Origin of the sequence: Escherichia sp. MOD1-EC4550 (assembly GCF_963876935.1) — a bacterium.
Lineage (GTDB): Bacteria > Pseudomonadota > Gammaproteobacteria > Enterobacterales > Enterobacteriaceae > Escherichia > Escherichia coli_F.
Window position 1 is genome coordinate 1 of the sequence record NZ_CAWNSE010000019.1, and the last position, 56659, is coordinate 56659.

The 56659-nt window shown below is 50.4% G+C and carries 61 protein-coding genes, 1 tRNA gene and 8 pseudogenes; 13 read left to right on the forward strand and 57 right to left on the reverse strand.

Annotation, left to right across the window (positions count from 1 at the left end; translation table 11 throughout):
• Both AACU19_RS15265 and AACU19_RS15270 read left to right on the forward strand, forming a co-directional pair.
• A partial coding sequence (locus AACU19_RS15265) for an autotransporter outer membrane beta-barrel domain-containing protein (RefSeq protein WP_105279141.1) occupies positions 1 to 2228 on the forward strand: 2228 nt, incomplete at its 5' end.
• Between the two features lie 298 nt (positions 2229 to 2526).
• Positions 2527 to 2805 (forward strand): hypothetical protein, encoded by a 279-nt coding sequence (locus tag AACU19_RS15270; protein ID WP_042054335.1) that lies wholly within the window; start codon positions 2527 to 2529, stop codon positions 2803 to 2805.
• 174 nt (positions 2806 to 2979) lie between these two features.
• Here the strand turns inward: AACU19_RS15270 and AACU19_RS15275 are convergent.
• The 3 genes and pseudogenes from AACU19_RS15275 to AACU19_RS15285 form a co-directional block, all read right to left on the reverse strand.
• A pseudogene (locus AACU19_RS15275) lies at positions 2980 to 3256 on the reverse strand (transposase); the annotation flags it as partial.
• 407 nt (positions 3257 to 3663) lie between these two features.
• On the reverse strand, positions 3664 to 4500 hold the full coding sequence (locus AACU19_RS15280) for a helix-turn-helix domain-containing protein (RefSeq protein WP_000149836.1): 837 nt from the start codon (positions 4498 to 4500) through the stop codon (positions 3664 to 3666).
• Positions 4501 to 4814: 314 nt separating this feature from the next.
• Positions 4815 to 5846 (reverse strand): annotated as a pseudogene (locus AACU19_RS15285) (IS3 family transposase).
• A 400-nt stretch (positions 5847 to 6246) separates the two neighbouring features.
• On the opposite strand from AACU19_RS15285, the pseudogene AACU19_RS15290 reads away from it, so the two are divergent.
• The 4 genes and pseudogenes from AACU19_RS15290 to AACU19_RS15305 all read left to right on the forward strand — a co-directional run.
• A pseudogene (locus AACU19_RS15290) lies at positions 6247 to 7261 on the forward strand (integrase core domain-containing protein).
• A gap of 326 nt (positions 7262 to 7587) precedes the next feature.
• Positions 7588 to 7660 (forward strand) — tRNA-OTHER (locus tag AACU19_RS15295).
• Positions 7661 to 8061: 401 nt separating this feature from the next.
• On the forward strand, positions 8062 to 9009 hold the full coding sequence (locus AACU19_RS15300) for a DMT family transporter (protein WP_001253824.1): 948 nt from the start codon (positions 8062 to 8064) through the stop codon (positions 9007 to 9009).
• Between the two features lie 340 nt (positions 9010 to 9349).
• Positions 9350 to 9505, forward strand: a pseudogene (locus tag AACU19_RS15305) (IS110 family transposase); the annotation flags it as partial.
• 395 nt (positions 9506 to 9900) lie between these two features.
• On the opposite strand, the gene AACU19_RS15310 reads toward AACU19_RS15305, so the two are convergent.
• The 5 genes from AACU19_RS15310 to tap form a co-directional block, all read right to left on the reverse strand.
• The gene (locus tag AACU19_RS15310) at positions 9901 to 10152 is read right to left on the reverse strand and encodes an HTH domain-containing protein (protein ID WP_001315600.1); all 252 of its coding nucleotides are present in this window, start codon (positions 10150 to 10152) and stop codon (positions 9901 to 9903) included.
• Between the two features lie 454 nt (positions 10153 to 10606).
• Positions 10607 to 10798, reverse strand: coding sequence for a hypothetical protein (locus tag AACU19_RS15315; RefSeq protein WP_105279142.1), 192 nt, complete (start codon positions 10796 to 10798; stop codon positions 10607 to 10609).
• A gap of 705 nt (positions 10799 to 11503) precedes the next feature.
• Positions 11504 to 12526: a plasmid replication initiator RepA gene (gene repA / locus AACU19_RS15320; protein ID WP_032219133.1), complete on the reverse strand. Its 1023-nt coding sequence runs from the start codon at positions 12524 to 12526 to the stop codon at positions 11504 to 11506.
• Positions 12516 to 13043, reverse strand: coding sequence for a plasmid replication initiator RepA (gene repA / locus AACU19_RS15325; RefSeq protein WP_042054342.1), 528 nt, complete (start codon positions 13041 to 13043; stop codon positions 12516 to 12518). Before repA (AACU19_RS15325) ends, repA (AACU19_RS15320) begins: the two co-directional genes overlap by 11 nt.
• Positions 13036 to 13110 (reverse strand): RepA leader peptide Tap, encoded by a 75-nt coding sequence (tap, locus tag AACU19_RS15330; RefSeq protein ID WP_059340318.1) that lies wholly within the window; start codon positions 13108 to 13110, stop codon positions 13036 to 13038. Before tap ends, repA (AACU19_RS15325) begins: the two co-directional genes overlap by 8 nt.
• A 79-nt stretch (positions 13111 to 13189) precedes the next feature.
• Here tap and AACU19_RS15335 point away from each other — a divergent pair, with 79 nt between their 5' ends.
• The gene (locus tag AACU19_RS15335) at positions 13190 to 13303 is read left to right on the forward strand and encodes a replication protein RepA (RefSeq protein ID WP_072019694.1); all 114 of its coding nucleotides are present in this window, start codon (positions 13190 to 13192) and stop codon (positions 13301 to 13303) included.
• Between the two features lie 112 nt (positions 13304 to 13415).
• Here AACU19_RS15335 and AACU19_RS23765 read toward each other — a convergent pair.
• The 6 genes and pseudogenes from AACU19_RS23765 to traI all read right to left on the reverse strand — a co-directional run.
• Positions 13416 to 13578, reverse strand: a pseudogene (locus AACU19_RS23765) (RepB family protein); the annotation flags it as partial.
• 669 nt (positions 13579 to 14247) lie between these two features.
• A pseudogene (locus AACU19_RS15345) lies at positions 14248 to 14463 on the reverse strand (hypothetical protein).
• 128 nt (positions 14464 to 14591) lie between these two features.
• Entirely contained in the window at positions 14592 to 15152 is a 561-nt protein-coding gene (locus AACU19_RS15350) for a fertility inhibition protein FinO (RefSeq protein ID WP_032219136.1), read from the reverse strand.
• A 102-nt stretch (positions 15153 to 15254) separates the two neighbouring features.
• Positions 15255 to 16115, reverse strand: a complete 861-nt coding sequence (gene uilS / locus AACU19_RS15355; RefSeq protein ID WP_032219137.1) for a UilS family quorum-quenching N-acyl-homoserine lactonase — start codon at positions 16113 to 16115, stop codon at positions 15255 to 15257.
• Between the two features lie 58 nt (positions 16116 to 16173).
• The gene (gene traX, locus AACU19_RS15360) at positions 16174 to 16914 is read right to left on the reverse strand and encodes a conjugal transfer pilus acetylase TraX (protein ID WP_105279144.1); all 741 of its coding nucleotides are present in this window, start codon (positions 16912 to 16914) and stop codon (positions 16174 to 16176) included.
• A gap of 19 nt (positions 16915 to 16933) precedes the next feature.
• Positions 16934 to 22204 (reverse strand): conjugative transfer relaxase/helicase TraI, encoded by a 5271-nt coding sequence (traI, locus tag AACU19_RS15365; protein ID WP_105279145.1) that lies wholly within the window; start codon positions 22202 to 22204, stop codon positions 16934 to 16936.
• A gap of 81 nt (positions 22205 to 22285) precedes the next feature.
• Here traI and vapB point away from each other — a divergent pair, with 81 nt between their 5' ends.
• Together vapB and vapC are read left to right on the forward strand one after the other, a co-directional pair.
• Entirely contained in the window at positions 22286 to 22513 is a 228-nt protein-coding gene (gene vapB / locus AACU19_RS15370; protein WP_000450532.1) for a toxin-antitoxin system antitoxin VapB, read from the forward strand.
• Entirely contained in the window at positions 22513 to 22911 is a 399-nt protein-coding gene (vapC, locus tag AACU19_RS15375; RefSeq protein WP_069897634.1) for a type II toxin-antitoxin system tRNA(fMet)-specific endonuclease VapC, read from the forward strand. Before vapB ends, vapC begins: the two co-directional genes overlap by 1 nt.
• Before the next feature lie 8 nt (positions 22912 to 22919).
• Here the strand turns inward: vapC and traD are convergent, their stop codons facing one another.
• The 9 genes from traD to traQ form a co-directional block, all read right to left on the reverse strand.
• Positions 22920 to 25073 (reverse strand): type IV conjugative transfer system coupling protein TraD, encoded by a 2154-nt coding sequence (gene traD / locus AACU19_RS15380; protein ID WP_105279146.1) that lies wholly within the window; start codon positions 25071 to 25073, stop codon positions 22920 to 22922.
• Between the two features lie 251 nt (positions 25074 to 25324).
• Positions 25325 to 26056, reverse strand: coding sequence for a conjugal transfer complement resistance protein TraT (traT, locus tag AACU19_RS15385; RefSeq protein WP_000850430.1), 732 nt, complete (start codon positions 26054 to 26056; stop codon positions 25325 to 25327).
• Positions 26057 to 26087: 31 nt separating this feature from the next.
• Entirely contained in the window at positions 26088 to 26585 is a 498-nt protein-coding gene (locus AACU19_RS15390; RefSeq protein ID WP_000605859.1) for an entry exclusion protein, read from the reverse strand.
• Positions 26586 to 26600: 15 nt separating this feature from the next.
• Positions 26601 to 29423, reverse strand: a complete 2823-nt coding sequence (gene traG / locus AACU19_RS15395; RefSeq protein WP_105279147.1) for a conjugal transfer mating-pair stabilization protein TraG — start codon at positions 29421 to 29423, stop codon at positions 26601 to 26603.
• Positions 29420 to 30793, reverse strand: coding sequence for a conjugal transfer pilus assembly protein TraH (gene traH / locus AACU19_RS15400; protein WP_000944319.1), 1374 nt, complete (start codon positions 30791 to 30793; stop codon positions 29420 to 29422). Before traH ends, traG begins: the two co-directional genes overlap by 4 nt.
• Positions 30780 to 31172 carry an F-type conjugal transfer protein TrbF gene (gene trbF, locus AACU19_RS15405; protein WP_241957781.1) on the reverse strand — a complete coding sequence of 131 codons (393 nt, stop codon included), beginning with the start codon at positions 31170 to 31172 and terminating at the stop codon, positions 30780 to 30782. The genes traH and trbF overlap by 14 nt, the downstream gene beginning before the upstream one ends.
• Positions 31159 to 31500: a P-type conjugative transfer protein TrbJ gene (trbJ, locus tag AACU19_RS15410; protein ID WP_001442101.1), complete on the reverse strand. Its 342-nt coding sequence runs from the start codon at positions 31498 to 31500 to the stop codon at positions 31159 to 31161. Before trbJ ends, trbF begins: the two co-directional genes overlap by 14 nt.
• Positions 31430 to 31975 carry a type-F conjugative transfer system pilin assembly thiol-disulfide isomerase TrbB gene (gene trbB, locus AACU19_RS15415; RefSeq protein WP_105279149.1) on the reverse strand — a complete coding sequence of 182 codons (546 nt, stop codon included), beginning with the start codon at positions 31973 to 31975 and terminating at the stop codon, positions 31430 to 31432. Before trbB ends, trbJ begins: the two co-directional genes overlap by 71 nt.
• Positions 31962 to 32246, reverse strand: coding sequence for a type-F conjugative transfer system pilin chaperone TraQ (gene traQ, locus AACU19_RS15420; RefSeq protein WP_000624108.1), 285 nt, complete (start codon positions 32244 to 32246; stop codon positions 31962 to 31964). Before traQ ends, trbB begins: the two co-directional genes overlap by 14 nt.
• A gap of 80 nt (positions 32247 to 32326) precedes the next feature.
• Between traQ and AACU19_RS15425 the strand changes: the two genes are divergently transcribed.
• On the forward strand, positions 32327 to 32602 hold the full coding sequence (locus AACU19_RS15425) for a hypothetical protein (protein ID WP_063069765.1): 276 nt from the start codon (positions 32327 to 32329) through the stop codon (positions 32600 to 32602).
• Position 32603: 1 nt separating this feature from the next.
• Here the strand turns inward: AACU19_RS15425 and trbA are convergent, their stop codons facing one another.
• From trbA to traM, 22 genes are all read right to left on the reverse strand, one after another.
• Complete coding sequence (trbA, locus tag AACU19_RS15430) at positions 32604 to 32951, reverse strand: conjugal transfer protein TrbA (protein WP_032082949.1); 348 nt, start codon at positions 32949 to 32951, stop codon at positions 32604 to 32606.
• A 15-nt stretch (positions 32952 to 32966) separates the two neighbouring features.
• Positions 32967 to 33710 (reverse strand): type-F conjugative transfer system pilin assembly protein TraF, encoded by a 744-nt coding sequence (traF, locus tag AACU19_RS15435; RefSeq protein ID WP_123057667.1) that lies wholly within the window; start codon positions 33708 to 33710, stop codon positions 32967 to 32969.
• Positions 33703 to 33963: a conjugal transfer protein TrbE gene (locus AACU19_RS15440; protein ID WP_000864348.1), complete on the reverse strand. Its 261-nt coding sequence runs from the start codon at positions 33961 to 33963 to the stop codon at positions 33703 to 33705. Before AACU19_RS15440 ends, traF begins: the two co-directional genes overlap by 8 nt.
• A 26-nt stretch (positions 33964 to 33989) precedes the next feature.
• Complete coding sequence (traN, locus tag AACU19_RS15445) at positions 33990 to 35798, reverse strand: type-F conjugative transfer system mating-pair stabilization protein TraN (RefSeq protein WP_105279151.1); 1809 nt, start codon at positions 35796 to 35798, stop codon at positions 33990 to 33992.
• Positions 35795 to 36433 (reverse strand): type-F conjugative transfer system pilin assembly protein TrbC, encoded by a 639-nt coding sequence (gene trbC, locus AACU19_RS15450; RefSeq protein WP_105279152.1) that lies wholly within the window; start codon positions 36431 to 36433, stop codon positions 35795 to 35797. The genes traN and trbC overlap by 4 nt, the downstream gene beginning before the upstream one ends.
• An 8-nt stretch (positions 36434 to 36441) precedes the next feature.
• The gene (traU, locus tag AACU19_RS15455; RefSeq protein ID WP_000830183.1) at positions 36442 to 37434 is read right to left on the reverse strand and encodes a conjugal transfer pilus assembly protein TraU; all 993 of its coding nucleotides are present in this window, start codon (positions 37432 to 37434) and stop codon (positions 36442 to 36444) included.
• The gene (gene traW, locus AACU19_RS15460) at positions 37431 to 38063 is read right to left on the reverse strand and encodes a type-F conjugative transfer system protein TraW (protein WP_001203720.1); all 633 of its coding nucleotides are present in this window, start codon (positions 38061 to 38063) and stop codon (positions 37431 to 37433) included. The genes traU and traW overlap by 4 nt, the downstream gene beginning before the upstream one ends.
• Positions 38060 to 38446, reverse strand: coding sequence for a type-F conjugative transfer system protein TrbI (trbI, locus tag AACU19_RS15465; RefSeq protein WP_105279153.1), 387 nt, complete (start codon positions 38444 to 38446; stop codon positions 38060 to 38062). The genes traW and trbI overlap by 4 nt, the downstream gene beginning before the upstream one ends.
• Entirely contained in the window at positions 38443 to 41070 is a 2628-nt protein-coding gene (gene traC, locus AACU19_RS15470; protein WP_001064245.1) for a type IV secretion system protein TraC, read from the reverse strand. Before traC ends, trbI begins: the two co-directional genes overlap by 4 nt.
• A gap of 159 nt (positions 41071 to 41229) precedes the next feature.
• Positions 41230 to 41451 (reverse strand): conjugal transfer protein TraR, encoded by a 222-nt coding sequence (traR, locus tag AACU19_RS15475; RefSeq protein WP_001278687.1) that lies wholly within the window; start codon positions 41449 to 41451, stop codon positions 41230 to 41232.
• 134 nt (positions 41452 to 41585) lie between these two features.
• Positions 41586 to 42101, reverse strand: coding sequence for a type IV conjugative transfer system lipoprotein TraV (gene traV, locus AACU19_RS15480; RefSeq protein ID WP_000809838.1), 516 nt, complete (start codon positions 42099 to 42101; stop codon positions 41586 to 41588).
• Positions 42098 to 42349, reverse strand: coding sequence for a conjugal transfer protein TrbG (gene trbG / locus AACU19_RS15485; protein WP_001038342.1), 252 nt, complete (start codon positions 42347 to 42349; stop codon positions 42098 to 42100). The genes traV and trbG overlap by 4 nt, the downstream gene beginning before the upstream one ends.
• A gap of 11 nt (positions 42350 to 42360) precedes the next feature.
• The gene (locus AACU19_RS15490; protein ID WP_001324648.1) at positions 42361 to 42558 is read right to left on the reverse strand and encodes a conjugal transfer protein TrbD; all 198 of its coding nucleotides are present in this window, start codon (positions 42556 to 42558) and stop codon (positions 42361 to 42363) included.
• Positions 42545 to 43135, reverse strand: a complete 591-nt coding sequence (gene traP / locus AACU19_RS15495; protein ID WP_032151923.1) for a conjugal transfer pilus-stabilizing protein TraP — start codon at positions 43133 to 43135, stop codon at positions 42545 to 42547. Before traP ends, AACU19_RS15490 begins: the two co-directional genes overlap by 14 nt.
• Positions 43125 to 44552 (reverse strand): F-type conjugal transfer pilus assembly protein TraB, encoded by a 1428-nt coding sequence (gene traB, locus AACU19_RS15500; RefSeq protein ID WP_000146655.1) that lies wholly within the window; start codon positions 44550 to 44552, stop codon positions 43125 to 43127. The genes traP and traB overlap by 11 nt, the downstream gene beginning before the upstream one ends.
• On the reverse strand, positions 44552 to 45280 hold the full coding sequence (gene traK, locus AACU19_RS15505) for a type-F conjugative transfer system secretin TraK (RefSeq protein ID WP_241957782.1): 729 nt from the start codon (positions 45278 to 45280) through the stop codon (positions 44552 to 44554). Before traK ends, traB begins: the two co-directional genes overlap by 1 nt.
• Positions 45267 to 45833, reverse strand: a complete 567-nt coding sequence (gene traE, locus AACU19_RS15510) for a type IV conjugative transfer system protein TraE (RefSeq protein ID WP_105279154.1) — start codon at positions 45831 to 45833, stop codon at positions 45267 to 45269. The genes traK and traE overlap by 14 nt, the downstream gene beginning before the upstream one ends.
• 21 nt (positions 45834 to 45854) lie before the next feature.
• On the reverse strand, positions 45855 to 46166 hold the full coding sequence (traL, locus tag AACU19_RS15515; protein WP_000012106.1) for a type IV conjugative transfer system protein TraL: 312 nt from the start codon (positions 46164 to 46166) through the stop codon (positions 45855 to 45857).
• 14 nt (positions 46167 to 46180) lie between these two features.
• A complete protein-coding gene (gene traA / locus AACU19_RS15520; protein ID WP_105279155.1) occupies positions 46181 to 46579 on the reverse strand; it encodes a type IV conjugative transfer system pilin TraA in 399 nt (132 codons plus the stop codon).
• Between the two features lie 42 nt (positions 46580 to 46621).
• Positions 46622 to 46837, reverse strand: coding sequence for a conjugal transfer relaxosome protein TraY (gene traY, locus AACU19_RS15525; RefSeq protein WP_000086381.1), 216 nt, complete (start codon positions 46835 to 46837; stop codon positions 46622 to 46624).
• A gap of 135 nt (positions 46838 to 46972) precedes the next feature.
• Positions 46973 to 47620, reverse strand: a complete 648-nt coding sequence (gene traJ / locus AACU19_RS15530; RefSeq protein ID WP_000332519.1) for a conjugal transfer transcriptional regulator TraJ — start codon at positions 47618 to 47620, stop codon at positions 46973 to 46975.
• Positions 47621 to 47810: 190 nt separating this feature from the next.
• Positions 47811 to 48194 (reverse strand): conjugal transfer relaxosome DNA-binding protein TraM, encoded by a 384-nt coding sequence (traM, locus tag AACU19_RS15535; protein ID WP_105279156.1) that lies wholly within the window; start codon positions 48192 to 48194, stop codon positions 47811 to 47813.
• 338 nt (positions 48195 to 48532) lie between these two features.
• Here traM and AACU19_RS15540 point away from each other — a divergent pair, with 338 nt between their 5' ends.
• Positions 48533 to 49135, forward strand: a complete 603-nt coding sequence (locus AACU19_RS15540; RefSeq protein ID WP_077629888.1) for a transglycosylase SLT domain-containing protein — start codon at positions 48533 to 48535, stop codon at positions 49133 to 49135.
• Positions 49136 to 49430: 295 nt separating this feature from the next.
• On the opposite strand, the gene AACU19_RS15545 is transcribed toward AACU19_RS15540, so the two are convergent.
• From AACU19_RS15545 to AACU19_RS15555, 3 genes and pseudogenes are all read right to left on the reverse strand, one after another.
• Positions 49431 to 50252 carry a DUF932 domain-containing protein gene (locus AACU19_RS15545; protein WP_001234475.1) on the reverse strand — a complete coding sequence of 274 codons (822 nt, stop codon included), beginning with the start codon at positions 50250 to 50252 and terminating at the stop codon, positions 49431 to 49433.
• 120 nt (positions 50253 to 50372) lie between these two features.
• Positions 50373 to 50659, reverse strand: a pseudogene (locus AACU19_RS15550) (hypothetical protein).
• Between the two features lie 32 nt (positions 50660 to 50691).
• Positions 50692 to 50814 (reverse strand): annotated as a pseudogene (locus AACU19_RS15555) (single-stranded DNA-binding protein); the annotation flags it as partial.
• Between the two features lie 86 nt (positions 50815 to 50900).
• Between AACU19_RS15555 and AACU19_RS15560 the strand changes: the two are divergent.
• Positions 50901 to 51410 carry a hypothetical protein gene (locus AACU19_RS15560; protein WP_175172334.1) on the forward strand — a complete coding sequence of 170 codons (510 nt, stop codon included), beginning with the start codon at positions 50901 to 50903 and terminating at the stop codon, positions 51408 to 51410.
• Here AACU19_RS15560 and AACU19_RS15565 read toward each other — a convergent pair.
• From AACU19_RS15565 to AACU19_RS15600, 8 genes are all read right to left on the reverse strand, one after another.
• The gene (locus AACU19_RS15565; protein ID WP_001027495.1) at positions 51380 to 51571 is read right to left on the reverse strand and encodes a hypothetical protein; all 192 of its coding nucleotides are present in this window, start codon (positions 51569 to 51571) and stop codon (positions 51380 to 51382) included. The two genes, AACU19_RS15560 and AACU19_RS15565, sit on opposite strands and share 31 nt — an antisense overlap.
• On the reverse strand, positions 51568 to 51990 hold the full coding sequence (locus AACU19_RS15570) for a DUF1380 family protein (RefSeq protein WP_105279158.1): 423 nt from the start codon (positions 51988 to 51990) through the stop codon (positions 51568 to 51570). The genes AACU19_RS15565 and AACU19_RS15570 overlap by 4 nt, the downstream gene beginning before the upstream one ends.
• A 46-nt stretch (positions 51991 to 52036) precedes the next feature.
• On the reverse strand, positions 52037 to 52462 hold the full coding sequence (locus tag AACU19_RS15575) for an antirestriction protein (protein ID WP_001198930.1): 426 nt from the start codon (positions 52460 to 52462) through the stop codon (positions 52037 to 52039).
• 417 nt (positions 52463 to 52879) lie between these two features.
• The gene (locus tag AACU19_RS15580) at positions 52880 to 53656 is read right to left on the reverse strand and encodes a hypothetical protein (protein WP_001005037.1); all 777 of its coding nucleotides are present in this window, start codon (positions 53654 to 53656) and stop codon (positions 52880 to 52882) included.
• A gap of 45 nt (positions 53657 to 53701) precedes the next feature.
• Entirely contained in the window at positions 53702 to 54256 is a 555-nt protein-coding gene (locus AACU19_RS15585; RefSeq protein ID WP_001358893.1) for a DUF1380 family protein, read from the reverse strand.
• On the reverse strand, positions 54150 to 54371 hold the full coding sequence (locus AACU19_RS15590; protein WP_001104869.1) for a hypothetical protein: 222 nt from the start codon (positions 54369 to 54371) through the stop codon (positions 54150 to 54152). The genes AACU19_RS15585 and AACU19_RS15590 overlap by 107 nt, the downstream gene beginning before the upstream one ends.
• The gene (locus tag AACU19_RS15595) at positions 54372 to 55055 is read right to left on the reverse strand and encodes a DNA methylase (RefSeq protein WP_000085939.1); all 684 of its coding nucleotides are present in this window, start codon (positions 55053 to 55055) and stop codon (positions 54372 to 54374) included.
• 76 nt (positions 55056 to 55131) lie between these two features.
• A complete protein-coding gene (locus tag AACU19_RS15600; RefSeq protein ID WP_063117924.1) occupies positions 55132 to 55368 on the reverse strand; it encodes a hypothetical protein in 237 nt (78 codons plus the stop codon).
• Between AACU19_RS15600 and AACU19_RS15605 the strand changes: the two genes are divergently transcribed.
• A complete protein-coding gene (locus AACU19_RS15605; RefSeq protein ID WP_339379743.1) occupies positions 55269 to 55490 on the forward strand; it encodes an arginase in 222 nt (73 codons plus the stop codon). The genes AACU19_RS15600 and AACU19_RS15605 overlap by 100 nt on opposite strands.
• Here AACU19_RS15605 and AACU19_RS15610 read toward each other — a convergent pair.
• Positions 55441 to 56343, reverse strand: a complete 903-nt coding sequence (locus tag AACU19_RS15610; protein WP_105279164.1) for a DUF1281 domain-containing protein — start codon at positions 56341 to 56343, stop codon at positions 55441 to 55443. The genes AACU19_RS15605 and AACU19_RS15610 overlap by 50 nt on opposite strands.
• Positions 56344 to 56659: the final 316 nt, after the last annotated feature.

The following is a 56659-nucleotide window of genomic DNA, read 5'->3' on the forward strand; positions in this document are numbered from 1 at the left end:
AGCAGCAAGTTTCCAGCGATGGCAGTGCCGTGGACACCACCATTAACGGGGGACTGCAGACAGTTTTCGGGGGCGGAAGTGTCTCCGGGACTCTCATTAATAACGGGGAGCAGCGAGTCTCCAGCGGTGGCAGTGCCGTGGACACCACCATTAACGGGGGACTGCAGACGGTTTTCGGTGGTGGAAGTGTCTCCGGGACTCTCATTAATAACGGGGAGCAGCGAGTCTCCAGTGGTGGCAGTGCTATTGACACAACCATTAACAATGGAGGGACAATGAGTATTGCCGCAGGTGGTAGTGGAACGGGAATAATTCAAAACAATGGTGGCGCTATCAGAGCGAACACATCGGCCATCCTGAGTGGAACGAACGTAAATGGTAGCTTCAGCATTACTAATGGTAGCGCCAGAAATATGTTGTTAGAAAATGGTGGACTCCTGATGGTTCTGCAAGGCCATCAGGCTATAGATACCCAGGTATCTAAAGGTGGTGAATTACAGGTTGAGAGCGGTTCTGAGCTATTGGGTACAACCTTGATTAAAGACGATGGCAAACTGTCTGGCAACCAGATAACCAATAATGGGGTTCTGCATTTTCTCGACAATAGTTCAGCAAACTATAGCGGCACACTGGATGGTACCGGTAGTCTGAATCTGGATGGGGGAAAATTAACTCTCAGTGGTAATTTTTCTCAGGATAGCGGTATTTTTATCCAAAATCATGGAACAATGATAATGGATAATCTACGGGCTATGGCAAATGTGACAATCGAGCCTGATGCAACTCTGCGCTTAGAGAATGGTAGCCTCCTGGCTGGACGCATTACTGGGGATGGGAAGAAAAGTGGAAATCTGATAGTGGCTGACTCTGTCTGGAAATTATCCGGAGACTCTACTATTAACTCATTAGACATGAGTAATGGAACCGTGGATTTTCATTCAATACAGTCCCCTACGTTTAAAACAAAACTTGAGGGAGTAACGTTAAATATCGGACAGTTATCAGGAAATGGCACCTTCTTGATGAATACTGATATTGCATCATATACTGGTGATAAATTAAACATCACAGGGGATGCAAACGGTAATTTTGTTTTGAATATCAAAAATACCGGTCAGGAGCCTGTATCCCCGGGTAACCCATTACCAGTGGTTTATACCGGTGGAGGAGATGCTGTATTTACAGTAAACGGAGGAAAAGTGGATGCAGGAGTTTGGGAATATTATCTGAGTAAAGATAATACTAACTGGTATCTAAAATCTGATACTACACAACCAGGTAATCCGGAACCGGGTATACCCAATCCTCCAGTACGGCACACCACAAAGTCTACTGATGCTGTACTGAATATGGCAAGCGCTCCGACATATATCTTTAACAGTGAATTACAAGGGCTGCGATTCCGTAACAGTGAAAAATCAGAAAACTCACGTACTTCTGGGGGAGTATGGGGGCACTATATAGGATCAGATAAACACATCAGCAGCAAAGGAGCGGGTTACTCCCTGACCCAATACGGAATAGTGACGGGCGGAGATAAGCGTTTTGACCTAAGCGATGGGGTGTTGTCATTAGGGGCATTTGTTTCCTTCTCTGATAACAATATCAGGCATAATCGAGGAGGGAAAAGTTCTATTGATAGTAAAAGTGTTGGCTTGTACATGACGTATGATACTCACGGATACTATATAGATGGTGTACTCAAATTCAACCGTTTCAAAAATGAGTTGCGTACCCATATGAGTGATGGAACTATGGTTTCGGGAGATTATCATCAAAATGGTTTCGGTGGTAGCCTGGAGGTGGGCAAGTATTTTTCTCTGAATGAGAATACCTGGTTACTTCCTTATGCCCGAACAACAGCTCTTGCTGTGAATGATGACAATATCAGTCTATCTAATGGAATGAAGGCTGAAATAAACACAACACATTCTTTCCAGGGTGAGGTTGGTGTTAATTTAGGGATGGACCTTGATGTTGGTAAAACCAAAATAAGGCCCTACCTGACCGCAGGAGTCAGTCATGAATTTTCAAATCATAATAAGGTTAAAATCAATAAAGCCTATGATTTTACTAACGACATATCCGGGACAACCGGAAAGTACGGTTTGGGTATGGATGTTCAGCTAACATCAAATGCCAGTATATGGGGAGAGGCTAATTATTTAAAAGGTAACAATGTAGAGTCACCGGTAACAGGGACTGTTGGCTTCAAGATAAACTTTTAACGCCTGATGTGCATCAGATGCCCGACCATATCGGTTGGGCATCTGAATTACTAATTATTAGAAAAGACTATAAGTATATACAATAACAAGAAAATGTTGCTCCACAAATCGTTGTGGTGAGTCTTGTGAGCATCCCGGAATTTCATTGATGAATAGAACCTCATTGGCTAAGTCTGAATATGCTCACCTTCAACTTCAGTAAAGCACTTACAGAAGGTTTAGGGAGCACAGGTTCAAAACAGTTACAAATCACCGTCAGATAACTGGCGTTTACGAAAAATACGAGTAAATTAATAAGATGATTTTTTATGATGAAAAAAACATTTCTATTGGAGAATTAATCGACCACATTTCCAGACTTCAGAACGACGTAAATACTCTAATGATCGCATTTTCATATCTCGCATTTTCGCTATCCAGAGAACAAATGCTACCAACACTGGCATCAATCCATTTCGAGTCACTTAATGTCAAATGGTCGCCAGAACAACAAAAATCTTTTAAATTTCTTGCATCATTACTGGAAGAACAGTATGGCGGTAACATTGCTATGCCAGAAGTGCGAAAGGAACAATAATTTTATTGCCTACACTGAAGATTTTTTTGCTTTAAATAGCATACGCAAATATTTTTTCAGAAATAATACTGTAAAATTACGCCTCAAAAAAAACAATATCGCACCCAAATACCCTCAACATTAATTTAATATTGAGGGTAATACACAAAAGGTAAGCATATAAATAGCCCCGTTTATAACGGGTTCATCACGCGTGGTATCTGGGCGGTAATGGTAAGCCGTTCTGCTCAGGTTCAAACTCTGGCAGGCCTGACGGATGCTGAGCCCGAATGTCGTTATCAGATGAGTAACCAACTCACGCTTACAGGCTTGTTTTAAAGCTTTTTCGATAACATCCTTCAGCACTCGGTTCTCCAGGCTCAGGTCAGCAAACATCTTTAACAATTCGTCCGGCTTCAATCGACTTAATCACAGCGATGATCTGATGCTCAGTAAAACGGGCTGTACGCATAGCGATCTCCTTCGTTGGCAGATTGATTATGCCGGATGATTTCTAAATATGAATGGCACGATTATGCGGGATACTTGCAGTTATCCGTCCCGGTAATACGGGGCTGATTTTTTTCATACCCGAGATGGTGTGCCATTTCTGCATTGAAAGCGGCTTCAACGCTGAGTTTTTTCAGCAGCTGATCAAACTGACTGAGGTGTGCAGAGAAATAAAAAATAAAATGGAGTTCGGTTTTTATTGACCACTACAAGGAAAATTCATTCAGGATTTATTCAGCACCAAGAACTTCAGCTTTTGGACTAATCAGCCCACTGAAAACGTGGGCTCTTTACAAACATTAATAATGATGGGTGTTATTTTTTTTGCTAAAATAACCATTTTTAGAATATACATTCAATATTTATATTTTATGTTTTGTTGCATATTGGTAAGTAATACTCAAAGCGATAACTATCGTCTTTATCCTTATGAATTATTTCAAGATCATATACATTTTTCTTTTGCAACCCATAAAAAGGGAGCGAGTTCATATAAACATTATTGATATAATGAATGTAGTTTTTTATGCTGCCAGTATACTCAAACTTGGCATATGTTCCGGCTGTAAGCACTCCTGTTGTGTGATTATGCCTTTCTTTCTCAAACCAGAAAATAAGTTTAATTCTCACTTTTTTTCTTGCAGAGGAATTAACATCATGAGATATGGCTATATATGATTCTTTATTTTCTGTAAAATATTTTTTTACATAATTCCATTTTTTATCTGAATTTTCTCCCCAAAAAGGAATATCCTCTTCATAAGACATCGGCATTCCTTTAAATTTATTTTCATCAAGATAACAAAGTTTCGGTTTGGGTATGACAATTGATGGTTCTTTTGGACCGGTAAGATTTTTAAAGGTCCATAGATTACTGTTTCTATATTGTAAAGGCGTAAAACCTGTGTTTTTTTTAAACTCTCTTGTAAATGTTTGTTGAGAATCATAACAGAGTTTGCCTGCAATACTGGCCAATGATAATGATGTCAATCGTAATAATACCGCAGCCCTTGAAACTCTTCTGAGTTGTATATACCTCCCTATGGGTACTCCCATGTGAGACTTAAACAGAGATTGCAAATATCTCCTACTGTAACCAGAAAAACAGACTATCGATTCAATATCGATACTTTTAACCTCAATATTGTCTTCGATGTATTCGAGAATTGCTTTTATTGTCAATTGCTTAATTGTGCTGTGCGTCATCATTAACCTCATTTAGACGCATAAAGTCTAATGTGGTTACTATACGTTCGCATTAGCTTATTGTGCGCAAGCAGCACACAGTGCACAATAAGCCAACAAAATCGCGTTTTTTGTATGGCTTCATAAATCAGGTATTCATAACAATTAAATTAAAAGAGGTGACAGAAAAAAGGCAACATAAACTTAACACTAAGTTTCGTTGGAAAAGTGTATTTTTTGATATGAAGGTGGTGCAAGTGCGTTAAATGAGTTCTGTTTCCTTCCTCCCACTCATGGTCAGGAGGGGTGATCTTACCCACGTAATATGGACCGCCCTAAGCGAGGTTCTGGTTTTCAAATTGTTCAGGACTAAGGCGCCACATCCACTGTGCCGTCGCCAGCGATTGTAAACACTAAACACTGTTGCCCATATTGTTTCCCAGCTAATAAAGAGTTCTCCGTGGATACATTCCACTTTCAGTGAATGAAAGAAGATTTCCTCGCAGGCATGATCGAAACAGCAGTCTTTTGCGATCATACTGCCACGCAGATTATGCCGCTTCAGCAATGCCTGATAATCTGCAGAGCAGTACTGGCCTCCGAATGATATCGTTCTGTGGTCTCTTACGCCGCTACAGCTCCATCTGCAGGGCATCGCAGGCTATTTGCGCTGTCATGCGTGGTGACATTGACCAGCCAATAGCGGCACGTGACCCCAGGTCAATGACCACTGCCAGATACTGCCAGCCTTCATCACGTACGTAAGTACGTGATGTCTCCCGACCACTTCTGGTTCGGGCCAACAGCGTAAAAATCCTGCTCAAGCAGATTTTCTGACACAGGCAGGCTGTGTGCGCGGTGACTGACCAGGCTGAACTTCCGGGAAGCTTTTGCCCTCAGTCCCTAACGGCGCAGGCTTAGTGCACCGTAACGCGGTTTTGACAGGGTAAAAACAGCGTGGACAACGCTGTTGCAGTACTGACGGAACTGCTGACGTGTGCTTTTATCCTTGCCCGCCGCCGATACCACATATACCCGCCGCTGCGGGCACGCGGCACATTGCCTGTATGCTGAACTCAGCCTGATGTTTTTCAATAAAGACATACTTCATTTCTGGCGTTTCGCGAAGTATGTCGCTACCTTTTGGAGTATGGCCAGCTCTTCATCCTGTTCCGGCAGCTCACGTTCAGAGGAAGTCTGCTGATTTTTCTGTTTACTGCGCCAGTTGTAGAGCTGTGATTCATACAAGCTGAGTCCACGGCCTGCGGCAGCAACACCGATGCGTTCCGCAAGCTTTAGTGCTTCACTGCGAAATTCAGGCGAATGCTGTTTACGGTTTTTTTACTGGTTGATACTGTTTTTGTCATGTGAGTCACCTCTGACTAAGATCAGGGTACATCATAGAAATCAGTGCACAATAAGCAAACTCAACGTGTGTGGATGTGGCAATATATTTAACGCGATATCACGATTTACTTACGGTATCATCATCCCTTATTTGCCTGAATTGGATTTTCAGTTTTGCACTGGCCATTGAAGTACTAATCAGTACTTTCGCTAACAGGATGTAGCGTGGCCAGCAATTTTATATGCAGATTGATGGGGTACTAGCTGTCGTTTGGGTATATCAAATGCGTGCGTAAATACCTTATTCTAATATCTTATTAATTTTAACTTTTGTATATCCTGTAACAGGATTTCCCCTCTTCGTTGATTGATGCATCTTGGTGTCAGCAATGTCTTCATAGTCCACATGAGGACATCCCCATGAAAAAGCATTTTTCCGGCAAACAGAGTATCAGTATAGCCGGAGGAGCGTGAGCTCTGTAGCAAGCGCATCCATGTCCGATGCACTCTTTTATACCTGGTGTAAGAAGTATAGTGGTATGGAGATACCCGAGGTCAAGCCCCTGAAGTCGCTTGAGGAAGAGGGCGCAGACTCCAGGTGTTGCTTACCCAAGCTATCCCGATAAGGACGCGCTTCAGGTGACTCCAGGGCTAAAGTACTGATGGCAGACCCGAAGCGAGGCACCGTTTTATATGTGATACGACTGCTCTGACGCAACGTCTTGCTGCAGGCTGACTTGTCCCTGTCGATCTGCGCGATGAGACTCAGAGTCCTGCTCAATACGTATTCTGATACGTATTGAGCAGGACACATCATTGATGCTGTCACTAAAGCGCAGACGTTTTGGCAACCGCCACATCTGGTAGTACTGCACCGTGAAGGGGCTCATGCTAATCGCAAGCACGTTTACCATCTTTATCATCTGAGCTGCCAGGGCGTGAAATGCAGATGACGTCGTAAAGGGCTGGTCAAGAACGCTTGCCGTAACTCTGTCCGGAGGTTCAAAACCTGACCAAGTCGATGGATTTTGCCATGGACACGCTGGTTACTGGTCGCAGAATCAAATGCCTGACCTGCGTGGACGACATTTACGAAGGAGTGTTTAACAATAACCACAGTATTCGGGATTTCAGGTGTTCAGGTCACGCGTATTCTGGACTGCATTGCACTGTTTCAAGGCTATCCGGTGACGATAAGACCTGAACAGAATCCAGTCGGACAAACTAACGTAGAACATATTTCCTGAGCGCTTTAACGGGCTATTTCGCGATGAATGTCTGAATGAGCACAGGTTCAGGGATGTCGTTTGCTAAGGAAAGTCATTATGGCTGGCGACAGAATTATAACGAGTATCATCCACATTCAGTACTGAATTATCAGATGCCATCAAAGTTTGCAGCATGGTGGTGGAATGGCGACATTACTAACAGATAGCTGCATCTAATCCTGGGGGCTGGTCATCTGGTGGCAGACTTATGCACAATTAGCAAACAACACAAATGTACATTGATTTAATCTTCTTTACGAAAGTTCATGGCATTCATCCCCGATGCCAACTTGGCTATACCGACGCTTGCATTTTATTTTAATGCTGGTTGCGCAAGCACGTGCTCCAAAGAGAAAATCATGAGCACGTTCATAAAATGGATGTGTGAAACCAGCTTTTTTTTATGTTTTACAAACCTTGAGAGTGGATTGCCGGGAAGGCAAGGATAATGCTGATTGACATATAAATAATATGTTCATTTTTAATATGTTGTGCGGGTATCGTATAATGGTAATTACCTCAGTTTTTTCTGACTGATGATGTGGGTTCGATTCCCACCACCCGCTAAAGAAAAGCAGTTGGACGTGTTTTTGGGCACTGACACAAATTGTGTGGGATATTTTCATTACCCTATATCATCCTGTTCTGTGATAACTTATATTTGTTAACTACAGTTCCAGTGCTTATTTTTTTATCAATATGAGGATAGTGCATTGCTGGAGGGTGTAGCAATTTCCTGGAGGTGCCAGTGATGCACTATCTCAATGTTGTTAATATAACGAAAAGAGATGTTCCTCAGTGCGAGGGTGGTTTGTAGAATTGTTTGGCGGGAAAACCACAGAATATCTGTAACCAATCAGATATTCTTCGGGAGGCACCCGACATCTCAGATTATCAATACCTGTAATCTCATGCAGTTAACCGCCGTCTCGGCGGTTTTTTTTATCTTCTATAGTAGAGGAATCTTATGCGCAGAATGACGATTTTGGTATTATTCCTGCTTGTTGTACTGACTTGGGGGACCACATGGCTGGCTATGCGAATAGCCGCTGAAACTATCCCCCCAGTTTTTGCAACCGGGATGAGGTTTATGTTTGCTGCACCATTCTTAATCAGTATTGCATGGTTAAGAAAAATACCAATTTTATTTCCCCCCGGACAACGCTTATTCCAGCTTGTAATTTGTATTTTTTATTTTTCCATTCCTTTCTCATTAATGATTTATGGTGAAACCTATGTCAGTTCCGGACTCGCATCCCTTATATTTGCGAATATGCCTGTAGCTGTTTTGATAGCTTCATCTTTGTTTTTGAAGGAAAAAACGAACTCAATGCAAATTATGGGTTTAACTATCGCAATAGTTGCACTGGCGGGCATCCTTCTTGAGGAATCGAAAACAAGTGCAGAGAGTCACTGGCAGGGGATTATTGCTCTTGTTTCTGCGGTAATCATTCATGCCATAATATATACTCAATGTAAGAAAAGAAGTTGTACTGTCTCTGTGGTAACGTTTAATGCGCTCCCGTGCTTTCTGGCAGGATTGATACTTTCTGCGACAGGATGGTTCTTCGAAAGACCCGAGGTATCGACCTTCTCTGTGTACTCAATATTAGCCACCTTGTATCTCGGTGCTTTTGCCGGAGTTTTTGGAATATTGTGCTACTTTGCCCTTCAACAAAAGGCCAGTGCCTTTCAGGCTTCTCTTGTTTTCCTTATTTTTCCATTGATTGCGGTAAGCCTTGAAAGCTGTATATATGGATATGGAATTTCAACTCAATCAATGCTGTTTATTATACCGCTAGTTATAGGGCTATTTCTGACTCTGTTCTTACGTCGAGTGCCTGTAACCAACGGACATAGAGATAGTTCATCACAAAAAGCTAATGAAATTGCTGAACATGCGGAGAATTCCTGAAAACTTGAAGAAAAGACTTTTCGTTTTCAGTTGTTAATGTAGGCCATTACACTTAACGGATGGAAGGGGCTTCCCCTGAATATGCACCAGGTTAACTCTTGTGCAATTATGAGGGTAAGCATAGTCCGGATGGATTCGTTATGACTATTGCTACTATCGTGTCGATCTAGCTAAAAATATGCTTACTGTTCACGGTATTGACCAGGATGGTAAACGGCTTTGGTTAACACCAGAATATCACGAATTGGGCTTCCTGAGCTGATTGCTGATTTGCAGCCCTGTGTTATCGGGATGGAGGCATGTTCCGAAGCTCACAACCAGGCAAGGTTATTTCGGCAAGCTGCGAACGCTTCTGGTACAGGGGGCTCGTTCAGTACTGACTGGTGCTGAGAAAAGGACTGACTCATTCAGTCGTTGGGACTGTTCACTGGTCGAGCGCAGAGGATACTGGCGCGCAGTTGTGGGCATCGCCGCCAAAAATGCAAGGCTGTACTGAGCATCATTGCATTACGGTTATGATTTCAGACTGTATTCAGCCAGCTAAAGCACGCTGCAACAGTATGACCATTTGACCTGCAACTCGTTGATGATAAAGGGTTATACCCCGTGAGGAATATCTGCAAAACGTACAGGATATACATATCCGCTTAGCGAACAAGAACCTCACGAGCGTCTTTCATCAGGGGCCGAATCGATGACGATTCATTATAACCGTTTATAGTACCGCAGTCTTTTCCCTTTATTTTTAATGAGGACGCCTGGTTTTTCAAATTCCTATACGTCAAGCAGGCAAAAACATAAAAACTGGCGTTGACATGCCGGGGAAGCCCTTATAGTACGTTTTCGTACGGTTGGGCTTCAGACCCCGTAAACTCCAGGCAGCAGCCGTGGTTAAGATAATGTTGAACGGCAACCGCCTCCCAAATCCTGGTCTGGCAGGTAGTAGGTGTTGGCTCCGCGCTTGCCGTTGGTGGTTGTTCTGGTAACGGTGATTTGCCCTGTCTGTTCCAGTATCTGAATTGCCCGCTTAACACTCTGTCGACTAATACCGGAGAGGCTTACCAGTTCAGTGATTGAGATTTGATTTTGTCCGGCAGCAATGACGCTGGCGATTACACGTAGGATTGAATTTGTCGTTTTCAATGTCAGCGCCCCTTATCTCTGCTAGGCCATGTTTTTTCTTGCGGCTGTCTGGATGTCGTCCGAAGGTCATCGAATTGTAGTTCAAAGAAAAAGATATCGAGCAACGCGCGTTCTTTTTCTCCTTAAGATTTTAATTCTTATTAACATCTTAAGGATGTCGCTCAGGCCAGACGTGATGCGGCTCTCAGGGTATTATATGGGGGAAATTACCCTATATAATTTTTGACGCCAATAAATAAAAATAGCCGCATATTAGCGCTCCTAATGCTGCAGGATTGCTCAATTATTCATCACGCCATTTAACCAGACCGCAGTATCGCTTGTTTTTTCAATTTCCTATACATGCCCCCCTTTCATTCAATAAAGGACAATTGCAGGTTTTTTGATGCCGCACGCATGGGTATAACGAGTCAGAGTATCGATATTCGCCTGGTAATTTGCGTGTTGTCTGGTTTTATGCAGAGTATATAACCTTTTTCAGACACAGCCACCAACATATGCCGCGCCAGCGGCATGGAAGGCGGCACTCCGTAGTTGCATATGATACCGGAGTAAAACCGCCGAAGCCCGGCGTCAGCCGGTACTGATTGATAGATTGCACCTTACCTATCCCCAGCCCTGCTAAGCCATACCTGCTTTCAGCCATGACAGAGCTTTTGTGCGCGGTCGGAGTGGTCCCGACGAGGGTTTACCCGAAGTCGGGGCGTATCTCCGCGTTAGCGGGCCGTCAGGGCCGCTTACGAGCGTGTACTGAGAACATCCAGCCAGAAGACTGACAGCGATGACGATGCTTAGTTACAACATTCATAGTTAAAAGCGACTCTGTTCCGGCCCTTCGGGCCGGGGCGGGGCCGCTTTTCAGTTATGAGGGAAGGGCTTTGTGGTTTCAGTTCTGTGCTGGACCGGGGTTTTTCCGGGATTTATGTTTGTATGTTGTAACTAAACTGGCTCCGGTTGGGGCCCGCCGCTTGCGGTGGGAGGTGCTTTTAAATTCTGAGCGGCGCGGCTTTGGCCGCTGCAAGCGAAGGCCTTTTTGTATTTGTTCACAGGAGTGTCAGAGATAAAGACTTTCCCTGCGGTGGAACAACGCAGGGGATTAAATGAAGGGGTTAAGACTATATTGCAGGTTCGTTGTTTCTGGATTGCGGCTTCTTTGAGTTCTTTATTTGCGGATTCATGTGGATAACTGAAACGACGTGGCCACATTCTGACGACCGGTGAGTGATTTTATGGCCGTGTATGGACGGATGTGGGGATTTCAGGTGGTTACGGGGGATTTCTGGCCGGACAGAACCTGCGCCAAAAGCCCCGAAGGGGCTGGCGATGATTCAGTGCTGAAGGATGGTGCTGTCTAGTGCGGTGGCGGTGCAGCCAGCGTCAGTTCAAGCTGACGCAACTCCCTGATGGCCAGTTGCTTCAGATGGTCATCGGAACAAAAATAGGCTTCATCCGGCGGCAGGCGCTTCCTGAGATACTCGGCCATCTCATGAATCTGCTGGTCGGCAGGTAGCTTCTTAAGACGATTAGCACGCTTGCGGGCTGCAGCTTTTGCCCGACGGTGTTTCAGCGCATCCTGGCTGCGCTGCAGATACCAGCGTTTTCTGGCCGCATGTACGGAGATGTCTTCATCCTCACGCAGTACGCCTTCCCGGATAAGCTGCTGGCGGATTTCACTTTCACGCAGCCGCTTCTGCTGCTGTTCGTGAAGTTTAATCATGTCGACGCCCAGCATCTGCCACCCTGCCGGTGTTATCCAGACATAGTGCGGCAGACGCTGGCGGGTTTCACGGTCCCACATCGTTTCTTCCGACACACCCAGCACACCAAAACGCACCTGTTCGGCCAGCAGACGGGAAAGCCGGGAGACCGTCACCTCAAGTTCGCGGATAACCTTTCCTTTACTGTCTTTCGGGCTGATTTCTTTAGCCAGGCGAGTGACACTCATGCCCACAGTATGTGTGCCCGCATCACTGAAGCTGACCAGAACCGGCCAGATAGCATCGAGGAGACGTTGTTTTTCCGGCCGGAAGGCATATTTACGGCCTGCGAACGACCGTTTCTGCACGTAAAAGGGGTGTCGCGACATGCGCATGCGCAGGCTCTGCTCGCCGGTCACCGGGTTCTTTTTCACCAGACGGTTATAGGCGTGCCCGAGCTGCCCGCTCAGCGCCTTATAGCGCGCAGGACGATACCAGGACGGATTTTCGCATTTGGGTTTAGTGGAGTGCTCACCGCGACGACGCTTTGTGCGATTCCTCTCCGGTTCAACCAGAAAAGAGGTCGCCCTTCCCGCTTCATAGTCTTCCCAGAAACGGATTTGCTCTTCGGGAACCAACTGAGTCCAGTGGTTTGTACGGGTATTTTTAATCACCATACCCACTCCGTAAGACAGCCAGACGAGCTTCAGTCAGCGCCAACGGAAATACCCCCAAAAACTCAAAAAAACGAGGCGTCAAAGTTATTGCGCAGCGCTTATTGTAGAAACCGGATGACGGGGAACAGACTATAAACCCAAAATCTTCTTCCTGTGATTTAATTGCTCTGACAGCTCGCTCAATGGCCAAATGACCATGAGTATTTTTTCTGGCTAATCCGCAATCAAATGCAAGTTCGGTTATAGAACGATGCACTTGATTTGAAACAGGATCATAATAGAAGCACATGCCTTGCAACAGAGCATCAATAGCTCTGCGACGAAGAACAGAAGGTTTACGTTTACCATTAGCACGCGCGCACGCAGAGGCAATATCGAATGCAAATGTTTCGGTCCCCCCCACCGCTTTTCCCATTAGCTTCTCGCAGAATGGCTGCGTCCTGGCACCTTCACGGGGGGTGAACACCGAATTCGGGTTCTTTACCTGACGGGAATACGTTTGTTGAAGATCAGCCACGCCATCCTGCACTTACAATGCACAGAAGGAGTGAGCACAGAAAGAAGTCTTGAACTTTTCCAGGCATATAACTATACTCCCCACATAGCTTGATTGTTGGCTATGCGGTTTTATGGGCCCCGGTAATCTTCTCTTAGTCGCCAAACCTGTTGAAGATTATTGGGGCTTTCGCTTTTCTGGCTCCTGTAAATCCACATCAGAACCAGTTCCCTGCCACCTTATGGCGTGGCCTGCCAGAAAATTCCTTAAACGATCAGTAACCTAGCACTAACAGAAAAAATCCTCAAGAATGTGCGCCCATCATATCATATTCCGGCGACAGGCCTCTTTCTCAATAAGTCTTTCTATCAATTCTGCCTGAGTCAGGCCTTCCTTTGCACACAGACGGGTAAGATAGTTTTTCAGCTGTTCTGACAAAAACCTTAATCTCTTTACATACAGCTCGCTTACGTGCAAAAACAGCTCTCTGTCGCTCTGCTTCGCTCAAAGGTTTATCCTTTCTGTATGCTCGTTTTACGTCAGATGAGGAAGTCACTGCATTTTCTGTCTGCGAAATCTCACCTCCTCAATGCTCAAACAGGGAGCATTTCGCAGAGGATACTACAGTTTTTTGAAATCAGCGACTTAAGAATTGTGACGAAGATCTGTGTTGGCGCACAAATCATGTCGGATTACGAGCGTTTAATGTGATTTTGATGATGAAATGATTAAAAAAACAGAAAATACCTTGACCTGGGTGCCAGCCCCGGACGGGACCAGCTATTTCTGGCATGTCGGGTGTCACCCCCTGCAATACCTAACATTTTGGGAAAGCCGGGACTTCCTTCTCCGGCCGGCAGCTTACTTCTGTGTTTCGTAGGCCAGATTATCTGTACCACTGTATTTCCCCTGTGGATATTCAGCTCACTTGCCCCAGGGTTTTACGATGCACCGGATAATTCCAGTAGAATATAGTTCCTCATATTATTCTCCATATCAAATAAATGACACCTGTATTTCAGGCATCCTGAATATTGCAGTACACATTGAAGAACACATTATTTTGTGAAATTAGTCACAAAATATAAAAGCGCGACTTAATACGGAAAAAACTCTGTGCTACTCAGAACTACCTGGTCATACTGCCCGACCGGATATAAAAAGCAAATCTCATAAACTCCTTTCAGCCTTCAGACTCCTGGAGTAATGAAGGCTGCTTTTTTCGTTACAGCCTTCCCCGGCAGCGCCTGTGGCAGTGTTCAGCCCTTTTCCGGGCAAACTGCTGCCAGTTTGTCCGGGGCGCCGCAACACAGGCAGCACGTAGCCATGCTTAAGCAGCCTCCATCCAGCGCCCCCTGACTTCCAGAATAACGACCAGCCCTCCGGCACGCTGATATCGCCAGACCTGACCGTTCCGTGAACTGTTCCTGAATCCATTCATTTTTCTGCCCCTCCCTTTTAGTCGTCAGTATTGAGTTAAATAATCAGGGGACTGGCTTCCTTACGGGTACGGAAGTTACTTCCTTTTCGGCCTTATATCTTTGCCTCCTGTCTCTGCGGGAGGCTTTTTTATTTCTCATCAAGCACAGCCTGAAGCTCTGCTTTTATCCGGTTCTGTCGGCGGATTTTCGCCAGACGCTCCACCGCATACGCCTCCTCCTCCTGTGAGATGTACTCCGTGACATACCCCTCAGTGTCATACCGACAAGCACCGGCTCTCATGGCACACAGATAACTTTCCGAACGGGTAATGGCTTTCAGAGCACGACACAGTTTTTTATGCGAGAGCGGAATATTCCGCCGCACCACATCTTCCAGTAACGCTTCCCGGATACCATAGGTCAGAAGCCGGGGAGTGTCACCGTTAAATAATCCCGGCCACCAGGGCTTCAGGGTGTTCACAGCCTCATTCAGCGTGGGCAGGTTCAGATAAATGGACAGCACCTGCCTGGCCTGCGCTTTCTTTACCGCCAGCTCTGCTTCCCGGGCAGCTTTCTCAGCCAGCTTCTGCTTTTTCACCTTCCACTTTGGTGGCGTGGTGACATTGATGATGGTTTTCCTGCTGCGGACAGGCGCTTCTCCTTCCGTTTTCCGCTTCAGTGTCAGTACCGGTCGTTTTTGCTCTGCCATGCTTACTCTGACCTTCGTGAAAATATGCCCTGCAGGCCGTTGAAACAACTCATCGTAGCAGGAAGTTAACTTCAACGACCTTTAGCGTAGTAATACTGTCAATTAAATATATTTTTTAAACCATTGTGTCTGCACAGCTGCTACACGTTCAAAAAATGCGCCCTCATAAATATCATAATGGCATGCGTCAGCTTCCTCGTATAATTCCTTAGTACCAGAAGCAACAGCATCATATAATGCTCTTCCCTGTTCCGGTGGATTAACGCTATCTTGGCCAGCAATAACAACCAAAACTGGGCACTGGACTCTGGCAGCACTCTCTGCCGGTTTATATTGCAACGTTTCCATGACAGTAAGGAAAGGTATTTTTATATCCATTTCGGGATGCTGGGCTTTGACTTTCTCGAAGAATACCTTCGATTCATCATCACTTAAGATCCGTGTAACCCCCACAAACATCTCTTTCCCGGTGTTTTTCTTCTTCTCTGCCATTTTATTCAAAGTGGACATAAAAGAAGCTCTCTCCGATTCATTCATCTCGCCGGTAACCAGAACATCACCGTCAGCAAAAGCCAGCTGGCTGACAATACATTTTACGCGTTGGTCTTGCGCAGCTGCACTGAACACATGCCCCCCCCCCAGCGATGTTCCCCATAACCCAATACGCTGATTATCAATACATTCCTGCTCTTCTGCCCAATTGATAACTGAAATAATATCTTCGGTCTGCATTGCTGGAACCAGACGGCCTCGTTCTCCATCACTCTCACCAAATCCACGATAATCAAAAGTAATCGTTGCGAATCCTGCTTCTGTGAAGGCATTCGCAAAGGAAGGGAGCAGAACATTCCGAATACCGCAAAACCCATGGCATAAGATAATCAAAGGATGTTTTATATTTCCTTCAGGAACACGAAATGTCAGGGCAATACCTTCAGAGAGTTTGTGATCCGTAATTTTCATAAATATCCTGTATTATGTTGTTTATTAATAATCAGAATCAGCGTCAGTATCATACCAATCACAACGCCAGAATGCCCAGCACCGCCAGATGACAGGCATAGAAAATCGGGAAAAAATGCCCGGGCCAGAAACGGGGTAATGATTTCCCTGCACACGACACCAGACCAACGGTCAGCACCGTCATCACAAGGCCGGCTACAGCCGCCGCATCACTGGTGGCAAGGTTAAGCGCCGGAATCACGGCCAGCAGGCAAGCGACAACCACCAGACGTTCCATTCTGTCTTCCGCCCGGTACAGCCGGTGGCTGACAGCCAGCATCAGCAGCCCGGCAATGCCGTAACTGGTACCAGAGAAAGGCAACCACACTGCCAGAAGCAACATAGTCCCTGCGAAACGCCACCGGCTGGGCGTTTCACACCATGTCAGCACCTGTGCCGCAACAGCAAAGGCAAACAGGATATTCCCCTCATACCAGGGAAAGCCGGCAACGTAATACCAGAACTGGGAAAAAACTGCCCAGCCCCATAACCGGTTAATGGCTGACTGCCGGATATGCGCATGGCGGGACAGATTCAGCCCCCACACCAGAGCAAACAGCGGAAAGGCACCACGCCCAGCCAGAAACATCCACGTCTGGTCCAGATGCAAAATGCGGTTTGCATGGTCCAGTACCATCAGCACCAGTGCCACCGTTTTGATGATATCCCGCTGTCCCGGAGACCAGACCAGCAACGACTGCAACCAGGTATCGGTCCGGGCAACCAGTGAATCGTTACGTGTCGTGTTCTCTGTTGTCATCAGCGTGTGTCTTCCTGTATCAGTCTCCGCCCAGGGTTTTCTCTTTCTGCAGGTCACGGACCATATCCCGCTCCATCTGCTGAAGTCGCTCCTGCAGCAGATTTTCCCGGGCAATTTCCCTGACAGCTTCCCGCACCCGTTGAGGTTCACGCAGTACACCCTCCGGCAGCGCGGCTTCCCGTTCAGTTATGGCAGCCCGGTCACGCTCCTGCCCGGCAATCTCCCTGACAGCCTGCTCTGTTTTGCCGTCCGGCAGGTCAGGTTTGTTCTCTGCCATTTTACGGACAATTTCATCCGCACGGCGTTCCGTTTCACGGCGGATGGCCTCTTCAGCCTGCCGCTGTGCCAGTACCTCTGCCGTGACCGGTTCGCCATTTCCGGCTCCCGGCTGAACGCTGTTGTCCGGGATATCCCCCCACACGCGACCACCGGTGATGGTACCGGGATTCCACGGACGACCTTCACCGGCGATTCTTACCACCACACCGCTGTCAGGATTATCACGGGCAATCCGGACACCATCCTGCATATTATCAGCCAGCAGGCTCTCTCCGTTACGGCTGCCCTGCAGGGCCACGAACTGCGCATCCCCGCTGCCTTTCACCCGGCCTTCACCACTGAAGCCCCGCAGTCCGTTTCCGTCATCCGTGGTCAGCGGGTTCAGCCAGATACCAGCTGACTTGCCGTTACGGTCAAAAGCCGGCAGTGCCACATACGGCTGCGGATATTTTCGCCCGGGTGCAATAAACCGTGCAGGACTGTCTCCCCCGGCCAGCCCTGCCTGACGGAGAACGGCACGGCCGGCCGCCACGTCCCGCAGCTCCCGCGCCGTACTGAACAGCCGCTCTGCATTCATGACCTCCCGGTCCGATTTCGGCTCAAGCACATCGTGGGCAGTTCCTTTCTGTACGGCATTGTTAATGGCATCCGTCCAGCCCTGACGGTTATCGGTATACACCTGCACATGCTGCTTCATACGCGACAGGGCCACGTAGGCTGACTCAAAGCCGGCCATCTGTTTCCGGCTGCCTTCCGTACCTTCAAGCGCGATGGCAAAGGTTTCACTTGCCCCCTGCGCACCGTGGGCGGTGATGGCATAGGCCAGGTCAATATGTTGCTCTGCCCGCTCCTGACCGTGGCGAATCACCCGGGTCTGCTGTCCGTCCGACAGCGTGACACTGTCACCGGAAACCGCTGTCACCGTCCAGACGCTGTTGGCCACATAACCGCGCTCCCGGTCACTCTTCGTGAAGCGCATCCGGTCACCGGTTCCCACCCGGATGGTGTCCGGGGTGTACAGTGTGACGCCTTCAGCCACCGCCTCCCGGGGCGAAATCAGCCGCGTGTTACCTTCAGCATCCTGCAGGGTTATCAGCCCGTCATCCCTGCTGATACCGGCAATCCGGTGATACACATTATCCACCAGGGCAAGTGCGTCCCGATGTATCTCCCAGGTGGAGAGACGACGCAGCTCCCCGTCGCGTATATTCGCTGTGTTCAGGACAGGCACCATGACCTGCTCTTTTCCCAGCTCACCGGCCTTTTCCCGTGCATCATGAATCATGCTGTTCAGCACGCGCCGGTCCTCATTCAGGTGCGTGACAATCAGCGTCTGCTCCCGTGCTTCCGGTGTTCTGCCGGTATAGTCGCGGACAATGGCTTCATACAGTGTCATGGGGACATCCGGGAAAGCCTCGCCTTTCAGCATCGCCTTCTGCTGCGCTTCTGCCAGTTTCGCTTCCTGGCTGTGACTGAACTCCATCACGGAGTGCTCCGGTGCCCATGCGCCCTCCAGACGTGGCACCTGAGACGGTTTCACACTCTCAAGCCCGGATAGTGCCCTTTCCACATCCCGGTTAATCAGGCTGTATACCGCCTCCCGCAGCTCCGGCGTCTGGCGCACAATCTCCTTCATGATGGCCACATCGGCAGCACTGCGCGTCTGCTGGAGACGGAAAGGCTGACCGGGCGCGATGGCCTGCAACTGGTCCGTGTCACCACTGGCCACGGCACGACCGCCACCGGCCGCAATCAGGGCGTATGCCCGTGCCATGTCGGTATTGCCCACCATAGAGCTCTCATCGAGCAGGAACAGCGTGTTGCTGAAATCCGGCGTTTCTCCGCTGCGCTGCAGCAGCTGCGTGTCATGCAGAAAGGACGCCAGCGTCTGTGCATCCACGCCGGCGCTGCGCATCTCACCGACCGCACGGTGCGTGGGCCCCAGCCCCACGACACGGGGACGTTCACTCTCCGGCAGCATGTTCACGGCTGACATCACCGCCCGGAACTGTGTGGTCTTACCCACACCGGCATAGCCCTGCACCACCGTGAAACGGTCGGACGTTTCCAGTATCATGCGGGTGGCGGCACGCTGTCCTGATGTCAGTTTCTCCATGAGTTCGCCAGGTACTCTCTCCATCAGCGGCGTGACCGCCTCCTTACCTTCGAGAATATGGCGAAGAATGCTCTTTTCTGCCTCATACGACGCACGGGAAACCATCAGGCCTGTGCCATAGCCTTTTGCCACATCCACATACAGTAAATCACCGCGTTTTATCTGCGCATTGATTTCCCCTCCCAGTTCAGTAAAACTGGTTCCTTCTGCAGCAAACGACTTCGCCTCTGTCAGCAGGTCCACCATGCTGAAGGCCAGGTTTTTACTTTCCACCACAGGAAGCGCCAGATGAATAGCCTGCTGTGCCGGCGTGTGAAGCCCGGCTTTCTGCAGACTGATAGCGATTTCCAGCAATGTCTCACCGGCACGCGCCTTTATCTGCTCAGAAACCACCGTAAAGGAGGGATGGCGGGCAAGTTTTTCCGCAGTACGGGTTTCATCCAGTGAGGAATACAGCCGGACATCACGACCGCTGCGGGCCAGACCGTTCAGGGTGGCGTTGTCCATTGCCATCTGTGTGACGGAGGCAAAAACCTTCGCACTGTCGCTGACGGAATGCCCGGGCGTTTCCACCCAGCCGTTCTCCAGCTTCAGTGCCATGAATGATGAATCGCTCACAGGCAGGGAGGCCGGTTCAGCCCGCCCCGGCACAACAACCGTCATCGCATCTTCACTGACGGATGCCACCTGCAGGCGGTCACCGCCGGAGACGCGGAGTCCGGGAATTTTCCCTGTCACCCTCAGTCGCTCGCCGTCTGCCACCGGCATTTTTTCCGGCCGGAACAGCGACCAGCTGCTGTCCAGGGAGGAAATACGCACCACCTGCGTTTCACCCTGCGCATCCCGCAGGGTCAGGCTGTTACTCTGCGCCGTCACCCGGTCGATAACATAGCGGTCATGACTGCGTGTCTCCGGGTTCCACTGCTCCATCACCATCCCCGGACGGTACATATCCCGCAGATAACGGCTCCGGCTGTCCAGCCAGACCGGCGACAGGGCGGTCATGGTTACCTCCGGGCGTCCGAGCACGCCCTGTGTTTTCAGCTCACTGCGAATGGCCTGTGTCAGTATGGCCTGTTCCCGTACCCCGCTGACCTGTGCCACGCTCTCTTCTCCGGCTTTCACGCTGGCAGCAAAATCTCCTGCCAGCCGGGCATAGCGGACATTACGGTCCGGTTCACTGATGATGGTGGCCGGCCGCTGTTCTCCCTCCTGCCAGCGATATGTGTTCACCCCGGCATCTTTCATGGCCATCAGTGCACTGCCTGTACCGGTTCGCTGCCCGCTGTCGGTTATCAGGACCTGTACGTTATGACGTGCGGCACCGTCCAGCAGGGTTAACGTCTCTTTCAGGGAGAGTTTTTCTCCCTGGTCAACGATAACAGTATTGCCCGGCGTGAAGGCCATGCCCTCCTGCAGCTGACGACGTCCGGTTATCAGCTCACCGGACAGCCGTTCATCCTGCTTCAGGTTCATCTGCGAGCGACGGTCAGCGGCGATAATCTGCACCTCCCGCCCCTGCTCCCGGGCCATCATGACCAGCTCCGCCATCCGCTCACGCTGCCCGGCTGCACCTCCCTGCCCGGACACAATAGCCAGCGACGGGCGATCCTGTGCCAGAACACTGACAGCATCGCTGTAACCGACCGTCCGGGGGACACTTTTCTCCGGATGTACGGTCACCCGGTTCTGTTTCATGATGTCACGACTGAGTGCCCGGACTGACAGCTCATCGAGCACATGAATCCCGGACGTGAACAGCCCCTTCTCACGATCGAGGGGGATAAGCTGCTCACGGCTGATGGCCTCATCGATACCGGCGCGTGCCCGTTCAATCACACCATTTTCCGGCGGCAGTATGCCGACCGTTCTGGCCAGCACGTCCGTGTACGTAAACTGCACTTTGCGTTCACTTAATCCGGCAATCGCCTGTGTCACTGCCTGCTGCACATCCGGCCCGTCCGGTGAAGCAGGCCCGGGCGCCTGCGTGCGGGTCTCCGCCCGTTGATCCGCCGCGTCACGATACGCCCGGATGTCGAACCCGGTTTCCTTCAGCGTCTGCATCCATTCAGCCATTCTGACTTCAGGATCGACGTGCTGTTTGGATTTTCGCGTATCCAGTGCCGCCACATCACGGGATTTCAACGAGGCGTCCTCCCCGACGGCCTCCCGGATAGTCTGCGAGCGTCCGGAAAAGGCCTCCACCGGTACGCCCGGCATTTCCCACATACCGTGCTTACCGACCACTTCAGTTTCATAGCCCAGCGCCTCAACCTGCTCTTTCAGTTTTTCCCGGTAGAGCCTGCCAAAGGCAATCTGATTAGCGTACACATTCTCAATGAACCCCGTTTTCCCCACTTTGTCACTGCTCAGTGTCTTCCATTCGCCGTTATGCTGCGTGACATTAGCCACCACCGCATGCGTGTGTAACTGTGGTTCCTGATCGCGACTGGTGTCGTGGTTAAACAGTGCCATCACCAGATTACCGGTCAGCACCGTTTCTGACTGTCCGTCCGTCATCACCCGTGTGGAGGCCAGCGCCTCCACCTGACGGACAGCAAAATCCACGGCCTGGTTATGTGCTTCAATAAGACGTTTGTCCCCCCCGAGCATGGCCATCATGGAGACACTTTTGGGAGCGGAAAAGGTCAGGTCGTAGCCGGGACGATGCCTGTTACGGCCATCCTGCATGCGGCTTAAATCCGCCCCGTCTGGCAACCTGCCCTCCAGAAGGCGGGTAAAGACATCCTTATCGACACTGCCCTGCAGCCCCAGTTGTTCAGCCCCCTGGCCGGCCCAGCGTTCTCCCATGCTGCCCAGCACATAGTAATTATCCTTGTCGGTATAATAGTTCCCGGCACTTCCGGCCGATCTGACCTGCGCAATACTCATCATAAACGTATATCCCTTTGACATATCCCGGCATCAATCCCACAATGGATATACACAAGACATATCCACATAAGGAGGCAAATAATGGAAACCACCGTATTTCTCAGCAACCGCAGCCAGGCGGTCAGACTGCCAAAAGCGGTTGCATTGCCGGAAAACGTAAAACGCGTTGAAGTGATTGCTGTCGGACGAACCAGAATCATTACGCCTGCCGGAGAGACATGGGACGAATGGTTCGACGGAAACAGTGTCAGCGCTGATTTTATGGATAACAGGGAACAGCCTGGTATGCAGGAAAGGGAGTCATTCTGATGCTGAAGTTTATGCTCGATACCAACATCTGCATTTTTACGATAAAGAACAAACCCGCCAGTGTCAGGAAACGTTTTAACCTGAACCAGGGGAGAATGTGCATCAGTTCGGTCACTCTGATGGAGCTGATATATGGTGCAGAAAAAAGCCAGATGCCTGAACGTAATCTCGCTGTGATCGAGGGATTTGTTTCCCGCATTGACGTTCTGGATTACGACGCTGCTGCTGCCACACACACCGGCCAGATAAGAGCAGAACTTGCCCGTCAGGGACGCCCTGTCGGGCCATTTGATCAAATGATCGCAGGTCATGCCCGCAGTCGGGGACTGATTATTGTGACTAATAACACCCGGGAATTTGAACGTGTGGGCGGCCTGAGAATTGAAGACTGGAGTTGACCTGTTCATCAGAAATCATCTCCCGGCTCAACATCCTCCCCGCGCTCCCGGTGCACATTAATGTTCACCTCTTCACGACGCTGCATCTGCTGCTGGATGTCCGGATGATTTTCCTGTTGCCATGCCTCATAAGCGGCCATATCCACCACTTCACCGGATTCACTGATCCCGGGTGGCAGTTGCTGTTCCATCTCTTCTTCCGGTTTCATTTTCAGTTCCTGCTCGATCCCCCCTGCCGGAACATTCACACCTGAATCTGACTTCTTATCGTTGATGGCAGGAGACACCGGCTGTTGCGGCTGTTCAGCCTGAGTCACGTCTTCTCCGGAAACAACCTCCGGGACATCCGGTTCGAAGAGGCTGGCCATCTGACGACCTTCTGCTTCCCTTGCGGCAAGTACGGCACTCAGACGGTTCTCCATTTCCGGGTTGATGTCACGCGGAATAAACTCCGGAGCGACCTTCGGTCGTGTCTGATATTTCAGAGAGAGTTTTACTGCCGGATACGGTCCGGGCAGGGTGATATAACAGGTCAGATCCGGCAGAGACTGAATGTCGGAATAACTGACCAGCGTCTGGCGCTCCATATCCTTACCGGTCGATACCCCGTCACGTACCGGATCAGCACCGTAGGAATACTGCTCGCTGGCTTTCAGGTGCTCTTTCTCACCAATTTCACCGGCAGCGAACTCTGCAATCTTATGGCTGGGAGAACGGAAAAAGGCACGGGTGTTCATGACGTCAAACAGCGAGGCAGCCGCTTTCTCACCGTAGATATCTTCCAGCTGGGCATAGGACTGGATACCAAACACATAACAGCCACCGAACTTACGGGCTTCCGGCAGGATCTCCACCAGATCCGGCAGTTTGTGTAACGTGGGTAACTCATCACAGAAAAACCACACACGACGGTTACGGTTTTCTCCCATTGCCAGCAGACCACGAATGGCAATGGACAGCCACATGGAGATCACCGGCTTCAGGGAGGCATGGGTGTCGGCATTCGACGAAATAAACAGCCAGCCGTTTTTCTGATCTTCCCGGACACCACGCATCCAGTCACGGATGGTAAAAGACTCACCGTTATGCTCAATCCCCTGCAGGTAACGGATGGCTTTCACGTAGTTGGTCAGCACAGCACGGATGGAAATCGCCGTTTTCTCAATTTTCTCTTCCACCAGGTTGGCCGCCGGTGAATTACGCAGGAAGGTACGCAGTTTTTCGATTTTGATGGAAAGCAGTGTGTCCACCAGTTTGCTGTAGCTGCGGTTGGGGTCATTACGCATCAGGTACGCCGCTTCCGCAAAAATGGTACGTCCTGACCCCTGCCAGAACGGGTCCTCTTTTGTGCCCATCGGGATCAGCGTGTTCGCGGTATTATCAAAATCCGGCTGTGTCAGGCACTCCTTCCACAAATCCCAGGCGGCACAGCGGGCATCCAGCGGATTCAGGATTTTATCGATGGAGGGATCATAGTAACTTTTAACAAATTCCCCTGAACGGTCATAAATCACCACCATATCTCCACGCTGACGGGCGTAGTTGGCCAGACGACGGATAACTTCCGACTTACCGGCCCCGACCGTGCCGTGCAGACAGAAGTTCTGGATTTCGGAATCCCGGATAATCGGCAGGTCGCCAATCCGTATATCGGAGTCCTTGCCGTCTTTTTTCAGCATCCGGGCAACGTCTTTCGGATTGTCTGTCAGCTGACGACCACCTGTGACTTCATTTTCGCTCTGTTGTTTACCCTGACGCCCCAGAATCCAGGAGACAACAAAGAAGGTAATCAGGCAAATAACCAGTGCCACAACTGTAGCCAGAACGAATGCGGACCATAGCTGCTCTCCGCACCAGATCATATATTTATCATGCAGTACCTGAGCAGCGTTCATCCGGAAGGTTTTGCCGTAATACTGGATCTCATATACCGGCTGGGACTTGATTAAATCCCGCATGCCTTCCAGCGTGGTACACCACCAGTAAATACAGCCGTTCACAAACGTCTGCCAGCTTATTTTTACCCATAAAACCAGACCAACGAGTATCCAGAAAAAAATAAACAGGCAGTAAAGCATGATATTGGCGATCTGGCTGAACATGCGGATACGCATGGACGCAATCTGACCGCCCTGGGTCATATCCTTTGCGTTAAAACTCATGATGATATTCCGAAGAAAAAAAGTCAGTCGGACTGATTATTAATGATGAAAAGATTAATAACCGTTAAATTCCGGCTTCGCCGGCAACACTTCACGGTCGCACAAAGAATTTGCACAACCGCTCAGTGTTTTCATATTTATTTCGGAAACGCCGGGGAGAAATAAAATTTATTTTTTTCTTTCCGGGGTTGGACCACGAGCAAAGCGAGACGTCAGTCAGGAGGCCGGTCAGACCAGCCTCCTGAAGATAATCAGAGAATATTTGCGATTGATTTGGCCAGCTGGTCTTCGAGAACAGGCTTCGCCTCTTCAAATTTCAGGTTAACCTTGTTCGCATTTGAGACCACACGGGTCTGGTATTTATGCTGGTTACCTGTTTCAGTACTGGTCTGAATTTTCGCACCTGATGTGCCCTGACGCAGGGCGGCAACATTATCCGTTGTCACCGTTGCCTTAGTACGCTCTGCAATCTGCACATCCGTGATCATGGTATAGTTCACATCTTCCACCATCGCATCTGCAGCCATACCCACCAGACCGGCAGCAAGGCCCACACCGAGTGTGGCACCGGCAGAATTGGAATTATATCCGGTGATACCGGCACCTAACGCTGCACCAACTGCTGCGCCTTCATAACCACGGTTCAGCCATCCCTGAGACTCCCGCAGATCCATCTTATCGGCCTTCAGCACATTCGCCTGAATCCAGTAGTAGGCTTTATCCGGAGAAGTCACCACCTGATACCCTTTTGCTTTCACAGCATTAGCAATTTTGCCCTGCAGCCCACTCATGTCTTTATCAGACGTGTTTTTGATCTGCAGAAATACCGTGCGTTCGCTGGCGGGTTCAAGCCAGATGGTCTCACTCATCTGAGTCTTCACCTCAAGGTTACGCTTCTTGATTGCTGTGCTCATCGCACCACACCCTGAAAGGGCCAGAGTGGAACTGACCAGTGTAACCATCATCAATTTTTTTGTTTTCATCAAATTACCTTTTTTACAAACTACAGTTTTCTTATTGCCTGTCATAATAGTCCTGCCAACGAGTCCCAAAAGTATTTCCCGCTGAATCAAAGCCTCCATGCATAGGATATCCGGTTGAAGGGTTATAGTAGATCGTTGGGGTCTGTTCAATGCCCCCGAAGTCTAACTTTTCACTCCCATCATATTGGTCTTTGAGTTGATTTTGCCCCCATTTTTTTATGCTTATGCAACCACTAACTCGCCTTAATTCGTATAGTGTACCAATGATAAAAACCATCAGGCTTAATAACGGAGAGAGTAAGGAAGATACTGGCATCGTTATATACCAAACGCCTTTACTAAACTTAAACTCATCCGACACATCCCGTTTTTTTCGTATTTGAGAGAACAACCAGATAAACAGTCCCTGCCATAGCACTATGAAGAACAGCATAAAAACTGTTTCGGCATTCCCCCAATCAGCCAGATAACAGGCGATAAACTGTATCACTGTTACCAGAGCAATATGGGCTAAACATCTCATTATCATCTCCCAAACACAGTATTATTGCTTATACTTATCCTGATACTCCTTTGCCCTTTTCATCAGTTCCTGTGGACTGTCAGCCCCGGGCATTCTTTCCTGAGCCGACTTTTCTTCATTATATTTATTATTCTGAGATAATGCCTCTGTTTTATGGTGATTCTGCAGTTCAGAGTACTGTCCTCTTACAATATTTTCCTCGCCACGTATGCTGTTCTGAGTATCACCTATATTCCCTTTATATTCTGTGACCATATTATCAACCTGATGTTTTACATCATTACGGATATTACTGTCCTGCGTTCTTTGCTCAATAATGGCCTGATGTCCCTGATGGTCAGCAATAATATCCTGACTGCCTCCACCCGAAGGTACGCTCTCCATTCCTTTACCAATATCGCCACGGGATTCCCGCCAGGCATTATCAACACCAGGCTGTATCTGTTCCTGCACAAAAGACCAGGCCATTGCCCGACGGCGTTCTGCAATCTCCGGCGAACTGGTATTTGTCAGAATAGCTTCGGCATCCTGCGGTGCGTGTTTCATCACATACTGTGCAAACTGTTGCGACAAATCTTCGCTCATCTGCCCACTCATGCTTTCAGTACGGGATACCATTTCAGCATATTCATGGCTGCGGGTCATATTCGTCGTGTACTGGTCGTAACTCTGTTTCGCTGAATTCAGGGCTGCAGACAGTTGATCCACCCGGGAATCAGCATTATTGTCAGTATGGCTGCCGGATTCACTGACTTTGCGACTGGTAAAGTAATCGCTGGCCTCTTTAAAGTCCTTACTGGCTTTAGCGTCAATATCATGACGAGCATCATAGCTGGCCCGTGAACCACTGCTGGCCTGATGCGCATCATCATCACTCCAGTCAATGCCAGCCCGACCACCACCTCTAACGCCTAATCCTCCACCAACACCAAGAATTTTAGGTTTAACCCCCCATTCAGCATGAGCATCTCCATACATCCCGGCAGAAGCTCTCGTACTTCTGGATGCCAGTTCCTGAGTCGCCTGCTCATTACTGATATTATGCGCCTTCGCATAGCTTTCCACTGCACTGCGCATACGGCTGGCCATCATGGAGTCCTGTGCACTCATCGTACTGTCAGCGCCACCGGTGACAGAATCACTGCTCCCCCGGTTAGAACCAAACTGACTGAGCGTGTTCCAGGCACTGGCAATACTGCTGCTGAACCCATGCAGGGCACTTTCTGCTCTGTTCGATGCTTCCCGGGCCATTTCCTGTTGTGCCGCCGCAATCTGACGCGTTGTATTGATGCCGACCGGTAACCGGGACATCGCCCCGCTCACATCCATCACCATATTACCGTCACGGGTCTGTGTGGCAGTTGCGCCACTGCCGGTCTGGTACATCATCTGACCAAACGACGTGGTGCTGTTGGTGCTCCAGCTGAAGCCGTTCACGTTTTCCGTCTGCATGTTGCCGTAGGAGTAATTACCGTCAACCACACTACCTGCCGCACTGGCAGTCGGGCTGATAGCAGAGGAAGCGAAATGGCTGTACACACTGGAAAATCCGGCCCCGAGTCCCCTGACCATCATCCAGGATAATGGCGGGATCATCATGGAAAGATACCCGGCAGTGGAGGCCAGATCGGAGTATTTCAGCTGTATCTGTGAAATTTCCGAGAGCACCACCGGTGCACCATTCTGCTTCGCATAAAATGTCATGGCACTGTTCAGAATGGCGTACAACATTGGCCATGACTGCAGCCACATCAGGGCAAACACATAGCCTTTCAGGACGGACAGCGTCAGTTTATTGAAGACAGCCGCCAGTACCAGGAGCGGGAAAATACCAATGGCGATCCCCGTCAGGATGGTCTGCGTCATGGGCAGTGTCCGCATCGCTACATGGCCGATGGAGACATGTGCCAGACGTTGCTTCTCCATCGATGAGGTGGTGGCCAGATTCACCAGGCTGGCCGAATCACCATTACGGGCGGCATAACTGGTGATCCCCTCCTTCAGCGCATTGATGGTAACATTCTGGCGGATGATCTGGCTGGCTGATTTACTTGAGCCATAGAAGTAACTGTAACTGTCGCCAATCAGCGTACTGAACAACAGGTTCGGATCAGGGCGTCCACCAAATAGCTGCTGGGCATAATAATGCCAGGTTTTTCCGCCACTCTGTGTGTCCAGATTCAGCTTGTCTTTCAGCGAAACCGACGCGTCCTTACAGGTTACGAAATTATTATTGCTGTCATAAACGCCCCGCAGCGGGCTGGGGCGGGAAAAAATCAGCGTGTAGGGATCAGCGGAGGCCATCAGCTCCTCCAGCGTGTATTTGTGGTTCAGGTAAATATCCCCCATCACGCAGTTCTGCACATAATCCTGGAAAAGATTGGCGATTTCCGGATTCCGGGACAAAAAGTCGGTGCTTTTTGATACCATTTCTGCGCCAAACAGCATCCCCGTTTTGCTGTAGGTGACACTGTCCGGTTGCGTGAAGATCATCTCGTAACTGGCCACCATTGCATGCCCGATACGGGTCGTCAGTGAAAGTGGCATCGCCAGACCGACCGGCACATTATCCACCCGGTGAACTTTGACCAGGTCACTGTTATCAATAATCTGCACCGATGTGCGGACATTAACCAGCAGGCTGATAAGCACAAACACGGCCACCCAGCCCAGCAAATCCATCACGTTGTGCCGCTGTACCCACATTACGGCCACCGCGAGAACAGACAATGTGAGCGCAATTTTTTCAATGGAATCCCACATCCGGGTCCCCATAAAGGCGGCAATGGCATTCAGGTTATTCCGCAACCACTCACCACCGGCAATCACATAAACTTCATTCACAGCGTGCTCCCTCCGAAGTGATAGTTGTTTTGGTAACGACTGAGCATGCGGGCGGAAAGCTGCTGACGCATGTAGCTCATCTGACGATCGACAACCAGCAGCGCATCCTGCTGTACCTGCACCTGTGACTGAAACGCCGCAATCTGCCGGGTGGCATCATTCATGTTGTCGTTAATATGTCCGATAACCGCTTCGTCATAATTTCCCGTGGCCACCATCGCCCGGGCCTGCTGTATCAGCTCCTGAATGTACTGCAGCAGGATGTCGTAACCGATATAGTCCGTCAGCTGGTAAATCATGCTGTTGGAAACTCCGAGCATCTGCGGGTCAACCAGGTATTTGAAGACGGGGATGGTGGTACTGGAAATAAAGCCTTTTTCCTTGTCATCCAGAGGCGTGTCACTGACCGCCTTGTTCTGAATGCTGGCCAGAAGTTTAGTAATCTGAGACTTCAGTGCATTATCCCGGCTGATAGTCACCGGTGTGTCTGCCACCACTTTCAGGCATTTATCAGAATCGTTGCAGTGATAAATTTTTGCTGTGCCGCCTTCCATCATGGCCCGGATAATTGAGCGGTCAGTGGTTCTGGCTGACAGCGGTGTGATTTCGCCGTTGGGACCAAACACCAGTGAGCCGGTCAGCGTCATCACAAATTCTTTCAGCTCTTTGTTGCCGTCAAACATTCTGTTTTTGGAAAGCGCATTCCACATGATGTTGATGTTTTTGGTCACCCGCTCCTTATCCTTGTCGCTGGCTTTATCCCTGACACTGTCAGATTTCCCGCCAACGGTACATCCCTGCCGGGAAGCCGCCCAGTCAGCAAAAATATTGCTCTCACCGGCAATGTCCTGACAGACTTTCTGCTGGGACACCTGCGTCCGGGGGAAAAGCCCGCCGATAATCCCCTGCGCCGCCTGGCAGGAACTGAGGTTCATGCTGTTAATGTCGCTTGCCATTTTCTGCAGGAAGTCTTTTGCGGTTTTGATTTCCGGCACCGTTGTCTGCAGGGCAAGGTCAAAAAAGTAACCGGCAGCATTACTCATAATCTGCTTAACAAAACGCTGCAGCTGCTCACCATTAATAAAACTGAACGAACCGAGATAAGCGTCGATGCCGCCACATCCGGCATTGATATCCGGCAGCGTCATGGAAATCAGCTGAACATTTTTGACCTGAGTACGGGCATACAGGGAGCCGCCGTAAGCATAGCCGGCAGCCTGCCCCTGCCAGACGCCCGGCTGTGTGGTATTGGAGGCGAAGCCCAGCTTGTTAAAGAACTGATTCATGTCGCTGTTCACATCCGCTGACGCTGCAGGCGTCACCGTCAGTAAGGCGGCACAAAGAATAAAAAGAGGCTTAATGCGAAGCATTATTGCTGCCCTCCCTTAATGTGTTCTCCCGGCGCATACGGCGTTTCAACAGGAATATCCCGATATTTCCGTATATTAATTCGTACATTGGGAACAGAAAAAATGTAACAAGAAACCCGGCTGCAAGCGCATATAACGCATATGGAATGACATATATCAGGATATTCCACATATAAATCGAATTATTTAATTCCAGGTCCATTTTCCACGAATCAATACAGGCATCAAAAATAATATTCATAGCTGTCCATAAAACAATTCCGGCAGTCAGGAATACCAGAGACAATCCAGCATACCTGTCAGTAATTCTGGAAATGTATTTATAATCTCGTTCTGTACTTCTGATTTTGAGTTCAGGATTATTTTTATTTTCTCTCATTATAAGTTCCCTCTGATATTTCCGATAATTCATTCAGACCAGTCCTGCGGCTGTAATATATTTCAGACACCGAAATCCATCCCACAATTGCCCCCACAAAAAACACAACAGAAACAGAAAAGGTAAGGCACAGCGAAACGACAATTTCTACAGGGCTGGCGGGATAAAAAAGCCCCTGATGGATAAAGGGGATATTCAGGCTGACGATTATTCCCGTCGCGATGCCGGATATTCCGGCAATGAGTAACACCACCTGCTTATTTCGCACCTTTTTTCCCTCCGTACATCTGCAGAACGGTATCCATCCGCGCCATAAAACCGGCGGCATCCGTTGCCCCCTGTAAAAGCGGTAATGCCTCAAGCGTGTTGACGTTGACCAGGAAGGTGGTCGGTGTGGCCACCGGAATATTCGGGAAGAAGGTCTGCATCACGTCCGGTGGCACCGGTAATGCTTCCGGAAAGGCGCTATCCCCCTGACCATCCAGGGTGTAGGGAAAAACGGAAAAGCCGTACTGCTGTGCCAACTGCTTCAGTACCGGGTCAAACTGGTGACAGTAAGGGCAATGCCCCTGCATAAACAGCACCACCTTCCAGTCGGCCAGGTTAACCTGCCTGCCGTTGCTGAGGCGGAACCAGCGGGGAGCCGGCTTTTCTGTCCTGGCTGATGTGTCTGCTGCCGGTTGTGCAGGCTGCGCGGCCATGCCCTGCGGATTCCAGAGTCGTTCAATTTCATCCCGGGTGGAGGCCTGCACACCTGTGACCATCATCAACAAAATGACCGGCAGTAATTTAGTGAGAGACATGTCCGCCCTCCTGCTGCTCTGCCATCATGGCCTGTTGCCTGGCTTCCAGTGCCTCACGCTCTTCCCGGCTGACACGGGCAATCCATGCATCCAGCACCTGGTATGCGCCGAACAGCACAAGGATGGCCGCAATCAGCTCCGCCAGAAAAAAAGCCATCCAGGGTTTGCTGTAAACAAGACGGGCGACGATATGAAACCAGACACCCAGGGAAAATACCCACATTCCCGTAATATCAAGCCGGGGTAAAGAGAATCTGCGTTTACTTATCATGTTAAACTCCGGTTATTATTTACATGAGAGTATTCATGTCTGTAATATTCGCGTTTGTGTGATATTAATCAGAGGTACAAATGGAAAAGCGATCTTTTAAAGAAAAACTGGAAATAATCAGAAACATAATAAGAGAGTCGTTACTGGGAAATGCGGCAATTATTGCGCTGATATATGCAGCATCACATTCATTACCGGTCAATGCCTTCCCTAACTATCTTGTAATAAGTTTATTAAGTATCTATATTTATTTTTGTGAGCTATTCAGAAGCCACTGGATTGCGGTATGGTTTATCATATGGTCTTCAGTAATCAACCTCATTATTTTGTATGGTTTTTATGACCGTTTTATATGACTTAGCCTGTCATAAGCCCCCTTATAAAAAACCACATCACTCCGGACCATACCGATGACAACATAATACAGATAAATATTCTTCTGAACCTGTCGAAGCTCGTAACGTCCGGTAATGCGGCCGCAACTATTGAAACAACCAGTGCTGCGCCCTGACTCATAATTGCACCACACAGAAACCAGAGACTGGCGGTAAGCACATATAAACACGCGATATTAATAACAAGGAAAACCAGTGAGCTCAGGAGAAACATTTTCCTGTCATTACGCTCAGAAAAGAAATAACCGGCAATAATGACAAACATTAACAGAACAACACCTGTAAACATTTTCAAATAATCTTCACTCATAAATCAAATCCGCGATTAAAAATTGGGTTTAAAATCTTCAGAAACGTTCAGGAACTGTTTTGCCAGGTCGTCCTGCGAAATAAAGCCGTATGATAACGGGCGAACACTGCCCTGTTTCGGGTCAACCAGCATCATGGCCGGGAAATATTTCACGCCGAGGCGCTGCGCATGCCCCTGGTCAGTCCGGGAATCCGGCAACAGCGGATTAATCACGCCATCCACGGAAACGGGAATAACACTCAGACCATAGGTATCCCTGAAGCCATTAATGACCTGCGCCAGCTGCCCGTCGATGGGGTCCTGCCCCCGGTAAAAGAACATGATGCCGTAGTGTTCAGCCAGTTTCGCAATGGCCTGTCGCTGCTGCGCCTGGTCTGCCGCCAGCTGGTTCCGGACCGTGCCGTTGTAATGGCTGTACTGCAGGTTATAGTCCAGTTCGGGATGCGCCAGCATGGCTTTTTTGGCGCTCATGGTGAAAAGCCCGGCCTGCTGAGTCCAGTAATTCTGCAGACGGAAATATTTCACAAAATTATCCACACCGGGATACAGAATGGCTTCATACAGCGCCCGCTTTGTTGCCGTCTGCAGCACGGCCAGTTTCTGCATAATATCCGGTTCCTGACGGGGGGCTGCAGGTGCGGGTTGATTTTCTTTTTCCTTCGGATTTATTTTCTCGTTATACCACTGCCAGCCTGCATCTTTTCCTGACGCCGGAAAAATAAAGCAGCAGAGTAACAGTGGCAGTAATGCTTTATTCATCTTCATTCCTTTCATCACTTTTTCTTTCATCATCAGGTTTCTGCAGGTCAGTCAGGGCAGAAAAACAAAAATACAGAATAAACAGGAGCACACCGGAGTAAAAAATAACAAAACAGGCAGCAAGCATCTCACCTGCAGTGGTTTCTTTTACCGTATCCCACGACCAGATAATTACCGGGGAAATGACAATCGCTGTAATCAAAAGCCGGATAAGAAAATCAACAAGACGATTAGAAGTGAATATGACCTTCATCATTTCCCCCGGTTATTTTCCCTACCTTACTGTCCTGCCTGTTTCAGCTGGTCAGCAATCTGCTCTTTCACTTTCTGCGTCAGAACGCCACTGTCCGGGATTTTCTGGTTATTCATCAGGTCTTCGTAGAAGTTAGTGAAATCCAGTCTGTCGAACTGAATTTTCTGCAGCTCATCAACCGTAATCCCCCGACAGTCAGGATGCTTCGCTCTGCCAAAACTGATACGCAACTGACCGTTGCGCCCCTGCTGCTGGACTATCTGCGCCAGCTTCGAATCAAACTGACAGTAGCTGCGTTTTTTCTCCAGACAGACGCCCAGCACTTTCTTCGAACAGAACTCCCCGACGCTGACGGTCAGTTTGTTTGATTTTGCTTTAGCCAGGGCCTTTTCATCACTGCTGCATTTGGCCAGCCCGATATCCTGTCCCCAGCCGCTGTCCTTACAGCAGTTGCTGTATCCGGCTGCAGCCTTCTTACAAAATTTCGCCTGACCGGTGAAAGCACGGACATCCACCCCGTTCAGCGCCGCAACATCCTTACCTGCAGCGGCCAGTGCTGCCAGCTGAGAAACAGCTTCAGCAAAATCATTACTCTTCCCGCCCTGAGCCTTATCGCATTCGCCATCGAGACAGAAGACGTCTCCCCCACAGACCATCACTTTCCCTGATGTTTTTGACTCGCAGGAGTAGGTGGCATATTCATGCAGACAGGCACCTTCTTCGGAGTAAAAGGCGCACTGGTGTGACACCAGGGTACAGGCAGGATTGTCGGTGTAGGTCTGACAGGTTCCCTTGTCTGCTGACTGCGTGACATACGTGTCCCGGTATGCCCAGCAGCTCTGGTACATGCTGTATGACTGACCATCTTTCACCAGCGTCCTGTTCCCGCCAGCCTCCGTACATTCTGTTTTTGTCAGTTTCCCCAGCTCCTTGCTAAACGGGCACCTTTCAGACCAGACAACATACGGGGTGTACGAGGCTTTTTTTACCCTGACAACCAGACGCAGCTTCATTGCCGTATGACGTTTGAATTTTGTATTCCCGACCCGGACGGGGTGAGATGACGTAAAAGCCACACCGGCAGTCAGTGTTTTCTGTACTGGTGTAAATGAGGCATCTGCTGAGTATTTGGCATTCCAGCTCAGTGGGGTTCCCAGTACTGTAATTGTCATAGGTACACTCTTCTGCAGGTAAGTACGACTCCAGCTGTAATGCGCATCGACAATTTCACCGGTAACGGGAGAGGTAATGGAGACAACATACTGACCATTCACTTCACGTGCAGGTAGCTGACTCATTTCATACTCCAGCGTCCGGGTTTCCCATGTGGTACTCCCCTGCAGCTCCATACGGGCAGTTCGTGTGCAGTACTGCTCCACCTGTAAATCCCGCTCACAGGTGTAATTCGTGTATTCACTCCGGCTAATCTCCTGCGCACTGCACTGCTGCCCGGTGTTTCCCACAATGCTGTCAGCCCGATTCACCACATCCCTGCCGGTCTGGATAAACGGAGCATCCGGTGACAGAATGTCTTTCGGCTTGTTCATGAATGACTCTGTGATGGTTTTTCCGGTTTCACCGGTCGCCCATTCCGTGGTGCCGTCATTTTTCAGGCCGCCATCCCCGCCGGCAGTCACGCCACCGTAATATTTTGTCTCGTCCGGATTCGCGTTATAGCCGGGGATACTCTCCTGTGGTTTAAAGCCCTGAATACTGCTGCTTCCCTGCCCTTTGATCTGGTGAGCAAAATCAGAACCGGCCCGGTAATCACTGTTGCTGTCAGCCTGTGCCATACCGGTAACCAGAGCCAGTATCAGAGGTAAAATACGTTTCATTTCCCGGAATCTCCTTTCCCTGCCAGTAAATCATGAGCCACCTGCCGGCAGTCACCCGTGGCGGCCACTTTCTCCAGCGCCTGGCCGACCCGCAGGTTTCCCCGGATGATGTCGTATCCCTGACTGCAGAACACCACCAGTGCCGGTACGCTGCGAATGCCGTACTGTGAAAACAGCGTCGGGTCGATCTGAACACCATCAGTTGCGCCGTCTTTCACCAGGGACAACACGGCTTCAGCGGTGGTCTTCAGGTCATTATTCACCATGCCCCGCAGTGTGGCCGGAATACCGTAGTGCCGGGTTTCGCCCAGCATCCGTTTCAGCCCCTCTTCGGGAATGGAAAACGACACAAAATACAGGGCACCCAGCCGGGGTTTCCCGTCCTGCGAAGCCTGCTGTTTACGAACCAGCTCATCCAGGAAATGGTTATCTGAACGCTGAAGGGGGTTCTCCAGCACCTGTTTCTCCGCCCAGGCTTTCAGCTGATGGTCAGGTTTTTCACGCAGTTGTCTGCTTAAATTTTCCTGCTGCTTCAGGAACTGGCGGTTTTCAGGAGTGTTCACGTTTTCTGACGCCATAACCGCCCCGTTCAGCATCATCAGCAGTGCTGCCAGAGATTTCATACTCAGCTTCATCATTCACTTCACAGGAAGACACAGTTACGTTTACGCCACATCAGGTAGCCGAAGTTTTTCTTTGTGTTGGGCGGATTTTTCCCGGTTTCCCAGCGGGTCACGCTGCGCCCGAACGGGTGGCACTGCCCGCTATCCGGATACATATTCACCATCTGGTAACGCCAGCGTTCTTTGGGCAGGATTGGGGACGGATATTCATTACAGACGGCGTTATTTTTCCCGATGGTTTCCATAATCATGCCCTGACGGTGCAGCTTGAACGCCATGCGTTCACTGACCAGCAGGGAGGACTGCAACGGACTGGACTCATTACTCACCCAGCCATTGAACGGGTACATACTTCCCTGCGAACCGGCACACCAGAACAGAACATCGAGAGGCATATTAAAGGCGCTGGCAATCGCATCTGCTGCGCAGGCTCCCTGTGCTATCGGATTGGCAAAGATGACAGCTTCCGGATTGAGAATGGTGGTCAGGCTGCTGTCCGTCCAGGTGGGGTCGATTTCAGAAAGATAAGCGATATCCAGGTCACCACCTTCCAGACAGCCCAGCGATGTGATGATGTTCAGCCAGTACGTCAGCGGGTATTTGTACCAGTGAACGTGATAGAACGCCCCATTTACCTGCTTCTCATCCTTTTTCGCCGTTCCCTGTGCCGTTTTACCAAAAGCCGGCAGGCTGAAGCCCAGGTTCACCATGCATCCCGGTGATCGGGTGACGTCCGTCAACGCCATCGGCTCCCAGTAACCAATGGCCAGCCCGATACGCCTGAACAGCGGCGGCGGTGCCGGACAAATCTGAATGGGCATCGACGGGTTCGCCGTGTCGGGGACCTTACCCTGACTGACTTTGATACTGCCCAGCGAGAGCGGGAAAATACAGCTCCAGCAGATATCTGTGATCGGGTTTACAAAACGCCCCTCACAGGCAGAATCCGCAGACGCCGCAGGGACATGACCGGCGAAAAGGAATAACATCAGCAGCCACAGCCTTCGCTTCATTTTCTGCCCTCCTCTGCCGGAATAAATTCCACCTTCAGGAAGCGATCGCCGGGAACGGCGCTCACCCGTGCCGGGACCTGATCAATGCCGAGGCGCTGGCAGAGCACACCGTTCTGGTCAAAGTAAACACGGCTGTCCAGAGACTTCTGCATCTCCGGGATACTGCCCTGCACGAGGATAATTTTGCTCTCCAGTGTGGGCGGCGTCTGGCGTTTCATCCAGGCCACCTGCGCCGGATCATCGCCATTGATGAAATACAGCGTCTGGTTAAAAGGAACATACTGCAGCGGATTCATCACTTCACCCTGACGGGCAAACACCCGCCCTTCGTTATCCCGGATATCCGCAGCCAGTCTGACGGACGGGTCAAACAACCGGCTGCCGTATTTCTCCGTGCGTCCGATACCGGGCACGGCAGGGGGCCGCAGACTGTTGCGGATCACCCGCTCCTTAAAGGCATCCATTTTCCGGCCCATCTCACCGGACTGCTCCAGTGCCGTCAGGCGCTGCATGATCACCGTCAGCATGTCCGGCTCCTTTACCGGCCACAGATCGCCCCAGGTACCAAGATCGGCGGCGGCCACACTCTGCCCCCATATCAGCAGGGCAATCAGCCCCCGGCATCTCATGGTTCCGCCCTCATTCGCCGGGCAATATCCTGCTGGATTTCCCGGGTGATATCCGGTGCCCCCTGTACCACAGCAGGCGACACCAGAATGACCGCGTGGTGTTTCTGCTGCCACGCCTGCAGGCTGGCTTCCAGTGCCGTGTTAAAACGCGCTGAAAGGGCTTTTGACTGCGCTTCTGACAGTTGTTTCTGACTGGCGCTGTCAAAAAACGCATCCACGGTCTGTTTCATGTTGAAGGCGACAGTCACCGGTGCGTTCAGTCTGGCAATGCCGTAACTGACGGCTGCGTTCAGTAACACCATTGCCAGGCATCCCGGCACCGTCCACCACCAGTGGCTGCGTCGTTCTGCCGTGACGTCGGCGGGTTTCTGCGTTGAACTCATGCCACACTCCTGTATTTCTCATGTTCTTCCAGCCAGGCTTCCAGCGAAGCCATCTCCGGCCCTGACTTCTTCCACGCCAGCTGCCACACTGCCTCATGAATACTCAGCCCCTCTTTACGCTTCTGCTGCACAAACTCAAAATCCGGGCCGTCAGAGCTGTACATGGCGCGGCTTAACGGGTCCACAAACAGACGGTGCCAGGAGGAATGGTTTTCCACCTGCAGCAGGAAGGAACTGAACCACTGGTCTTTGGCCGCACCAAACTTACCAATCATGTCGCGCTGCAGTGGCAGGAACTGGTCCGGATACAGTTGGTTGTATTTCGCGAACTCCTTCGCACTCTGTTTGAGGATAATTTTGTAGGAGGAGTTACCCCATGCCGCGCGGGCAGCACTGGAGGCCTTATCAGAGTCAAAGTCGACGATGTTCTGTGTGATGGTGATATAGGCACCGGTATGACGGCGGGCCGTACGGTAGCCTTTCTCAATAAATTCACCGACCTTGTGATTTTTGAAGTCCAGCAGACGCCAGCCTTCATCAATAACGTTCAGTTTCTTGAGGTTACGCGGCGTGCGGTACATCCTGTTCTCGATGTAGATAATCAGGGAGAACATCACCGCAACCAGCAGTGACGGACGGTCTTCCAGTCCGCCCAACTCCAGCACCACCATTTTTGCGTCATCCCGCAGGGACGGCTCATCAGAGTTAAAATACTGGCCGTAAGTGCCGTTGGCAGTGTACTGGTCAAGCAGCACAATCATTTCGTCCAGACGGCTGCGGATAGTCGGTGACTCGGCATACTGCTCGCTGTCACTGGCGTTTTTCAGGAAATCCACCACGTCATCAATACGTGCTCTGTTCTCTTTGGCCAGCCAGGAGGCTCTGACCGCCTGCAACAGCAGACCTTCATGCACTTCATCCAGGTTACCGTTGGGGCTGGCCATCACTGACAACTGGTCACGGACACGCTCCGCTGACTGGTCAATATCGGTGATGTTCGCAAACGGGTTAAAACGCAGGGTTTCACCGTCCAGATACACCCCGCCCATGTTCTCACACAGGGACTTATATCCATCCCCCATGTCGAACACCACGGCAAAGCCTCCGGAGTCCAGCACGCTGCGGATAAGTGGCTGTATCAGCCCGGTTTTACCGGCCCCGGAGGTGCCACAGACCGCCATGTTGTAGTTGGTGTTATTCATCCCCCGGAAGAAAATATCGATAAACGCCAGCTGGTTACGGTAGGTGGGTGCCAGCAGACCTGCCGGTGTCAGGGGGTTATCCGCCACTAACGGCATCAAGTTGGCAACATTAAAGCTCTCTGCGCGCTGAACCACTCCGGCCTCTTTCAGCTGTTTAAACAGCCCTTTCCCGGCCATAAAGGGCAGGCAGGTCAGGAAATTGCGCATGTGGTTAAAGCGCGGTGAAATCAGCTCAAAACCGTTTTTACGAAAGCTGTTCAGGATGTCCTGCTCCACTTCCAGCGCCGTTTCATTATTGTCCTTGCAGAATGCTGTGATGTTGAGGAAGTAGGACACCACGGAGGACTGACCGGAGCCCAGCCGCTGACGCAGTTCCCCCCACTCCTTCGCCTCTTTCTCCACGGACGGAAACCATTTGGCATAGGAGGTCTTCGACTTTTTCTCCAGGTCCATGTACTTCAGGTTGGCTTCGCTGTGGGTTTTCACCTGGTCTTCCACCACCAGAGTCAGCGTCAGGATGAATGGACAGGAGATGGACAGTTCCGGGTTCAGCAGGTTGCTGTAGTTGTCGGCCACGTTCCACAGGAAGGCGATTTCCGGGTTACGGGCCAGATGGAAATTCAGGATGCGGGCCGTGCTGTTCCTGCCGTTCTCACGCAGGCCCAGCGTCAGGTAATCAGCCCGGACTTTCAGATCAAAACTGTCCTCCACACACTGATAATTCAGATCAGAATACGGGTCCAGCTGACGTCTTTTCGGGTACAGGGAGTCCGGGTTATGGTTAATCATCTCCCCGACAATATCGATAAAGGCCTGTGCATCCACCGTCTGTGTGGTGATACTGGCCCCCTGTAACGACGCCCGGATGATTTTCACCAGGTTTTCCATTTCCAGAATGTCGGCCCGGCTTTTTTTCTTCGAAGGAGAACAGTACGAGATAAACACCCGGTAATGGCGCAGGGTCAGGGGCAGATTCATCCCCTCCGGCAGCGGAAACTGTGTCGCTGCCGCTTTCATATAATAGGCCCGGGTAATGGCGTTAAACCGTTCAGCCTGTTCACCTGACCAGGAGAACTCACGCAGCCCGTATTCAATCCTGTCACCAACCAGCTGACTGGACATCAGATGGATACACAACGGAATACCGCGCGGCAGTTTGGTGCGCAGCATGTGATCGAGGGCCTCCACAATGGACTCATTCGCCCCATTGATGGGGATGGCTTCCAGCATAAAGCCCATCGTGGTGTCATTCATGAACAGACCGGATTCCTGGTTGTAATCACGGTACGGCAGCAGACGGCTGAACTGCGGGAAGCTCATTTCGCCCAGAACTTCATTGGCCTTTGCGGATTCGTCAGGCAGTTTCAGTGCTGTGACGAGGGAGTTAACCGCCTGAGTGACGGCCTCAAGTGGGTTATTCACATGAATTCCTTAGTTGAAAAATAAAGCGAGAAATGCGGTAGCCATGAAGGGAATACCTGTAATTAACGCGCCATTTCCCGGCTCATATACAAAGATTTCTGTTTTCTGAATATCCACTCATGTTCATCCGGAATTAAATCACTATGTTCTGCGACTGACTTATGCATAATGTTTTCTCTGTCTTTCCTGATACGCCTGACATTCAACGCACAACGTCACACCGGGAAATATTTTCCGCTGGGCTTCCGGAATAGGATTTCCGCATGCTTCACAGAGATAAACAGGAATACCATGAGCATTTATTTTCTGGCGTATCCGGTTTATTCCTGTCATGGTCAGTTGTTCTGTCACTGAATATGCTTCATCGGCTTCATCACTCACGGAATATTCCTCCCGACATGTTCTGACACGCTACCGCCCATCCCTTTTCACGCACAGGGCACTCGTTTTACAGGCAGATTTTGAATACAGAAAGCCCGCCGGCATTGCCGGCTGATATACAACTTCAGGGCCAGTTAATTAATACGTGGTTTTCCCCACGCAGACGGTTTAATAACAAAAAACACGCTGGATGGCTGATGATAAACATCCTGGTTATCAATATAAGGCGCTATCCATAATGCTGCCGTCTGCTCACCCGTTCTTAGCGGACGAGGAGGTGTTACCGGCGTAACTGAACTGACCGGAACAACCGTTTTCACTTCCCGGGCAGCGGTAAACAGCGGGCGAGGTGCCAGCAGTTTCTGCTCCGGATGTGCTGTCACCGCAGGTCTGCTGCCGGACGGAGTGGTCGCGGTGACGGTCTGCACCGGCATTGTCCGGAAGTTCCCTTCAGCCAGGCGCGGCAGTGATGCCGCAACCGGCTTTGCTTCTGAGGACTGCTCCAGTTTTTTGGCCTTCTCATTGGCCTGCTCCATCGTCATACAGGTATCGGATGTGGTGGCGTTACACTCAAATTCCGTACTGGTTCCGGCACAGCCGGAAAGTAATAAGGTCCCCAGCAGAGGAATAAAGAAAGAAATCTGTTTCATTGTCCCTCACCTTTCTCATCGCAGTTCACAAAATCCTTCTTCAAATCCCTGACCGTACAGGTTTTTACAATGTCAGGATTTTCAAAAACCGTACTCCGTGATGATTTATAAACATATGCCACAATGCGTTTCCCACCCGCATCAGGTTCTGGTGCACTGACTTCACATAACGGAGGTGTTATTCCGGACTCATACAGCACCGGATAATTTATTTTTTTGACGCTGCCATCAGAAACCAGCTTATTCATCGAAGGGTTCCTTATATTTCTGAATTCTTCATCACACCGACAGCAGTCATATTAAAATTGTCCGGCAATGACTCAGAACCGAATTTCTCCGGTGCAGGAAGTACGATTCTTGTGGCGCAGTTACTGAGAACAGCATGCATAAAATCATCTGACACGGTTTTACCCGGCACAGAGAGGGCTGTAATAACATTAATATTACGCATGTTCATTTTTATCTCCGTTGTTTCTGTTTGTTCTGTCATCAGGAAGATAAACAGGGCATTTCCTGATTTTTCCCGGCAGGGAAGCGTCTTCCGTATAACCTTCCTTCAGATGTTCATCTGCGGTTACCACCCGGATACATTTCATTTTTCCGGGTCGCACCGGATATTTCCCGGTGATCGCTGCCAGCGAGACATACATCAGTGCCAGTGTTGCCCATAATGCGGTGACCAGTTGCATCAGTGACCGGTCAGTCTCCCTGACATAATCTGCAGCATCAGCCGCGCGGTAATGGCAGATATCCTGTATTTCTGATCTGCCTGAAGAATCAGAGGAAGAAAACCAGCATTCACTGACCGGGAACTGTCCGGCAGGTGCTGTTTGTCTTACGAAGTTAATCTCCTTAACCAGTAATTTCCCCGGCGTGGTGTTGTCCTTCCATAAAACAAACAGAGCCATCAGGGCCATTGTGGCCAGTGGCAGAATGACGGTGTACTTCAGACACCAGAACAGTCCTCGCAGAACCCGGGCGACAACATACCGGGCGGCATGGCACGCCTGACGGGACGACATATTATTTGCCATCGTTGCCCCCTCCCTGGCTGCCGGACATAAACTGCTGCGGATTCAGGTTGCCCAGCTGCTTCAGCATCTGGTCAGTATTAAAGCCGTTAAGATGACTTTCAGCCGATGGCGGAACAGGAACCGGACTTTCCGGATTGTCTTCTTCCGCTCTGCTCTGCGTGCGTTCCAGCGCCATCTCTTCCACGGTTTTCAGCTGGAAGCCGTCCTGGAACACCACGGTCACTTCGTTGCCCGCACCAATCGGTATCACCGGGTGATACTGTTCGGCACGTTTGATGTAGTAGTCACTGAGCGTCTGTGCGGCTTTCGATGCGCCGCCACCGATACCCATTTTCAGGACATCACCAGCCCCGTAAGCGGCTGTGGCACCCAGCCCGACAGCCGGCTGGGAGGCGCGCTCCATTCCCTGACCGATACCGTCAACAAATCCCGCGCCCCATGCCCAGCCGAGGATTTTGCCGTTACGCATCACCACTTCGCCCTTGATACCGTTTTTACCCCGGAAGCTGACATGCCCCTTAATCGGCATATCAATAGTTTTGCCGTCCTTCAGGCAACTGATATTGCGGGTGCGTACAATGGCACGCTCACTGGACACATCCCCCCAGGCTTCCAGACCCACAAAACATCCCGTTGCGTCATACGTCTTGCTGTTCGGCATTTCCACCAGGCCGGTGATACGCAGCTGCATCGGCACCGTGGATTCATTACCGGTGACAGAGGCATTGGCATCCGCCCCTTCAATCAGCATGGCTTTCGCAAAACTTCCTGACGGAATGTACGGCAGTGATGGTCCCTGTTTTCCCTCATTACGGGTAAACACCTTACGCTGTATCCGGTTAGGCACCGGCACAGACTGGTACGTCACCTGTGGTGGTGGCGTGACACCATTCCCGGGATAAAACGCCGTCGGCGGTGGAACAGCAACGCTGCCCTGCGGCGGGAAGGATACGGGGGTGTTTCCTGGCTGTGGTTCGCCTTCCGGGCCGGGCGGTGAGGCAGGCATCTGCGGTACAGGCTCACCGGTCGCCGTGACGGGATTAGCACCCAGGGCTTTTACCTGCTCTGCCAGGGCGGCATTGTCCTGTCCCAACTTTTCAATACGACGCTGGTCATCACCGCGCTGTTTGTTCAGAACATCCAGCTCACGACGGATTTCCTCATACTGCTTCTGCATCTGCGCTGCCGTCACCTGCATCTCGGTGGTGGCATGCTGACGCACCTTGTCATCAAAGGTCGTATCCACCACACCGGTCATATCCGGCACAGGCTCCTGTTCAGCCACGGTTTCACCGTTACCGGACATGTCCACATCAGACAGATACAGCGCACCACCAATCGCGGAGGCTGCACCGACAACCACAATCCCCAGCCACAGGTACTGCTTGCGTTTCACAATGGTATTGATACTGGCCATCAGTTGCCCTCCCCGTCACGGATGACATACACATCCATGCGCGCACCTGCCAGTAACTGGCTGGCAGGCTGGCTGAACATCACGGCACGGGTTCCCGGCTGCCAGAAATCACTTCCCCGGATATTCAGGGCAGACAGCGTTTTATTTTCCACGGTAAAGCGGACCATCTTCAGGTGATTCCCCATCCATACTGCATCTGCCACTGAAGACAGACCCGCAGGGGCCTTCAGGGTTTCCTTTGTCACAGGAACCTGATACCAGCCTGCAGGTAATTTTCCGCCACGGACAGCCTGGCTGATGGTCACAAGCAGGGATTCGTAAGGCGTGGACGTTTCCCACGCGCCGGCTTCTTCTCCGGTTCCGCGCAGGTCACTGACCAGCTGAATGGTACGCCCCGCGCCTTCACGGGGAACGGCCTGAATGGAAAGATTCAGACCACGTTCTGTTTCCAGAATGAACGTAAAGGGCTTTTTGTTGACGGTGGCAACCACCACACCGCCGGAGGCGGTCTGCTCATTATTGGTCAGGGCACCATCCAGACTGTTCACGGCGATAATCCGGTCACCGGGAACGGTAAACAGATTCGGGCTAGTATTGCTGATGGCAATACTAGCCTGACCACCGTTCACCATTGGCACCACGGTGGGGGCCAGCGTACCGTTTGCGGCCATCACGCTGCAGGAAAAAAACAGGCTGCCGAATATTATTGCCGTATTATTTTTTCTCATCGTCTGTTTCCCCGAAATTATCCAGCCAGGTCACCCCGTTTTCCCGCTTTAGAATAAGGATGTAATGTTTGATATCAGTGAAAGGTTTTGAATCACCAATCCAGGTTTTAAGCACACCACGAATTTCCACACGGCCATACTGAGGCCAGACACGAACACTGGTCTGGAAAAAGGCTGAGCTCACGTTATCGTTTTTAATACGCTTCGCTTCTTCAGCCAGAATAACTTTCATCTGGTTCTGTGCGCCCGGGCGGATATATTGCAGAAGCGCCTGATGTGAGGCATCGACGGTTTCTGATGAAACATTCAGACGGAGGGCAATAAATGACAGCGCCATCTGCTGTAAATAAGAGGCGTCAGCACTGTTCTGTGACACGGCAAAGGGGGCATTAAATGCCATTGGCGTCACGGCAGTGCGTTGCTCATTCTGAAGACGGTAGTTATTCACCCCCTGAATGACGTTAACAGAGAGGCTGAGAACAATAAGCACTGACATAAATATAAAGGCGATGGCCATTACACGACTGGTACTTAAACGGGCACCGTGTTCCATATAACAATCCTGGTATCAGTTCTATTTAATCCACTGCCGGAAACACGAATCGGGAACATTATGAAAAATACCGCGCAGCAGGGCTGTTGGCATATACCAGTAAATCAGGTCACGTAACCAGGAACTGCCCCGCCCTTTTTTCAGTTTTTTAATCCCGAAATAAACCAGAACCGCTGCACCAATACCGAACAGATATTTCGATGTTGTGATACCCCAGCCAATACAGATTGCTGCGGGGATCAGTTCATCCAGTGGCAGGCCAAACCAGCGGCTCTGGTTGGTCAGTGTTTCCGGGAAACGATATTTCTTAAGTTTATTCTCGTCTCCCGACATCGTTTTATTTCCTGTCAGAGGCCAACGACGGCCATACTCACAGCAATAAATACAGAGATGATGGCAAAACCGGCCAGGTACTTGACGTTTTTGGTCATCATGTACATGACCGCACCGACCAGAACTTCAGCCAGAACAACCCATTTAACAACACTGGAGTCCTTACCGAAGGTCGCCTTAACCGTGGTGTTACCGCTTGCCATCAGGTCCTGACCACTACTGCCGGCGGCCATCGCCAGCTGCGGGAAGAACATCATCAGAACAGCAGCTGGGATCACAGCGCGAGCCAGGCGAAGCATATTCAGACGAGAGGGTCTGAAAGAGAAATACTTTTTCAGACGAGTAAATTTAGAAAAAAACGACTTATTTCTGACGGGCGCAGAAGCACCCTGAACACTTAAAACGGCGTCCATATGATTCCTCTGTTTAATATTGATAGTAAAAAATAAAACTCTTTATATATCGTCGATGTCTTCAGCTTCCTCCTTTACTAAAGATGCATTATAAAAGTCGGGAAAACGATTGAGATGATCTTTTAGTCTAATGAACACCTCATTAGTTTTTGTTCTTCCGCTACGATCCCTGGCTGCTAAAAGTTTCTGATTAGTTGTCTCATCCAGTATTAATAAGACTTTGTTACCTGGTGCGGCTCTGGTTCTCCCTCTGCTCACGTTCCCTCCGCATAATTACTTGAGATAATAAAATATAATCATATAAATCATCTTTAATGAAAACAAAAATAGAGTAAATTATATTAACAAAAACGGGAACCAATGGTTCCCGCAAAGTAACAATAAGTTAACAGCTTATCTTCCCAATATTTCTTTTACTTTAGCATATAAAGGAAGTATCCTTTCCGTTCTAATCATTTCATCCAACCAGAGATCTCTAGAACTAAATCCATATCGTTTAAATAATTTCATGGTTTTCTTCTTTGATTTAGACACAGTGATGTTCATCTTTGCTGATGAATAATGATGGCTAAACCCTATCAGATATGGCTCAATACCTACATATTCATCAGAGGGTACAATTAATTCATTGGAGTATTTAGACACAACAAACGATGACAGATTATCATTTGCTACCCCAATAAACCTCCAGATAAAGAAATAGCCGCATGGTGTTATAACACTTTCTATAATCACACTCCATAACGTATTATTAAGTAATATGTCATTATTACAATTTACACCATAAATAGAAGAGGATGATACAATCTCTGCTCTAGATAACTGTAATTTACATTCCAACGTTAAACTATCAAACCATTCATCACATGAATTAAATGACGATCTGATAAGTTTTTCAAAGCAGTTATTTTCCTTAATAAAAGAACCATCCTCGAAGCGGACACATACAGGATATTTTAAAAACGAAATAGCCTCTCCAAGACTATGAGGGAAATGCAATTGACTGATGAGTGCTCTTTCTCTACGATCCATCGCACACATAGGAACCTCCGTTAAGGATTCTATGGACAGTCGATGCAGGGAGTGGCTGCTCCCTGCATCGGCGATTTTCAGTTTCAATTTTTAACGTGGCATTAACCACGTAATCAATATACTAATTACTCTGATTATTGTCATCAGTTCGAACCATAAAAAACTCTGATATTTGAACAAAGTCAAAATTTATTTCCCTTTATTCATCATCATTTTTTGGAAAGAACCTTTCCATCTCAACCGACACCTTCTCTCTGATATCTTCAACCATATTGGCATATTCAAACTTCGGGTTTCCGGAAACATGAGGGCTAAGAGACTCAATACCTAAAATCTTTGCCACTGTTGACTGCGTTTTTACAACACATTCAAGAAGAAGTTTATTAAACTCTGCCTGATTAAATGCTGATTCTTTTCGTTCCATCTGCGCTTCATAAACTCGCAATCCTAACTCAAGCAACATAGAGGCAATACTTGAATAACTAATATCTTTCTCTTTTGCTCCCTCTGCTCGCCTCTGCACAGCAATAGCATTTATTTTTTCAGATACATGGTCATTAACATAAACCTGAATTTTGGCCATAACACACCTTATTTATCTTCCTAAACAAACAATATGTTTTCGTGCTCTCTATTCTGCACCTTACGACGAGTCGCCATTAGATTCATCATACTAAAATCACGATTCACTATACGAATCAGCAATCATCAAATGACGAATCTAATATAGATTCTCGCGCCAAGTAAATAGATGTTTTCAAAAAAATAGTCATTACTGAATCATTGACAATTCGTGATAGATTCACCATCGAATCTATCACGAATCCCTGCAATATAATTCAAAATTATATAATATAAATACACTTCATTAATTACATGATTTAAAACACAAATCAGCAAAAACTTGTTTTTGCGTGGGGTGTGGTGCTTTTAGTGGTGAAAACCACCAACCTGTTGAGCCTTTTTGCGGAGTGGGTTAAATTATTTACGGATAAAGTCACCAGAGGTGGAAAAATGAAAAAATGGATGTTAGCCATCTGCCTGATGTTTATAAATGAGATCTGCCATGCCACTGATTGCTTTGATCTTGCAGGCCGGGATTACAAAATAGATCCTGATTTACTGAGAGCAATATCATGGAAAGAATCCCGTTACCGGGTTAATGCCATCGGTATTAATCCGGTAACAGGATATGGCAGCGGACTGATGCAGGTAGATTCCCAGCATTTTAACGAACTGGCCCGCTATGGAATTAAGCCGGAACATCTGACAACAGATCCCTGTATGAACATTTATACCGGTGCTTATTATCTGGCAATAGCCTTTAAAAAATGGGGCGTCTCCTGGGAGGCCGTTGGTGCATACAATGCTGGATTCAGGAAGACCGAACGCCAGAACCAGAGACGTCTTGCCTACGCATCAGATGTTTACCGGATTTATACCGGGATAAAAAGCAGTAAAGGTATCCGGATTCCGGCCACGAAGAAATCACTTCCGGAAATTAACAGCGTGCAGAACAATTAATCTTACAGACATTGTCAGATACCGGTTATGCCGCAAAAGCGGCATGGAAGGCCACACACAAAAATATCATATGAGTGACAATACTGACTGGCCGAAACCCCGCGAAGCGGTAACCCATCTTATATATACCCGGTAACTGCGCAGCCTCCTGCCAGACCATTTTTCGCGGGCACAATATTTACAGACAACCGAAAAGCCAGTTGATGAAATTGAGGTATATCAGACGACACAGCGATGCCGAAGAATGATAATATAAGTAAAGTCCCGAAATTTTTTCGGGGCTTTACTTATATTATCATGACTTCCACTTTCTGAACTGTTCGGCAATCACCCACAACGCCTTGTTGATTCTTATATCACCATCAATACCTGTAATGGCTCTTGTCCTGGTATTTTTCCCGGAGGCACTTCGCCCCGATAATCCACCTTTTATCATATTCTCCTGAACCCGCTGCCAGGTTGTCCAGAGATCGTTCTGTTTATCCTCCCAACGACGGGGAGTAATTATTTGTTCAGGCGTCACTGGCGTTTTATTTTCATCTTCATACCTGACCATCAGTGCAGCTCTGCCAAATAAATGTTGCTCGTCACTGTTAAGATGAATTTCTTTCATCGCCTCCATATTATCAGTGACCTTATCAAAGACACCGAGCACTTCATACGCGCCCTCTATAACCTGCCCGACAATATCACCTTTATGTGGAACGCGGATTTCGCCAAAATTATTTCCGCACACCAGGCCATTTGTGCAGACAAAACGAAAAATTCCGGGGATCATCTGATAACTGGATGAACCATCATGTGAATTAAGCAGGATAATTTCAGGAACTTCCTGCCCGTTAATATGCCCTTCCCTGCGAAGACGTAACATATGTTTACTGTATTCGCGACGTCCCAAATCACGAACCCGACTCTGACAGGCAAAGAATGGCTGGAAACCTTCATCACGTAACTTATTGATGATATTGATTGTTGGAATATACGTATAACGTTCACTCCGGGACTCATGTTTATCACCGGAAAATACCGAAGGCACGAACTGCATTAATTCATCATCCGTTAAAGGACGTTCACGACGGATGGAATTATACCGACCAAAACGGGAAGCTAATCGCATAACAGCTACTCCTTTATGAAAGAATAAATTTAATAAAAAATTTTTCCGCTTAATATCATCCCCCCCTGGTCATCATTAACAATGATTGCAACAATCAGGAGGGATATTCATCACATCCGGTCAGCAGATCGCCCGGATATCGAGGCCGGCACGCTTAATCTGACGCAGTAACTGTTTGAAGTGATCGGCTTCCGCAATGTTGATATGGCGGAACTGCGTATCCACACCCCGGCTGAGCGCGTAGCTATAGCTGAAGGCCATCTTTTCCGGGTGGCTTTTGCGATATTTTTTCAGCTCAGTCAGGCTGCTGAATTCCAGGACGTCCCACTCTTCCCCGGTGTTTTTTTCTTCCCGGCAACAAGAAGCGTGTACGACGCGGTGTTAACGTGGATATTTCGGGTACCCATCCTGCTTTCTCCTCTCTCTGGTTTTCAGCCCCCATCATCTTTTTGAGAACCTTCGCCGCAAGGGGCATCACTGCCACGGCCGGAAACGACTGTCCGGGGGCAGACCGCAAAAGTTTTTGCCTGCTTTTGGGCAAAAACTTTTGCGGGATGTACATTTCACCCCTGGACTGGCGGAGACGGTTGTGGCTGTATGAGCCCCCGGCGACAGGGACTCATACGGGTGTGTGGCACCCGGCAGGCAATGAGCAGGGACCCGCCGCAACGACGTGAAGCGCGGTTTGCGAAACGGCGTTGCGCCTTACATCCCGGCGGCCTTTTGCCGGGATGCCGGGAGCGCAGGCCACGGCGCGACAGAGGCGGCGCGACCGGAACGGTCGCTGCAAGCCAGGGTTTCGCGTCAGGGATGGAAGCCCGCCAGGGCGGAGACAGCTTCGCTGGCTCCGTTCACGACAGCCCGCCCCGCCAGGGGGACGCCCGGAAAAGCCATAAGCAGGAGAGGAACGGAAAGAAGAGGAAGAAGAGGAAGAGGAAAAAGAAGAAGAACAGTAACAGGCACGGTAACCACAGAAAAATAACATCAGAAAAAAACATTCCGGACACATCACAAACAGGAAGGGTAACGGGCGACGCGTCAGCGTGGCCCGCTTCCCTTCCGGCAGGCGTCAGCCTGCCAGGGGTTTTCGCGCGGGCTGACAGGCGGCCTCCACCGCCTGCCCTGTATCACCTGTTTCTGCTGCCCTGTAAGATGTAGTGACCGCCCAGGAAAACAGCCTGCTGATTCGCCACAAAATCGCAGATTTCATCAACAATCTGCGCGGTGGTGAGCGGTTTCTGCCCCATTTCACGACGTCGCGCATTAATCACGGCTTTGTAATTGCGCAGAATTTCGCGGGTTTCTGTGCTGATATTCATGACATGTGCTCCCCGTCCAGCGCCTGTAACACAACGTCCATTGCTTCGCGTTCCTCCCTGACGAACGCATCACCGTCGCGCCCGTTCTCACTCCCGACGGCATACAGGCGCTTCATTTCACTGCCTGCCAGCGCCATCACTTTTTCCAGCATCACCGCCGGAACTGTCACCTGACGGCTGGCACGCTTTTCTTCCATCAGCTCACGAACAACGTCGTGAACAATGCTGACATCCGCACCATATTCAAAGGCATCGTCCAGCCGCTGCATGACGGTTTCCAGCTCATCGTCTGACAGGTTCCAGTCCTGGGCTATGTGGCGCACATCCCCACGGGTCAGCACCACGGCAAAAACGCATTCACTGTCCGGCACGTCTGTATCCAGTACATCGCGGATGATTTCTTTAACAGTACAGTACATGTTCTCGTCTCCTTTACAGGGGCGGCATTGCCGCCCCGTCCGTTAATCAGTCCAGTGCCGCGTAAATCGCGTTGCATTCAGGGTGAAATTCGATGTGACGCCACAACTGCGCATCGCGCATCCGGTAAAGCTGGGTCAGTCCTGCATCACCGCTGTCGTGGTACAGCCACAACTGGCGGTTAATCACAAGGGAAGTCAGAATGATGCCGCAGGCATCAGCACTCACGGTACGGTCAAACCAGTTTGCACCGTTCACCATGTGGAAACGGTCGCCATCCGGCATCATGTAACCGCCACCGTCCGGCAGGCGGATGAAGTGCCAGAAGCCTCCCTGATATTCCGGCATCATTTTTTGCGCCAGCGCGTACACATACGCCTCGGCATACAGAAAATCGTTGCCAAACAGGTAAGGCAGAAAGGAGAGACGGTCGCACTCTTCAACATTCAGAGTGACAGGTTTCGCATATTGCATGATGTTTTCCTCCGTTGTTCACATATTCCGCGACACCGGGCGGTGCCGTGCCTCCAGAAAAGCCGGGCGATAAGGCGGGGATGCACAGGGCGCAAGAGAAGCCGCAGCCTGACGCACACGGCTGACGGGAGTTGCAGGGTGAGGCCGCGAAACCTGAGCGGGCGAACGACCGGAAAATCACGGCAGACGGGAAGGAGGGACCGGGTGACCGCAGCGGCGAAGCGTACCCTTGCATCAACGCCAGCCCGGCTAAGATGGAGGCACGGCACCGCCCGCACACGACGCTGAGGCCACATAACTGAAAAACCACAAGGCCATGCCCTGCATGGCCGGGTAAAGCGGAGCCGGCGGCGACTTCCTTTGTGCTCTGTCCGGGGACCGGCAGGAAAAAGGCGGGGATTTACCCCGCCAACGTCATCATTTCCGGATTTTTGCCAGGGCATCCGCCATGCTGCGGATTTCGTTCCGGGCTTCCCGGACCACCTCCCGCAGAACACCACGGTCAAACCACCGGCGGGGCGGTTCATCCGGTATACGCAGCACATCGCAGGCCAGCCCACTGGACAGGATATGTTCAATACAATCGCTGACCAGATACATTTCCACCGCCGAAAAACGTGCGCCCCGGTTCAGGATGGCATCGAGCACCACGGGCAGGTTTTCGTCGTCCTCATCGAGCCAGCAGGGGTGATCGCTTTCCTTCACGACCAGGCGAAAGCGGCGCGTCTGGCGGGTCAGTAACGTCTGACCGGTGGTGGTCAGCGCCGCCCGGATACGCCGCGTATCTTCTGCCACCCGGCAACTGACACTGCGTACCGCATCGCGCACCGCCGCAAGTACAGCCCTGATTTCGTCTTCGGTCAGCCATTCACCGGCATACGGAAAAGACACCTGCGTTCCGTCTGCCGGAAGCACCGGCAGCGACTGCCACTGACTGCCGGATAGAACAAGTTCCGCTCCGGTTCCGGTCAGTTTCTGAATGGCGGAGGCCAGGTGCGGCGGCAGTACGCCGCCGTGGCGGTTAACGAGTAACGTCGCCAGCCGGGGCGCATCCAGCAGAACATAAATGCTGATCCAGCCCGGATACTTCGGGTTACGCTGGTCGACATCCGTCTCTTCCGGCCAGCCCTGCGCCAGCAGCAGGTTACGGGCGTGACGACAAATCAGTGCGTTCAGCGTTGTGTTTTCGTTCATGATTAATCGTTCTCCCTGTATCGCCGCCCGCAGGCGGCGATAACATCAGCCGTTTTCGTGTGTGTTGTTTTTCAGCAGGATGCGGGCCTGATTAACCACCGCCTGACGGCGGGTAACGCATTCCGGGACGGCGAGGCCGTAATCACGGGCGGCCCATTCACGTTTCCACAGTGCCTGTTCGGCGGTCTGAATCAGGGACGCCAGCAGTTCAGCCGGGACGGTCACCTGGCGGTTTTCGCTCACGTTGCTGATAATCTCCATCGCCGCGGCAGAAGAAATACCGGACTCAATTCGCTGGTCTTCCGGGATGTCCTCCAGGCGCGCCAAGACGGTCCTGATTTCAGGATCGGACAGGGAAATATCCATTCCGTCAGCGAGGGCCTGAATCTCTTCCGGGGACCAGATAACCAGCATCAGCGGTGTATATCCCGGATACTTTGCTGCCAGCTCCCGGCATAGCGTTTCGCATGTTCCGTACATTCTCGTCTCCTTCTCAATCTTTAAAGCACGCATCCAGTTCCAGAATTTCGGTATACGCCTCCATGAACAGGCGATTGGCGCGATACAGCGTCTGGCGTGCCAGGCGTTCAACAAGCACATCGGAATCAAAGCGACAGCGATGCTCCATATCGTTCAGCCTGGCCCGAAGGTCACACATGGTGTTGGCCACCTCCGCCACGTCGGCGCGAAGTTTTTCATGTCCGGCATAGTTCATTTACGCAGCCTCCGGCATAAACCAGTCATCATTTGCGGCCCCCTGCTGCATGGCCCGCTGTACGGCAGCCAGACGTTGCTGTCCGGCACGGTGATACTGTTCAAGCAGCTCGATACCGATATACCGGCGTCCGGACTGAAGGGCGGCCACACAGGTTGAGCCGCTGCCTGCAAACGGGTCCAGCACAATCGCGTTCGGGTGTGTGAAGCTCTCAATCAGTGGTTGCAGGCTGGTAACAGGCTTTTCCGTCGGGTGATGACGATTGCCTGAATATTTCCAGCCCAGCACGTCGGGCAATGGCTTCTGAGGCAGCGCCGGACGCCCTTTTGCCAGGATGTAAGCGCATTCGTGGCGATAGCCCACATATGCGGCCTTCGAAGTGTAGGTTTTGGTAAACACCAGGTGGCCAACCACGCTGAATCCCGCATTTTTCCAGGCGGCCATAAAGCGATCGACGCGGTTCCAGCCATAGAAGCTCACCATCAGCGCATCTTTTTTCAGCACGCGGTACATTTCATTACAGGCCGGTTGCAGCCATTCATCGGTTTTATCGCCGGCGATGGTACGCCCCTGACGGTCACGGAAACCGACGAGATATGGCGGGTCGGTGAGGATGAAATCGACAGCATTGCCCGGAAACGTGGCCATAACACGCACGCAGTCACCCTGGATAAAACGGGACATAACAGCACTCCTTCTCTTACAGAGGGCACCGGGAGGGCGCCCCTGTGGCGCCCGTTCCCCGCGGCCTGTGGGCTGTTCACCGCGTCCGGTAACGGGTCAGGCCGACCGTGGAATATCGCAGCCGTCGTCTTTTTGACGGCGAGAATATGCCGCGAAAGCGGCTTGAAGGGCGTTCATCAGAAAAGGGCGACGGGCTGGCGTACACTGTCACCGATGCCAGCCGGGAGCGGTAAAAGCGCCCGTCCCGTGCCCGGCCGGACGCGGGACACTGACCACAGGCAGCGTTCCTGCCGCGCCGCGTCAGCCGGCGCAGTAAAAAGAGGAGCCCGGCGACATCCTTTACCGGAAAAGAAACGGGCGGTTGCCCGCCCGTCTCCGTCATACTTCATCCACCGTAATGCGCCACCTTGTCGACTATCCACTTCGGCGCGGTGACTTCCGGCAGCTCATCATCATCTGTCGGGGAAGACCATTCCAGTTCCCCCCACAGCACATCAACAAGCTCTCCACGCTCATACAACTGCCAGCCACAGAAATTGCAGCCCTGCTCGGCGTACCAGTGCTCCAGCATGCAACTGAAACGGCGGCTTAATACTGCAATAACGTCGCTTTCCGGCTGACACCACGGCGTGTCGAAATCAACCTGAATGAAGTTGTCTCCCTGACTGCTGATATTCACCTCATACCCACAAGGCCACTTCACGCCATACTGTTCCGTATACCAGTGATATGCAGAAGGAACACCGTTCAGAACACCACCGTTAAAGCCATTCACTTCAACATCCAGGCGAGTGGACAGAACCGTCAGCAGGTCAAACGGCATGGTTTTTTCCGGCAGGACGTTGTCACACAGACGGTTCCACCACACCGATACATCCTCGTTACTCCAGATGTCGCACCAGTCACCTCTTTTTGGGGTGAAAAGAGCGGTAATGCTTTCCCTGGCATCATCCGGTAATTCTTCCCAGCGACGCCGGCCAGTACCGCTCTGCAGCCAGAGTTCATGCAGCATCAGGCAGTTTTGCTCATCCAGAAGTACACCGTCCTGCAGGTGTGTCAGCCAGCGGGTGAACGCGATATTCTCCGGCGATACAACGCCACGCCCGGCAGCCGTCAGTCCGGGGCATGGTTCAAACCGCACATCTTCAGTGGTCTGCAGAAGTCCGGCACTTCCGGCCAGAAACAGCTGAATACCTTCATTTGTGGCGCGGCGATAAAGCGGTGTGACTGCACCGCTGGCCAGTCGTTTAATCTCAGCGATCTGTGCCGGTTCACCAGAAAAATACATACGATTCGAGCACCAGTTTGGCATGGGAATTCTCCTCTCACATGCGGCCTCCATCAGGCCGTGCCGCACCTGTAACCGGGCGACCGCATACGAATGCAGGTGCGGCCCCGAAGCCGCAGCGCGTGGAGGAGGAACGACGAAACGTGACCGGGTGAGGAGGCCGGCGACAGCGACACACTTGCATCGGATGCAGCCCGGTTAACGTGCCGGCACGGCCTGGGTAACCAGGTATTTTGTCCACATAACCGTGCGCAAAATGTTGTGGATAAGCAGGACACAGCAGCAATCCACAGCAGGCATACAACCGCACACCGAG

Bases quoted from the DNA above. Each gene is read 5' to 3' on its own strand.
- AACU19_RS15270 (WP_042054335.1), top strand. From the start codon at position 2,527: ATGATTTTTTATGATGAAAAAAACATTTCTATTGGAGAATTAATCGAC.
- AACU19_RS15280 (WP_000149836.1), bottom strand. From the start codon at position 4,500: ATGACGCACAGCACAATTAAGCAATTGACAATAAAAGCAATTCTCGAA.
- AACU19_RS15300 (WP_001253824.1), top strand. From the start codon at position 8,062: ATGCGCAGAATGACGATTTTGGTATTATTCCTGCTTGTTGTACTGACT.
- AACU19_RS15315 (WP_105279142.1), bottom strand. From the start codon at position 10,798: ATGGCTGAAAGCAGGTATGGCTTAGCAGGGCTGGGGATAGGTAAGGTG.
- repA (WP_032219133.1), bottom strand. From the start codon at position 12,526: ATGGTGATTAAAAATACCCGTACAAACCACTGGACTCAGTTGGTTCCC.
- AACU19_RS15350 (WP_032219136.1), bottom strand. From the start codon at position 15,152: ATGGCAGAGCAAAAACGACCGGTACTGACACTGAAGCGGAAAACGGAA.
- uilS (WP_032219137.1), bottom strand. From the start codon at position 16,115: ATGAAAATTACGGATCACAAACTCTCTGAAGGTATTGCCCTGACATTT.
- traX (WP_105279144.1), bottom strand. From the start codon at position 16,914: ATGACAACAGAGAACACGACACGTAACGATTCACTGGTTGCCCGGACC.
- traI (WP_105279145.1), bottom strand. From the start codon at position 22,204: ATGATGAGTATTGCGCAGGTCAGATCGGCCGGAAGTGCCGGGAACTAT.
- vapB (WP_000450532.1), top strand. From the start codon at position 22,286: ATGGAAACCACCGTATTTCTCAGCAACCGCAGCCAGGCGGTCAGACTG.
- vapC (WP_069897634.1), top strand. From the start codon at position 22,513: ATGCTGAAGTTTATGCTCGATACCAACATCTGCATTTTTACGATAAAG.
- traD (WP_105279146.1), bottom strand. From the start codon at position 25,073: ATGAGTTTTAACGCAAAGGATATGACCCAGGGCGGTCAGATTGCGTCC.
- traT (WP_000850430.1), bottom strand. From the start codon at position 26,056: ATGAAAACAAAAAAATTGATGATGGTTACACTGGTCAGTTCCACTCTG.
- AACU19_RS15390 (WP_000605859.1), bottom strand. From the start codon at position 26,585: ATGATAATGAGATGTTTAGCCCATATTGCTCTGGTAACAGTGATACAG.
- traH (WP_000944319.1), bottom strand. From the start codon at position 30,793: ATGCTTCGCATTAAGCCTCTTTTTATTCTTTGTGCCGCCTTACTGACG.
- trbF (WP_241957781.1), bottom strand. From the start codon at position 31,172: ATGAGAGAAAATAAAAATAATCCTGAACTCAAAATCAGAAGTACAGAA.
- trbJ (WP_001442101.1), bottom strand. From the start codon at position 31,500: ATGCCGCCGGTTTTATGGCGCGGATGGATACCGTTCTGCAGATGTACG.
- trbB (WP_105279149.1), bottom strand. From the start codon at position 31,975: ATGTCTCTCACTAAATTACTGCCGGTCATTTTGTTGATGATGGTCACA.
- traQ (WP_000624108.1), bottom strand. From the start codon at position 32,246: ATGATAAGTAAACGCAGATTCTCTTTACCCCGGCTTGATATTACGGGA.
- AACU19_RS15425 (WP_063069765.1), top strand. From the start codon at position 32,327: ATGGAAAAGCGATCTTTTAAAGAAAAACTGGAAATAATCAGAAACATA.
- trbA (WP_032082949.1), bottom strand. From the start codon at position 32,951: ATGAGTGAAGATTATTTGAAAATGTTTACAGGTGTTGTTCTGTTAATG.
- traF (WP_123057667.1), bottom strand. From the start codon at position 33,710: ATGAATAAAGCATTACTGCCACTGTTACTCTGCTGCTTTATTTTTCCG.
- AACU19_RS15440 (WP_000864348.1), bottom strand. From the start codon at position 33,963: ATGAAGGTCATATTCACTTCTAATCGTCTTGTTGATTTTCTTATCCGG.
- traN (WP_105279151.1), bottom strand. From the start codon at position 35,798: ATGAAACGTATTTTACCTCTGATACTGGCTCTGGTTACCGGTATGGCA.
- trbC (WP_105279152.1), bottom strand. From the start codon at position 36,433: ATGAAGCTGAGTATGAAATCTCTGGCAGCACTGCTGATGATGCTGAAC.
- traU (WP_000830183.1), bottom strand. From the start codon at position 37,434: ATGAAGCGAAGGCTGTGGCTGCTGATGTTATTCCTTTTCGCCGGTCAT.
- traW (WP_001203720.1), bottom strand. From the start codon at position 38,063: ATGAGATGCCGGGGGCTGATTGCCCTGCTGATATGGGGGCAGAGTGTG.
- trbI (WP_105279153.1), bottom strand. From the start codon at position 38,446: ATGAGTTCAACGCAGAAACCCGCCGACGTCACGGCAGAACGACGCAGC.
- traV (WP_000809838.1), bottom strand. From the start codon at position 42,101: ATGAAACAGATTTCTTTCTTTATTCCTCTGCTGGGGACCTTATTACTT.
- trbG (WP_001038342.1), bottom strand. From the start codon at position 42,349: ATGAATAAGCTGGTTTCTGATGGCAGCGTCAAAAAAATAAATTATCCG.
- AACU19_RS15490 (WP_001324648.1), bottom strand. From the start codon at position 42,558: ATGAACATGCGTAATATTAATGTTATTACAGCCCTCTCTGTGCCGGGT.
- traP (WP_032151923.1), bottom strand. From the start codon at position 43,135: ATGGCAAATAATATGTCGTCCCGTCAGGCGTGCCATGCCGCCCGGTAT.
- traB (WP_000146655.1), bottom strand. From the start codon at position 44,552: ATGGCCAGTATCAATACCATTGTGAAACGCAAGCAGTACCTGTGGCTG.
- traK (WP_241957782.1), bottom strand. From the start codon at position 45,280: ATGAGAAAAAATAATACGGCAATAATATTCGGCAGCCTGTTTTTTTCC.
- traE (WP_105279154.1), bottom strand. From the start codon at position 45,833: ATGGAACACGGTGCCCGTTTAAGTACCAGTCGTGTAATGGCCATCGCC.
- traL (WP_000012106.1), bottom strand. From the start codon at position 46,166: ATGTCGGGAGACGAGAATAAACTTAAGAAATATCGTTTCCCGGAAACA.
- traA (WP_105279155.1), bottom strand. From the start codon at position 46,579: ATGGACGCCGTTTTAAGTGTTCAGGGTGCTTCTGCGCCCGTCAGAAAT.
- traJ (WP_000332519.1), bottom strand. From the start codon at position 47,620: ATGTGTGCGATGGATCGTAGAGAAAGAGCACTCATCAGTCAATTGCAT.
- traM (WP_105279156.1), bottom strand. From the start codon at position 48,194: ATGGCCAAAATTCAGGTTTATGTTAATGACCATGTATCTGAAAAAATA.
- AACU19_RS15545 (WP_001234475.1), bottom strand. From the start codon at position 50,252: ATGCGATTAGCTTCCCGTTTTGGTCGGTATAATTCCATCCGTCGTGAA.
- AACU19_RS15560 (WP_175172334.1), top strand. From the start codon at position 50,901: ATGAGCAGGGACCCGCCGCAACGACGTGAAGCGCGGTTTGCGAAACGG.
- AACU19_RS15565 (WP_001027495.1), bottom strand. From the start codon at position 51,571: ATGAATATCAGCACAGAAACCCGCGAAATTCTGCGCAATTACAAAGCC.
- AACU19_RS15570 (WP_105279158.1), bottom strand. From the start codon at position 51,990: ATGTACTGTACTGTTAAAGAAATCATCCGCGATGTACTGGATACAGAC.
- AACU19_RS15575 (WP_001198930.1), bottom strand. From the start codon at position 52,462: ATGCAATATGCGAAACCTGTCACTCTGAATGTTGAAGAGTGCGACCGT.
- AACU19_RS15580 (WP_001005037.1), bottom strand. From the start codon at position 53,656: ATGAACGAAAACACAACGCTGAACGCACTGATTTGTCGTCACGCCCGT.
- AACU19_RS15585 (WP_001358893.1), bottom strand. From the start codon at position 54,256: ATGTGCTTGTTGAACGCCTGGCACGCCAGACGCTGTATCGCGCCAATC.
- AACU19_RS15590 (WP_001104869.1), bottom strand. From the start codon at position 54,371: ATGAACTATGCCGGACATGAAAAACTTCGCGCCGACGTGGCGGAGGTG.
- AACU19_RS15595 (WP_000085939.1), bottom strand. From the start codon at position 55,055: ATGTCCCGTTTTATCCAGGGTGACTGCGTGCGTGTTATGGCCACGTTT.
- AACU19_RS15605 (WP_339379743.1), top strand. From the start codon at position 55,269: ATGCCAGCCGGGAGCGGTAAAAGCGCCCGTCCCGTGCCCGGCCGGACG.
- AACU19_RS15610 (WP_105279164.1), bottom strand. From the start codon at position 56,343: ATGTATTTTTCTGGTGAACCGGCACAGATCGCTGAGATTAAACGACTG.